This window comes from Mycobacterium sp. RTGN4, assembly GCF_033804635.1.
GTDB lineage: Bacteria > Actinomycetota > Actinomycetes > Mycobacteriales > Mycobacteriaceae > Mycobacterium.
Window position 1 is genome coordinate 115,344 of the sequence record NZ_JAPZLB010000004.1, and the last position, 56,715, is coordinate 172,058.

57 protein-coding genes (2 of these 57 running past the window's edge) are annotated in these 56,715 nt (G+C 66.9%); 21 read left to right on the top strand and 36 right to left on the bottom strand.

What is annotated here, in order from left to right:
- Positions 1-326, bottom strand: partial view of a hypothetical protein gene (locus SLQ30_RS10405; protein WP_319446494.1) — the 5' portion only. 7 nt of this gene lie to the left of the window's left edge; 326 of the gene's 333 nt are visible here — the first part of the coding sequence; its start codon is at positions 324-326; the stop codon falls past the left edge of the window.
- Positions 327-490: 164 nt separating this feature from the next.
- On the opposite strand from SLQ30_RS10405, the gene SLQ30_RS10410 reads away from it, so the two are divergent.
- The gene (locus SLQ30_RS10410; protein WP_319446197.1) at positions 491-829 is read left to right on the top strand and encodes an RNA polymerase-binding protein RbpA; all 339 of its coding nucleotides are present in this window, start codon (positions 491-493) and stop codon (positions 827-829) included.
- On the opposite strand, the gene SLQ30_RS10415 is transcribed toward SLQ30_RS10410, so the two are convergent.
- The 8 genes from SLQ30_RS10415 to SLQ30_RS10450 form a co-directional block, all read right to left on the bottom strand.
- A complete protein-coding gene (locus SLQ30_RS10415; protein WP_413467988.1) occupies positions 830-1,591 on the bottom strand; it encodes a polyprenol monophosphomannose synthase in 762 nt (253 codons plus the stop codon).
- 31 nt (positions 1,592-1,622) lie between these two features.
- On the bottom strand, positions 1,623-3,452 hold the full coding sequence (lnt, locus tag SLQ30_RS10420) for an apolipoprotein N-acyltransferase (RefSeq protein ID WP_319446198.1): 1,830 nt from the start codon (positions 3,450-3,452) through the stop codon (positions 1,623-1,625).
- Positions 3,445-5,058 carry an amidohydrolase gene (locus SLQ30_RS10425; protein ID WP_319446199.1) on the bottom strand — a complete coding sequence of 538 codons (1,614 nt, stop codon included), beginning with the start codon at positions 5,056-5,058 and terminating at the stop codon, positions 3,445-3,447. The genes lnt and SLQ30_RS10425 overlap by 8 nt, the downstream gene beginning before the upstream one ends.
- Position 5,059: 1 nt before the next feature.
- A complete protein-coding gene (locus SLQ30_RS10430) occupies positions 5,060-5,551 on the bottom strand; it encodes an FxsA family protein (protein WP_319446200.1) in 492 nt (163 codons plus the stop codon).
- 33 nt (positions 5,552-5,584) lie between these two features.
- Positions 5,585-5,980, bottom strand: a complete 396-nt coding sequence (locus tag SLQ30_RS10435) for a PPOX class F420-dependent oxidoreductase (protein WP_319446201.1) — start codon at positions 5,978-5,980, stop codon at positions 5,585-5,587.
- Positions 5,981-5,983: 3 nt separating this feature from the next.
- Entirely contained in the window at positions 5,984-6,364 is a 381-nt protein-coding gene (locus SLQ30_RS10440; RefSeq protein ID WP_319446202.1) for a PPOX class F420-dependent oxidoreductase, read from the bottom strand.
- Between the two features lie 19 nt (positions 6,365-6,383).
- The gene (cobN, locus tag SLQ30_RS10445; RefSeq protein WP_319446203.1) at positions 6,384-9,974 is read right to left on the bottom strand and encodes a cobaltochelatase subunit CobN; all 3,591 of its coding nucleotides are present in this window, start codon (positions 9,972-9,974) and stop codon (positions 6,384-6,386) included.
- A gap of 275 nt (positions 9,975-10,249) precedes the next feature.
- Positions 10,250-11,707 (bottom strand): NAD(P)/FAD-dependent oxidoreductase, encoded by a 1,458-nt coding sequence (locus SLQ30_RS10450; protein WP_319446204.1) that lies wholly within the window; start codon positions 11,705-11,707, stop codon positions 10,250-10,252.
- 113 nt (positions 11,708-11,820) lie between these two features.
- On the opposite strand from SLQ30_RS10450, the gene SLQ30_RS10455 reads away from it, so the two are divergent.
- Positions 11,821-12,777 carry a TauD/TfdA family dioxygenase gene (locus SLQ30_RS10455; protein WP_319446205.1) on the top strand — a complete coding sequence of 319 codons (957 nt, stop codon included), beginning with the start codon at positions 11,821-11,823 and terminating at the stop codon, positions 12,775-12,777.
- Between the two features lie 7 nt (positions 12,778-12,784).
- On the opposite strand, the gene SLQ30_RS10460 is transcribed toward SLQ30_RS10455, so the two are convergent.
- A complete protein-coding gene (locus SLQ30_RS10460; RefSeq protein ID WP_319446206.1) occupies positions 12,785-12,982 on the bottom strand; it encodes a hypothetical protein in 198 nt (65 codons plus the stop codon).
- A 136-nt stretch (positions 12,983-13,118) separates the two neighbouring features.
- On the opposite strand from SLQ30_RS10460, the gene cobG reads away from it, so the two are divergent.
- From cobG to SLQ30_RS10480, 4 genes are all read left to right on the top strand, one after another.
- Complete coding sequence (cobG, locus tag SLQ30_RS10465; protein WP_319446207.1) at positions 13,119-14,231, top strand: precorrin-3B synthase; 1,113 nt, start codon at positions 13,119-13,121, stop codon at positions 14,229-14,231.
- A 9-nt stretch (positions 14,232-14,240) separates the two neighbouring features.
- The gene (locus tag SLQ30_RS10470) at positions 14,241-14,867 is read left to right on the top strand and encodes a precorrin-8X methylmutase (protein ID WP_319446208.1); all 627 of its coding nucleotides are present in this window, start codon (positions 14,241-14,243) and stop codon (positions 14,865-14,867) included.
- Positions 14,864-16,354, top strand: coding sequence for a precorrin-2 C(20)-methyltransferase (locus tag SLQ30_RS10475; protein ID WP_319446209.1), 1,491 nt, complete (start codon positions 14,864-14,866; stop codon positions 16,352-16,354). The genes SLQ30_RS10470 and SLQ30_RS10475 overlap by 4 nt, the downstream gene beginning before the upstream one ends.
- A gap of 71 nt (positions 16,355-16,425) precedes the next feature.
- The gene (locus SLQ30_RS10480; protein WP_319446495.1) at positions 16,426-17,484 is read left to right on the top strand and encodes an aminoglycoside phosphotransferase family protein; all 1,059 of its coding nucleotides are present in this window, start codon (positions 16,426-16,428) and stop codon (positions 17,482-17,484) included.
- On the opposite strand, the gene SLQ30_RS10485 is transcribed toward SLQ30_RS10480, so the two are convergent.
- The 4 genes from SLQ30_RS10485 to SLQ30_RS10500 are packed head-to-tail and all read right to left on the bottom strand — an operon-like array spanning position 17,471 to position 20,872.
- Positions 17,471-18,193 (bottom strand): cobalt-precorrin-6A reductase, encoded by a 723-nt coding sequence (locus tag SLQ30_RS10485; RefSeq protein ID WP_319446210.1) that lies wholly within the window; start codon positions 18,191-18,193, stop codon positions 17,471-17,473. The two genes, SLQ30_RS10480 and SLQ30_RS10485, sit on opposite strands and share 14 nt — an antisense overlap.
- The gene (gene cobM / locus SLQ30_RS10490) at positions 18,193-18,948 is read right to left on the bottom strand and encodes a precorrin-4 C(11)-methyltransferase (RefSeq protein ID WP_319446211.1); all 756 of its coding nucleotides are present in this window, start codon (positions 18,946-18,948) and stop codon (positions 18,193-18,195) included. The genes SLQ30_RS10485 and cobM overlap by 1 nt, the downstream gene beginning before the upstream one ends.
- Entirely contained in the window at positions 18,945-20,123 is a 1,179-nt protein-coding gene (gene cbiE / locus SLQ30_RS10495) for a precorrin-6y C5,15-methyltransferase (decarboxylating) subunit CbiE (RefSeq protein WP_319446212.1), read from the bottom strand. The genes cobM and cbiE overlap by 4 nt, the downstream gene beginning before the upstream one ends.
- The gene (locus tag SLQ30_RS10500; protein WP_319446213.1) at positions 20,120-20,872 is read right to left on the bottom strand and encodes an SDR family NAD(P)-dependent oxidoreductase; all 753 of its coding nucleotides are present in this window, start codon (positions 20,870-20,872) and stop codon (positions 20,120-20,122) included. Before SLQ30_RS10500 ends, cbiE begins: the two co-directional genes overlap by 4 nt.
- Before the next feature lie 35 nt (positions 20,873-20,907).
- Here SLQ30_RS10500 and SLQ30_RS10505 point away from each other — a divergent pair, with 35 nt between their 5' ends.
- On the top strand, positions 20,908-21,333 hold the full coding sequence (locus SLQ30_RS10505; protein WP_319446214.1) for a F420-dependent biliverdin reductase: 426 nt from the start codon (positions 20,908-20,910) through the stop codon (positions 21,331-21,333).
- Here the strand turns inward: SLQ30_RS10505 and SLQ30_RS10510 are convergent.
- Positions 21,330-22,466, bottom strand: a complete 1,137-nt coding sequence (locus tag SLQ30_RS10510; RefSeq protein ID WP_319446215.1) for a Xaa-Pro peptidase family protein — start codon at positions 22,464-22,466, stop codon at positions 21,330-21,332. The genes SLQ30_RS10505 and SLQ30_RS10510 overlap by 4 nt on opposite strands.
- Before the next feature lie 43 nt (positions 22,467-22,509).
- Here SLQ30_RS10510 and SLQ30_RS10515 point away from each other — a divergent pair, with 43 nt between their 5' ends.
- Positions 22,510-23,475, top strand: coding sequence for a 5'-3' exonuclease (locus SLQ30_RS10515; RefSeq protein WP_319446216.1), 966 nt, complete (start codon positions 22,510-22,512; stop codon positions 23,473-23,475).
- A gap of 2 nt (positions 23,476-23,477) precedes the next feature.
- Here the strand turns inward: SLQ30_RS10515 and SLQ30_RS10520 are convergent, their stop codons facing one another.
- The 7 genes from SLQ30_RS10520 to pafA form a co-directional block, all read right to left on the bottom strand.
- Entirely contained in the window at positions 23,478-24,248 is a 771-nt protein-coding gene (locus tag SLQ30_RS10520) for a DUF4333 domain-containing protein (protein WP_319446217.1), read from the bottom strand.
- A 39-nt stretch (positions 24,249-24,287) separates the two neighbouring features.
- The gene (locus SLQ30_RS10525; RefSeq protein ID WP_319446218.1) at positions 24,288-27,047 is read right to left on the bottom strand and encodes an RNA helicase; all 2,760 of its coding nucleotides are present in this window, start codon (positions 27,045-27,047) and stop codon (positions 24,288-24,290) included.
- Positions 27,031-27,981, bottom strand: a complete 951-nt coding sequence (gene tatC, locus SLQ30_RS10530; RefSeq protein ID WP_319446219.1) for a twin-arginine translocase subunit TatC — start codon at positions 27,979-27,981, stop codon at positions 27,031-27,033. Before tatC ends, SLQ30_RS10525 begins: the two co-directional genes overlap by 17 nt.
- Before the next feature lie 74 nt (positions 27,982-28,055).
- Positions 28,056-28,313 carry a Sec-independent protein translocase subunit TatA gene (tatA, locus tag SLQ30_RS10535; RefSeq protein ID WP_319446220.1) on the bottom strand — a complete coding sequence of 86 codons (258 nt, stop codon included), beginning with the start codon at positions 28,311-28,313 and terminating at the stop codon, positions 28,056-28,058.
- A 31-nt stretch (positions 28,314-28,344) separates the two neighbouring features.
- A complete protein-coding gene (locus tag SLQ30_RS10540; protein ID WP_319446221.1) occupies positions 28,345-29,298 on the bottom strand; it encodes a YafY family protein in 954 nt (317 codons plus the stop codon).
- On the bottom strand, positions 29,295-30,302 hold the full coding sequence (locus SLQ30_RS10545; RefSeq protein ID WP_319446222.1) for a YafY family protein: 1,008 nt from the start codon (positions 30,300-30,302) through the stop codon (positions 29,295-29,297). The genes SLQ30_RS10540 and SLQ30_RS10545 overlap by 4 nt, the downstream gene beginning before the upstream one ends.
- Positions 30,303-30,335: 33 nt before the next feature.
- Positions 30,336-31,694 carry a Pup--protein ligase gene (gene pafA, locus SLQ30_RS10550; protein ID WP_319446223.1) on the bottom strand — a complete coding sequence of 453 codons (1,359 nt, stop codon included), beginning with the start codon at positions 31,692-31,694 and terminating at the stop codon, positions 30,336-30,338.
- Positions 31,695-32,052: 358 nt separating this feature from the next.
- Here pafA and SLQ30_RS10555 point away from each other — a divergent pair, with 358 nt between their 5' ends.
- Positions 32,053-33,540: an HNH endonuclease signature motif containing protein gene (locus tag SLQ30_RS10555; RefSeq protein WP_319446224.1), complete on the top strand. Its 1,488-nt coding sequence runs from the start codon at positions 32,053-32,055 to the stop codon at positions 33,538-33,540.
- A gap of 439 nt (positions 33,541-33,979) precedes the next feature.
- Positions 33,980-34,234, top strand: coding sequence for a hypothetical protein (locus tag SLQ30_RS10560; protein WP_319446225.1), 255 nt, complete (start codon positions 33,980-33,982; stop codon positions 34,232-34,234).
- Positions 34,235-34,247: 13 nt separating this feature from the next.
- Here the strand turns inward: SLQ30_RS10560 and SLQ30_RS10565 are convergent, their stop codons facing one another.
- Positions 34,248-35,891 (bottom strand): DHA2 family efflux MFS transporter permease subunit, encoded by a 1,644-nt coding sequence (locus SLQ30_RS10565; RefSeq protein ID WP_319446226.1) that lies wholly within the window; start codon positions 35,889-35,891, stop codon positions 34,248-34,250.
- Positions 35,892-35,983: 92 nt separating this feature from the next.
- On the opposite strand from SLQ30_RS10565, the gene SLQ30_RS10570 reads away from it, so the two are divergent.
- Complete coding sequence (locus SLQ30_RS10570; protein ID WP_319446227.1) at positions 35,984-36,481, top strand: MarR family winged helix-turn-helix transcriptional regulator; 498 nt, start codon at positions 35,984-35,986, stop codon at positions 36,479-36,481.
- A 43-nt stretch (positions 36,482-36,524) separates the two neighbouring features.
- On the top strand, positions 36,525-36,746 hold the full coding sequence (locus SLQ30_RS10575) for a hypothetical protein (RefSeq protein WP_319446228.1): 222 nt from the start codon (positions 36,525-36,527) through the stop codon (positions 36,744-36,746).
- Between the two features lie 8 nt (positions 36,747-36,754).
- On the opposite strand, the gene prcA is transcribed toward SLQ30_RS10575, so the two are convergent.
- From prcA to dop, 4 genes are all read right to left on the bottom strand, one after another.
- A complete protein-coding gene (gene prcA / locus SLQ30_RS10580) occupies positions 36,755-37,483 on the bottom strand; it encodes a proteasome subunit alpha (protein ID WP_319446229.1) in 729 nt (242 codons plus the stop codon).
- Entirely contained in the window at positions 37,480-38,391 is a 912-nt protein-coding gene (prcB, locus tag SLQ30_RS10585; protein ID WP_413467989.1) for a proteasome subunit beta, read from the bottom strand. The genes prcA and prcB overlap by 4 nt, the downstream gene beginning before the upstream one ends.
- Positions 38,388-38,582, bottom strand: a complete 195-nt coding sequence (locus tag SLQ30_RS10590; protein WP_319446230.1) for a ubiquitin-like protein Pup — start codon at positions 38,580-38,582, stop codon at positions 38,388-38,390. Before SLQ30_RS10590 ends, prcB begins: the two co-directional genes overlap by 4 nt.
- A 124-nt stretch (positions 38,583-38,706) precedes the next feature.
- On the bottom strand, positions 38,707-40,203 hold the full coding sequence (dop, locus tag SLQ30_RS10595; protein ID WP_319446231.1) for a depupylase/deamidase Dop: 1,497 nt from the start codon (positions 40,201-40,203) through the stop codon (positions 38,707-38,709).
- A gap of 90 nt (positions 40,204-40,293) precedes the next feature.
- On the opposite strand from dop, the gene SLQ30_RS10600 reads away from it, so the two are divergent.
- Together SLQ30_RS10600 and SLQ30_RS10605 are read left to right on the top strand one after the other, a co-directional pair.
- The gene (locus SLQ30_RS10600) at positions 40,294-41,442 is read left to right on the top strand and encodes a hypothetical protein (protein ID WP_319446232.1); all 1,149 of its coding nucleotides are present in this window, start codon (positions 40,294-40,296) and stop codon (positions 41,440-41,442) included.
- 19 nt (positions 41,443-41,461) lie between these two features.
- Positions 41,462-42,625: a hypothetical protein gene (locus SLQ30_RS10605; protein ID WP_319446233.1), complete on the top strand. Its 1,164-nt coding sequence runs from the start codon at positions 41,462-41,464 to the stop codon at positions 42,623-42,625.
- On the opposite strand, the gene arc is transcribed toward SLQ30_RS10605, so the two are convergent.
- Complete coding sequence (gene arc, locus SLQ30_RS10610; RefSeq protein WP_319446234.1) at positions 42,622-44,442, bottom strand: proteasome ATPase; 1,821 nt, start codon at positions 44,440-44,442, stop codon at positions 42,622-42,624. The two genes, SLQ30_RS10605 and arc, sit on opposite strands and share 4 nt — an antisense overlap.
- Positions 44,443-44,589: 147 nt before the next feature.
- On the opposite strand from arc, the gene SLQ30_RS10615 reads away from it, so the two are divergent.
- Positions 44,590-45,084 carry a hypothetical protein gene (locus tag SLQ30_RS10615; protein ID WP_319446235.1) on the top strand — a complete coding sequence of 165 codons (495 nt, stop codon included), beginning with the start codon at positions 44,590-44,592 and terminating at the stop codon, positions 45,082-45,084.
- A gap of 9 nt (positions 45,085-45,093) precedes the next feature.
- Complete coding sequence (locus SLQ30_RS10620; RefSeq protein ID WP_319446236.1) at positions 45,094-45,615, top strand: hypothetical protein; 522 nt, start codon at positions 45,094-45,096, stop codon at positions 45,613-45,615.
- A 9-nt stretch (positions 45,616-45,624) separates the two neighbouring features.
- Here SLQ30_RS10620 and SLQ30_RS10625 read toward each other — a convergent pair whose 3' ends face one another.
- The gene (locus SLQ30_RS10625; RefSeq protein ID WP_319446237.1) at positions 45,625-46,449 is read right to left on the bottom strand and encodes a tRNA (adenine-N1)-methyltransferase; all 825 of its coding nucleotides are present in this window, start codon (positions 46,447-46,449) and stop codon (positions 45,625-45,627) included.
- A gap of 106 nt (positions 46,450-46,555) precedes the next feature.
- Between SLQ30_RS10625 and SLQ30_RS10630 the strand changes: the two genes are divergently transcribed.
- Genes SLQ30_RS10630 through SLQ30_RS10650 form a run of 5 tightly spaced genes read left to right on the top strand, consistent with a single transcriptional unit; the run spans position 46,556 to position 49,716 of the window.
- Positions 46,556-47,425: a RecB family exonuclease gene (locus SLQ30_RS10630; RefSeq protein WP_319446238.1), complete on the top strand. Its 870-nt coding sequence runs from the start codon at positions 46,556-46,558 to the stop codon at positions 47,423-47,425.
- Entirely contained in the window at positions 47,422-48,207 is a 786-nt protein-coding gene (locus SLQ30_RS10635) for a thioesterase family protein (RefSeq protein ID WP_319446239.1), read from the top strand. The genes SLQ30_RS10630 and SLQ30_RS10635 overlap by 4 nt, the downstream gene beginning before the upstream one ends.
- A 56-nt stretch (positions 48,208-48,263) precedes the next feature.
- On the top strand, positions 48,264-48,581 hold the full coding sequence (locus tag SLQ30_RS10640) for a metalloregulator ArsR/SmtB family transcription factor (RefSeq protein ID WP_319446240.1): 318 nt from the start codon (positions 48,264-48,266) through the stop codon (positions 48,579-48,581).
- Positions 48,578-49,093, top strand: coding sequence for an SRPBCC family protein (locus SLQ30_RS10645; RefSeq protein WP_319446241.1), 516 nt, complete (start codon positions 48,578-48,580; stop codon positions 49,091-49,093). Before SLQ30_RS10640 ends, SLQ30_RS10645 begins: the two co-directional genes overlap by 4 nt.
- Positions 49,090-49,716 carry a flavodoxin family protein gene (locus SLQ30_RS10650; protein ID WP_319446242.1) on the top strand — a complete coding sequence of 209 codons (627 nt, stop codon included), beginning with the start codon at positions 49,090-49,092 and terminating at the stop codon, positions 49,714-49,716. Before SLQ30_RS10645 ends, SLQ30_RS10650 begins: the two co-directional genes overlap by 4 nt.
- Here the strand turns inward: SLQ30_RS10650 and SLQ30_RS10655 are convergent.
- The 7 genes from SLQ30_RS10655 to metH form a co-directional block, all read right to left on the bottom strand.
- Positions 49,667-51,046, bottom strand: coding sequence for an FAD-containing oxidoreductase (locus tag SLQ30_RS10655; RefSeq protein WP_319446243.1), 1,380 nt, complete (start codon positions 51,044-51,046; stop codon positions 49,667-49,669). The two genes, SLQ30_RS10650 and SLQ30_RS10655, sit on opposite strands and share 50 nt — an antisense overlap.
- Positions 51,047-51,532: a DUF4126 family protein gene (locus tag SLQ30_RS10660; protein ID WP_319446244.1), complete on the bottom strand. Its 486-nt coding sequence runs from the start codon at positions 51,530-51,532 to the stop codon at positions 51,047-51,049.
- 53 nt (positions 51,533-51,585) lie between these two features.
- Positions 51,586-52,434, bottom strand: a complete 849-nt coding sequence (gene hisG / locus SLQ30_RS10665; RefSeq protein ID WP_319446497.1) for an ATP phosphoribosyltransferase — start codon at positions 52,432-52,434, stop codon at positions 51,586-51,588.
- Between the two features lie 8 nt (positions 52,435-52,442).
- Positions 52,443-52,724, bottom strand: a complete 282-nt coding sequence (locus SLQ30_RS10670; RefSeq protein WP_319446245.1) for a phosphoribosyl-ATP diphosphatase — start codon at positions 52,722-52,724, stop codon at positions 52,443-52,445.
- Between the two features lie 56 nt (positions 52,725-52,780).
- A complete protein-coding gene (locus SLQ30_RS10675) occupies positions 52,781-54,262 on the bottom strand; it encodes a sugar porter family MFS transporter (protein WP_319446246.1) in 1,482 nt (493 codons plus the stop codon).
- Positions 54,263-54,519: 257 nt separating this feature from the next.
- Positions 54,520-55,212: an HAD family phosphatase gene (locus SLQ30_RS10680; protein WP_319446498.1), complete on the bottom strand. Its 693-nt coding sequence runs from the start codon at positions 55,210-55,212 to the stop codon at positions 54,520-54,522.
- Between the two features lie 252 nt (positions 55,213-55,464).
- Positions 55,465-56,715, bottom strand: the 3' end of a protein-coding gene (gene metH, locus SLQ30_RS10685; RefSeq protein ID WP_413467991.1) for a methionine synthase. The gene runs 2,490 nt beyond the window's last position; the window shows 1,251 of its 3,741 coding nt (coding positions 2,491-3,741); its start codon lies beyond the right edge, outside the window — the gene reads right to left on this strand; its stop codon occupies positions 55,465-55,467.

Consider the following 56,715-nt stretch of genomic DNA (forward strand, 5'->3'; position numbering starts at 1 on the left):
CAGCCGTCCGCCTCCTTCGCCGCGCGCAGCAACGCTTCACACAATTCGCGGAGTTCGGGCCCTTCCGCGCCTTCTTCGACGGCGGTGGCCACGTCCTCGGCCGCGCAGCGCACCTGGAAGACGCGATCGGCTAGCTCGGCGGCCTCCGCTGCGGTCAACACCACCGAATCCGGCGGCAGTGACGTGCCCTTCACCAGGGCACGCTGCTCGTAGGCCCGCTGCCGGCAGGACTGCCTGCAGTACTGCCGGCGACGGCCGACACCGGCGTCGGGGACCTCACGGCCACACCAACGACAGGGTTGCGCTTGTCGTCTTGCCCGGCCCAGTCGGCCGACTCCGGTCGTCACGAGTCCCGACTGTAAACCGCCGCGCTGCGCGACCCCGGTAGCATGGACACCTGAGTCGGGAACTTCGCGCCGGCCCGTTGCGTTGATTCTCCCGGATGTTCGGGTGAATACCCGGATGAATTGTTTGAAGAGGAGTGTGGACCATGGCTGATCGTGTCTTGAGAGGCAGTCGACTCGGAGCCGTGAGCTACGAGACCGACCGCAACCACGACCTGGCGCCGCGTCAGGTGGCTCGCTACCGGACGGACAACGGCGAGGAGTTCGAGGTTCCCTTCGCCGACGACGCCGAAATTCCCGGTACCTGGCCGTGCCGCAACGGCCTGGAGGGCACGCTGGTCGACGGCGACCTCCCCGAGCCCAAGAAGGTCAAGCCGCCGCGCACGCACTGGGACATGTTGCTCGAGCGCCGTTCGGTCGAGGAGCTCGATGAGCTGCTCAAGGAGCGGATGGACATCATCAAGACCAAGCGCCGCGGTAACTAACTACCGCACGACGCCGCGGGCGCGATCGATGCGCCCGCGGATACCCCACTCAGCGACCTTGACGATCGCCTCGCTGATGTTGGAACCGCTCATCTTCGACTTGCCCAGCTCGCGCTCGGTGAACGTGATGGGCACCTCGACGACCTTGAATCCCGCAGTCACGGTGCGCCAGCTCATCTCGATCTGGAAGCAGTACCCCTTCGAGTCGACCGTGCCGAGTTCGATTTTCTCGAGCACCTCGCGCCGGTAGGCCCGATAGCCTGCGGTGATGTCGTCGATGTGGGCGCCAAGCATGACCCGCGCGTAGCCATTGGCGGTCTTCGACAACACCTTGCGCCGCCACGGCCAGTTCCGCACCGTGCCGCCGTCGATGTAGCGCGATCCGATGGACAGGTCTGCGCCTGCGTCGACCGCGTCGAGCAGGCGGTACAACTCCTCGGGGGCATGGCTGCCATCGGCATCCATCTCGACGAGCACCGAGTAACCCCGCCCCAGCCCCCACGCGAACCCGGCCAGATACGCCGCTCCAAGCCCGGCCTTGCTGGCCCGGTGCATGACGTGGACGCGGTCGGGATCGGCCAGTGCTAGCTCGTCGGCGAGCTCACCCGTGCCGTCCGGACTGCCGTCGTCCACGATCAGCACGTCGACGTCCGGCTGCGCAGTGTGCACCCGACCGACGATCAGCGGCAGGTTGTCGCGCTCGTTGTAGGTCGGAATGATGACCAGCGTGCGCTGACTCGGGCGGTCGCCACCCTTACTCATGCGCGATCCCGCTCCGCTTCTCGCTCGCAGGTCATGTCGCTCCTTCTTCGGCTGCATTGGTCGCCTGTTTCCGACGACGCACGAACCTCCCATTGTGCAGCATGGCGCCGACCACAGCCGCAACACCGACGGAGACGAGTAGTGCTTGGATGATCGGACCCCATCGGGTCGCTGGTGTGAGGCTCGACTTCAGCCGAAGCTGAGCGTCGAGGTAGGCGGGCTCGAAGAAGTCGGTGCGGGCGAGCACGCGACCGTCCGGGGCGATCATCGCGCTGATCCCGACGGTGCCCGCCACGACGACGTAGCGGTCGTGTTCGACGGCACGTAGCCGGGCGAACGCAAGCTGCTGAGCGCTCATCGGCTCGTCGAACGTCGCGTTGTTCGCGGGCACGGCGAGCAGCTGCGCACCGCTGAGTACCGCTTCGCGGGCCGCCCGATCGAAGATGACCTCCCAGCACGTCGTGACGCCGATGGGAATGCCTGCGGCGTGCACCACGCCGTTGCCGCCGCCTGGTACGAAGAAGCCGGCGCGATCGGCGTATGACGACAAGTGCTTGAAGAACCCACGCCACGGCAGGTACTCACCGAACGGTTGGATGATCTTCTTGTCGTGGCGTTCGCCGGGGCCGGTGGCCCCGTCCCACACGATCACCGAGTTGGTCGCCGCCGGGTCGTCCCTGGTGTAGTTGGGCGCCGCGACCACGGCCCCGACCAGGATGGGCGCGTGTATCGCATTGGCGGCCAACGAAATTTGACCGCCCGCGTCGGAGTTGGCAAGCGGATCGATGTCCGACGAGTTCTCTGGCCAGATCACGACGGCCGGTTGCGGCGCAAGGCCCTTCTGTACGTCGGCGGCGAGTCGCAGCGTCTCACCGACGTGGTTGTCGAGCACCGCGCGCCTTTGCGCGTTGAACTCCAGGCCGAGCCGCGGCACGTTGCCCTGAATCGCGGCCACCGTTACGGGTGGATCATCGCCCGCACCTGACCCGGACTTGCGGAGGTGCGGGCTGGTGAGCGCGACGCTCAGCAGCACCACGACCACGCACAGCCCGGGCACCAACACCGCGGACGGCCCCGTGATCACGCCCCGATCGCGTCGGTGCCGCGCTCTGCGCGCGGCCTCCAGCCCGATTGCGAGCAGGCTGAAGCTGACCAGCACCGCCGCGAACGACACCAGCGGAGCACCGCCCAGTTGCGCCAAGGTCAGCAATGGACCGTCGGTCTGACTGAACCCGATTACTCCCCAAGGGAATCCACCGAACGGCACGACTGACTTCAGCCACTCGGACAGCGTCCACACTGCGGCGAACCACACCGGCCATCCGGGCGCCTTCCGAACCAATACGGCGAGCAGCCCGAAGATGGCAGGGAAGATCGCCTCCATCGCCGCCAACGCCAACCAGGGAAAGGCGCCAACCAAGCCACTGATCCACGGCAACAGTGGGATGTACAAGGCCAAACCGAAGAGGAAGCCATACCCGAATCCGCCTGCCCGAGTGGTGGATTCATGCAGCAACGTCCAGCCGAGAAGTGCGAACCCACCGAAGACCAGGTACCACATGCCGAACGGAGGAAAGCTGGCGCACACCAGCAGCCCGGCGGTAATGGCCGCCGTGATGCGCCACGTGCGCGGTTCCAGCGCCTGCCATGTCCGCGCGCCAACCCGGGCGGCCACTGCGAGGGCCATCGCGCCGGCGGTGGCCGCCGCCGACGGGGCTGGGGCCGACTCTTCGGAGGCATCGGCTGCGGTGGGCCAGAGCTCCTCGTCGTCGGCTTCGGCGGCTTCGTCCCGGACGGCCGGAAAGGTATCGGTGTCGTCGGTGGGCCGAGACCAGGCTTGCCCGCGTTTCCGGTCAGCCATGGACGACGACGCCCCGGTGCACCGCACGCCGACAGGTAGGAAGTGGATCGTCTGGCTCGAGCCGCGGCAGGGCAGGTACCCGGGCCCGAGGATCGGTGGACCACCGCTCGACACCGTCGGCCGGCGTGGCGACCACCAGACCGGCTGGGCCGTCGGCCACGTCCCACACCGCGTACGACGCGGGCGCACCGGGCACCAGCGTGCCGCTGATCCCGTCGCGAACACCGCCAGCCCGCCACGCCCCGCGGGTGGCCGCCGCGAACGCCGCGCGGGCCGACAGGGCGCTGCCCTGCGTCCGATGGCGCATCGCCGCGCGCACCGTCTCCCACGGATTCATACTGGTGACGGGCGTATCGGAACCCAAGGCGAGTGGCACGCCATGGGATGCTAACAGTGCGAAGGGGTTGAGCCGGCGGGCCCGGTCGACACCGAGCCTGCTGGCGTACATGCCATGCTCACCCCCCCACAAAGCATCGAAATTGGGCTGCACGCTGGCGATCACTCCGTTTGCGCCCAGCCGGTCGGCCTGTTCGGCGGTGACCATCTCCAGGTGCTCGAGGCGATGCCCACAACGGGCCACGGCCGCCGCACCGAATCGCTCGACGACTCGGTCAAGGGCGGCGACGACGGCGGACACCGCCGCGTCACCGATGACGTGGAAGCCCGCCGTGATGCCTGACTCGGTGCAGGCGCCGAGGTGGGCTTCGACGGCGTCGACCTCGAGATAGGCGTTTCCGCAGCCGTCTAGATCATCGGCGTAGGGCTCGCGCAGCCACGCGGTGCGCGAGCCAAGTGCGCCGTCCACGAACAAGTCGCCCGCCAGCCCGCGTGCGCCAGTGAGCGCCATCAGTTCCCTGGCCTGTTCGGCGGTGCTGACGGCCTCGCCCCAGTAGCCGACGACCTCGACGCCGTGGCTGGCGGCGCGCAGCGCGTGCCAATCGTCGATGCCACCGATGTCGGGTCCAGCGCATTCGTGCACCGCGACGATTCCGGAGCGGGCGGCCAGTTCAAGTGCTTCGACGCGGGCCTCGTCGCGTTGCGCTGACGTCAGCAGGCCGCGCGCGACGGCGCGCACCAGGTGGTGCGCCTCCGCCGTCAGCGGTCCTTCATCGGCGTGGCCGACGGCCGCAGGCAGCCCCGGCACCAGCGCACGCAGCGCGGTGTTGGCGACCGCCGAGTGCACGTCGACGCGGGCGAGGTAGGCGGGCCTGCCCCCGAGCGCGCCGTCCAGGTCGGCGGTCGTGGGCGGGGCGGGGTTCGGCCAACTGGATTCATCCCATCCGTGCGCCCAAATGGGGCCGTTGGGGTGTTCGGTAGCGAAATCGACCAACAGCCGGAGCAGATGCTCACGAGACGTTGCAGGCCGCAGGTCGAGGCCGATGATGGCCAGCCCCGTCGCGGTGAGGTGGACATGACTGTCGACGAAGGCCGGCGCGAGGAACCCGCCCTGCAAGTCGATCACCTGGGCCTCGGGAAACTGGGCGCGCCCGACGTCGTCAGCGCCGAGCCAGGCCACCGTCGCGTCGGACCCGTCGGTTACCGCGATCGCGGTGGCCTCCGGCATGGCGGGGCTGTGCACCCGGCCGTTGACCAGCAGCGTGGTCAAGTTAGGCGGTCGGCCCGGAAGAAGTACCTGGAAGGCGCGGCGTATCGACGATGATGACGTCGTCGGTCACGTCGAGCACCTCACCGTCGATGTAATCGCGCTGGGCCGGGCGGTAGGGGCCCGTCGACGTGACCAGAAGCGGCACGCGCCCAAGCCCGCGGGCGGCGAGTGCCATGACGACCGGGCGCGCGACGACGCGAGTCGGCGGCAGGAGCAGCAGAAGCCCGAACACCGAGGTCACGAACCCGGGCACGATGGTCAGTATGGAGCCAAGGGCGATGAGCACCCCATCGGTCGCCGCGCCCTGTGGCGTGGCAAGCCCGGAACGCAGCCGCTGAAGCTGACGCGTCGCCTGTGAGCCCGCCACCGCCAACCCAAGGACGAACGTGCCGAGCAGCAAGAGCACCGTCCAGCCGAAGCCGATGGTGTACGTGAGCGCGATTACCGCCGCCAGTTCGACGAGCAGGTAGAGACCGAAGAGCCGCTTAGCCATATAGGTCCAACGTGCGAAGAAACCCGAGGGTTCCTAGCTGGACGACTCGACCGCTTGCACTTCGATGGCGGCGTGCACCTTGTCGACGCCACCGCGGAAGATCGCCTGAGGAACCCACCACCACGCGTGCCACCAGTACCTCCTGGTCACCATGTCGAAGACCCGCCGGGTCTCCGACTTGGGCAGGTTTCGAGCCACCGCCTCGACGGGTTCGCCCTTGGGCTTGCCGAGCACACCGCACTTCTGGATGGTGACCCGCGGGGTGTTGTTGATGCGCTTGGTCTTCCATGAGCCGTCGTCGGTGCTGATCACCAGCTTGTCCCCTTCGGGCACGCCCCACACCGGGGTGGGCTTGGGCCGGCCGTCCTTGGTGAACGTGGTCAGCAGCAGGTACTTCGCGCCGTAGATGTCCGTGAAGGTTGGTGCCATTGTTCAGTTCACCGCTCTCAGTTCGATGGTGACGTTCTTGGCCATGCCGCCGCGCACCTTGGAGAAGACGTTGAACGTCTTCCCGATGAGGCCATAACGCTTGCCGATCGCGTCGTAGGTGGCCCCGTTGGCTGACTTGTCCAGGACGGCGGCGGTGGCTTCCACCGCGTCGCCCGTGGGCTTGCCGCCGCGGTCGCAGGTCGCGATGGTCACCCGCGGGGTGTTGCGAATGCGCTTGACCTTCCAGGACTGCTCCTGCGTGATCGCGATCAGTCCGTCCCCCGACGGTGCGGCCCAGATGGCGGTCGGCTTGGGTCGGCCGTCCTTGGTGAACGTGGTCAGCAGGATGTACTCGGACTTGGCTACGTCCGCGAAGGTCGACATCCTCCGAATCTAGCGGGGTTCAGCCTTCGAGCTCGCCCTCGGTCTCCAGCAGCACCTGCTTGAGCCCGTCCAGCGTGGCGGACTCGGGTTCGGCCCACATCCCCCGCCCGGCCGCCTCGAGCAGCCGTTCGGCCATGCCGTGCAGGGCCCATGGGTTGGACTCAGACATGAACTTTCGATTCTCGTCGTCGAGCACGTACTCGCCCGCCAAGCGCTCGTACATCCAATCGGCCATCACCCCGGCGGTGGCGTCGTAGCCGAAGAGGTAGTCGACGGTGGCGGCCATTTCGAACGCGCCCTTGTAGCCGTGCCTGCGCATCGCGGCCATCCAGCGCGGGTTCACGACGCGGGCCCGGAACACGCGGGTGGTCTCCTCGGACAGCGTCCTGGTACGCACCGCATCGGGCCGGGTGTTGTCCCCGATGTAGGCCGCGGGGTCGCGACCGGTCAGTGCGCGCACCGTGGCCACCATTCCGCCGTGGTACTGGAAGTAGTCATCGGAGTCGGCGATGTCGTGCTCACGGGTGTCAGTGTTCTTGGCGGCCACCGCGATACGGCGGTACTGCCTGCTCATGTCGTCGGCGGCCGGAGCACCGTCGAGCCCACGGCCGTACGCGAACCCACCCCACGCGGTGTACACCTGCGCGAGGTCGGCGTCGTCGCGCCAGTTTCGGCTGTCGATGAGCTGCAGCAGGCCCGCACCGTACGTGCCGGGTTTCGAGCCGAAGATTCGCGTGGTGGCCCGGCGTTGATCACCGTGCTCGGCGAGATCGGTACGCGTGTGCGCGCGCACATAGTTCTGCTCATCGGACTCCTCGAGCCCGGCGACCAGCTGGACCGCGTCGTCGAGCATCGCGACCACGTGTGGGAATGCGTCGCGGAAGAAGCCCGAGATCCGCACCGTGACGTCGATGCGTGGTCGACCAAGCTCGGCAAGCGAAATCGCTTCGAGGTCGACGACGCGGCGGGAAGCCTCGTCCCAGACCGGCCGAACACCCAGTAGCGCAAGCACTTCGGCGATGTCGTCACCCGACGTGCGCATCGCCGAAGTACCCCACACCGACAATCCGACGGATTGGGGCCATACGCCGTGGTCGGTTCGATAGCGCTCGAGCAGTGAATCCGCAAGGGCGACACCGGTTTCCCACGCCAGCCGCGACGGGACCGCCTTGGGGTCGACGGAGTAGAAGTTGCGTCCGGTCGGGAGCACGTTGACGAGGCCGCGCAACGGTGAGCCCGATGGACCGGCGGCGATGAAGCGGCCGTCGAGCGCCCGCAACAGCTGCAACACTTCGTCGGTGGTGCCCCGCAACCGCGGAACCACCTCGTTCGCGGCGAAGCGCAGCACCGAGGCGACTTCGGCGTCGTCGGTAATGGCGTCCACCGCATCCGCGGCCCACCCGGCCTCCTGGAGTGCGGCCACCAACTCGCGGGCCTGAGCCTCCGCAGCGTCGACGGAGTTTCGCGCGTCACTACCGTCCTCGAGCAATCCGAGCGCCTGGCGCAACCCTGGCACGGTGTGTTCTCCGCCGAACAACTGGCGGGCGCGCAGGATGGCCAGCACCAGGTCGAGTTCGACCGCTCCTTCTGGCGCCTGACCGAGGATGTGCAGGCCGTCGCGAATCTGGACGTCCTTGATCTCGCACAGCCAGCCGTCGACGTGCAGCAGCATGTCGTCGAACGCGTCCTCGTCCGGTCGATCGGCCAGCCCGAGATCGTGGTCCATCTTGGCGGCCCGCATCAGCGTCCAGATCTGCTGCCGGATGGCAGGCAGCTTGCCGGGATCGAGGGCTGCGATGGCCGAGTGTTCGTCGAGCAGTTGTTCGAGGCGCGCGATGTCGCCGTAGCTCTCCGCGCGCGCCATCGGCGGGATGAGGTGGTCCACCAGGACGGCATGGGCACGCCGCTTCGCCTGGGTACCCTCGCCGGGATCGTTGACCAGGAACGGGTAGATCAGCGGCAGCTCGCCGAGCGCGGCATCGGATCCGCATGCCGCCGACATGCCCAACGTCTTGCCGGGCAACCACTCGAGGTTGCCGTGCTTCCCTAGGTGCACGACGGCATCCGCCTTGAACGAGCCGCCGAATCCGTCACCCAGCCAGCGATACGCCGCGAGATAGTGGTGACTCGGTGGCAGATCCGGATCGTGATAGATCGCGACGGGATTCTCACCGAACCCGCGCGGTGGCTGGACGATGAGCACGACGTTGCCCGATTGCATTGCCGCGATGACGATTTCGCCTTCGGGGTCACGGCTGCGGTCGACGAACAACTCACCGGGCGGTGGACCCCAGTGCTTGACGACGGTATCGGCAAGTTCGACGGGCAACGTGGCGAACCAGGTTCGGTACTCCTTGGCGGACACGCGAATCGGGTTGCCCGCCAGCTGGCCCTCGGTCAACCACTCGGGGTCTTGGCCGCCGCGTTCGATCAGTGCGTGAACCAGCGCGTCACCATCCTCTGCGTCCACGCCGGGCACGTCGCCGATGTCGTAGCCGGCTTCGCGCATGGCGCGCAACAGCACCACGGCGCTCGCGGGGGTGTCCAACCCGACGGCGTTGCCGATGCGGGCATGCTTCGTCGGATAGGCCGAGAACACCAGCGCCACCCGCTTGTCCGCAGGGGCGATGTTGCGGAGGCGGGCGTGCCGCACCGCGAGTCCCGCGACGCGGGCGCAGCGCTCCGGGTCGGGCACGTAGGAGATCAGGCCCTCGTCGTCGATTTCCTTGAACGAGAAGGGAACCGTGACGATGCGGCCGTCGAATTCGGGAACGGCGACCTGGGTGGCGACGTCCAGTGGGCTCAGGCCGTCGTCGTTGGCGATCCACTGCGCGCGCGAACTGGTCAGACACAGCCCTTGCAGGATCGGGACGTCGAGCGCGGCCAGATGTGCGACGTTCCACTGGTCGTCAGTGCCGCCCGCGCCGACCGATGCCGGATTGGCGCCACCGGCGGCGAGCACGGTCGTCACCAATGTGTCCGCGGTACCCAGCAGCGCGAGCAGTTCGGGCTCCGCCGTCCGCAACGACGCGCAATACACCGGCATCGGCTCTCCGCCCGCATGTTCGATGGCGTCACATAGCGCTTGGACGTACTCCGTGTTGCCCGCGAGGTGCTGGGCGCGGTAGTAGAGCACCGCAATGCGGGGCCCTTCGCCCCGCTTCGCATGTGGCCGGTCCAGCTGGCCCCATGTCGGCGTGGTCGCCGGTGGCGCAAAGCCGAAGCCCGTCATCAACAGGGTGTCGCTGAGGAACGCATGGAGTTGACGAAGGTTCTCCGTGCCGCCCTGCGCCAGATAGACGTGCGCCTCCAATGCGACACCCGCGGGAACGGTCGAGTGGCTCATCAGGTCCGCGTCGGGCGCCTGCTCCCCGCTGAGCACCAACGTGGGCACTCCGCTGGCAGCGATGCGGTCGATGCCGTCCTGCCAGGTGCGGTAGCCACCGAGCATGCGCACGATCGCCACGTCGGCGCCGTCTAGCAGCGCGTCAAGTTCGTCGTCGACGAGCCGGGAAGGGTTTGCCCAACGGTAGGTCGATCCGCTCGCCCGTGCGGTGATGAGGTCGGTGTCCGACGTCGACAAGATCAGGACGGTCGGGTAGTGACTCACCCACCATTAGTACCGCACGATCAGCGGTCGGAGTTACCCCAACGACCGTGCCAGGTCTGCGGGTACGGTGCCCCGAGCATCGAAATGAGCGCCAACACCACTGCTGCGAACACGATGAGTTCGAACATTGTTGTCTCCTAAGCCCCGTACCCGGTGCCGTATCGAATGTTGCTGGCAGACGGGCGTGTTCAAAGAAACGTACGACCGAGCCGGTCGAAAGTGATCATCTTGTGTGGCATGGAACACACCAATGGGAATGGTGATCTGGCTCACATTCAGGTCGAATGAATGTCGAAATCGCCGAGGTCAGGACTCTTCAGCAATTCCCGATGCCGCTCCGGCGTCCACGGGAACAATTCGGGCAATCCGTCCTTGCCCAAATACCAACTCGAGCAACCCGTTACCCAAATGGTTTGCGGCATGGCCGCCTTCATGTCCTCGTTGTATTCCTTGGTCGCCGCCTCGGTCGGCGCCGCAGCGGTTACCCGGCCTTCGGCGATCTGCTTGATCCACCACAGCGCGTACTCGGCCTGGTCTTCGGCGATGGGCACCAGCGATTGGTTTCCGATCGGCGAGTGCGGCCCCATCAGCATGAACAGGTTCGGGAAGCCCGGCACGGCCACCGAGCGGTAGGCGAACGGCCCGTCCTCCCAGGCCTCATCGAGCGTGATCCCGCGTTCGCCCACGATGTGCATCGGACGGACATACGCTCGCGCGTCGAAGCCGGTCGCCAGCACCAGGAGGTCGAGCTCGTGGAGCGTCCCGTCTACGGTGACGACGCCGCGCGGTTCAACGCGATCGATTGCGTCGGTAACAACTTTGACGCCCGGCTTTTGGACCGACCGATAGAACTGTCCGGAGAAGATCATTCGCTTGCACATCGGTTGATCGGGCGGGCTCAACTCTTGCCGTAGCTCGCGGTCCCGAACCGACAGACGTAGATTGACCCGACACAACGTCTGATAGAGCGTGCGCGCGAAGCCGGGACGAATAGGCGCGCGGCCAAACGTTTTACGTACGAACCAGCCCCAGAAGAGATAACCCGGCTGAGTGAGCCCCGGCCACTTCCGCATGAGCGCCCGGGTCGTGCGTTTGTAACGCACGTTCGGCCACGGACAGACCCACTGTGCGGTGCGCTGGAAGACCCTCAGCTCCCTGACGTTGCCGCCAAGTTCGGCGGTGATTTGCACGCCGGTGGACCCGGTGCCGATCAGACCGATTCGCTTGTCCGGCAACGCCACCGAATGGTCCCAGCGCGACGAGTGAAAGGTCGGTCCCGCGAAGGAGTCGAGTCCAGGGATGTCCGGGTAACGCGGCACGCGGAGCACACCGGTCGCCGTGACGAGCACGTCGAACGCTTCCTCCCCCGCCGACGTCGTGACGTACCAGCGGCCGGCACGATACTCAGCCGACGTGACGTCGCTGCCAAACCTGATGTGTCGAGCGATCCCCCGTACATCGACGGTGCGGCGGAAGTAGTCCTGGATCTCCGCGCCCGGCGGCATCAGCCGCGACCACTCTGGGTTTGGCGCAAACGAGTAGGTGTAATAGCGCGAAGGGACGTCGCAGTGGAGCCCCGGATAAGTGTTATCGCGCCACGTCCCGCCGACCTCGTCGGCCTTCTCAAAGATCGTGAAGGCGTCCATGCCAGCGTCCTGCAGCTTGGCCGCCATGCAGAGCCCAGACATCCCAGCCCCGATGATCGCCACCGATGGTCCGCTTCCAACAGTCATTGTGTCCCCCGACCTACGACCAAAGTCACGGTACGCCAGGCGCCCGCCGTCCGGTTCGAATCTCGCGCATCCAAACCCTGGTCAGTCGGTGGTGAACATGCGGAGATTAGGCCATGGTCAATCCCTCCCCCACCCCAAACTCGCTCGACGTGGTCAAGCTCGGAGCGAACATCGGCGCAAGGATCGACGGCGTGCGGCTCGGCGGCCAGCTCGACGCATCCACCGTCGAAGCGGTCAACGACGCCCTGCTGACCCACAAGGTGATCTTCTTCCGCGAGCAGCACCACCTCGACGACGACGGCCAGTTGGAGTTCGCGCGACTGTTGGGCACTCCTACGCTCGCGCATCCCACGGTGCTTTCGCGCGGTACCGACGTCCTGCCGATCGACTCTCGCTACGACAAGGCGAACTCGTGGCACAGCGACGTCACGTTCGTCGACCGGCCACCCAAGGCTTCGCTGTTGCGGGCCATCACCCTTCCGGAGTACGGCGGATCGACGGTGTGGGCCTCGACGGAGGCGGCCTACGACCAACTGCCGCCTGCGCTCGTCGCACTCGTCGAGCAGCTGCGGGCGTTGCACACCAACGACTACGACTACATACGCGATTACGAGGACAGTGACGCCGACGTCGCCGACACCCAGCGTCAGTACCGCGACGAGTTCGTCTCCGATCACTACGAGACCGAACACCCCGTCGTGCGCGTCCATCCCGAAACGGGGCGTCGTGTGCTCCTGCTTGGGCACTTCGTCCGAAAGTTCGTCGGCTTCGGGACCGTCGAGTCCTCGACGTTGTTACAACTGCTCCAAGCGCGCATCACGAAGTTGGAGAACACGATTCGGTGGAACTGGGCACCGGGTGACGTGGCCATCTGGGACAACCGCGCTACACAGCACTACGGGGTGGCCGACTTCGACGACCAGTTCCGACGGCTGAGCCGCGTCACGCTCGCCGGCGACATCCCCGTCGACGTCCACGGTGCGTCCAGTCGGGCGCTCGCCGGTGACGCGTCGCACTACTCCGACGTCGTGCCACCCCGACACCTCGCGGCGGTACCAACGCCGGATTGAGCACCCTTCAGAGTCGCTCCATCGCCCGCCGCATCGCGGCGGTCTCCAGGTACGTGTAATTCTTCGGCGGGTAACTCCGCGGGTAACGCCGCCCGCCGCTGTCGGAGACAGCATCGGCGGTGAAATACCGCACCAGCACGCTCCACCAGTGGCTGGCTGGCTTATCTCGTGAAATGGAGCCAGGCCCCACGACCACTACAGACATCGAAATCCCCTTGCTTCTCGGCCGCCGAATCAGCCGGTCGACCTGATGAAGCGAACGTATTTTGACGGGGCCGATGAATAGCGCGTAGTCGGCTACCCGAATCTCGACGGGTACTACTCATATGCTCGAAGTCGACATGACTAGGGCCCGCGACGACGACGCCTGCCCCGGTGCGCTGCACGTGCACCAGGCCGCAGACGGTGCATTGGCACGCGTGCGACTGCCCGGCGGCATGATCACGGCCACGCAACTGGAGGCCCTCGCGCTGGCGGCGATGCAGTTTGGCTCCTCGGCAATGGAACTCACGTCGCGCGGCAACGTCCAACTGCGCGGGGTGAGCGACACCGATGGCCTCGCTGAAGCCGTGACCAAGGCGGGTTTGCTGCCGTCGTCGACACACGAACGCGTGCGCAACATCGTCGCGTCGCCACGGACCGGCCGACGGGGTGGCCTCGTCGACGTCAGGGGTTTGGTCAGCAGGCTCGATGCCGCGATTCAGGCCGACCCCGCGCTCGCCGAGCTACCAGGCAGGTTCTGGTTCAGCCTCGACGACGGCCGTGGCGACGTGTCCGGGCTTGGTGCCGATGTCGGCGCCCACTTCCTCGAAGTCGACTGCGCCGCACTGTTGGTGGCCGGAGTCGACAGCGGAGTGCGGATGGCCGAAGCCGACGTGATCGACACGCTACTGGCCGTGGCACGGGCATTCCTGGCGGTGCGCGGAAAGGCATGGCGCACCGAGGAACTCGACGATGCCAACACGTTGACTGCCGGGTTAACCGTCACAGCGGAGCCCGGCACCACGTGGCCGCCGGAGCTGCGGCCGCCGGTGGGCTGGATCGAGCAGGACGACGGCCGGGTCGCACTCGGGGCCGCCGTGCCGCTCGGGGTGCTACCGGCGCGCACGGCGCAGTACCTCGCAGCCATCGACGTCCCACTGGTGGTGACGCCGTGGCGTTCGGTGCTGGTCTGCGACCTCGACGAGGGGGTGGCCGACGTCGCGCTGCGGGTGCTCGCGCCGCTCGCGCTGGTGTTCGACGCCGATTCCCCGTGGCTCGAGGTCAGCGCGTGTACCGGCAGCCCGGGTTGCGCGAAGTCGGTTGCCGACGTGCGCCACGATGCGACCGTGGCGGCGCAGGAATCGGTCGGCTTCCACCGGCACTTCGTGGGCTGCAGCCGGGCCTGCGGAAGCCCACCCGCAGGCGAGGTCCTGGTGGCGACCCCGGACGGCTACCAGCGACGTCACCCGTAGGGTGATCGGGTGCTCGACTACACCCGCGACGCCGCCGAGATCTACCGGCAGTCGTTCGCGACGATCCGCGCGGAGGCCGACCTCACCGGGTTGCCCGCCGACGTGTCCCGCGTGGTGGTGCGACTAATCCACACGTGCGGACAAGTCGACGTGACCGAGCACGTCGCCTACACCGACGCCGTCGTCACCGCGACGCGGGCGGCACTCGATTCTGGCGCGCCCGTGTTGTGCGACTCGTCGATGGTGGCCGCAGGCATCACGCGCTCCCGCCTGCCTGCCGACAACGAGGTGGTATCGCTGGTGGCCGACGCGCGGGCGCCGGAGCTGGCCGTCCGCACCGGAACCACGCGGTCCGCCGCAGCTGTCGAGTTGTGGGCAGACCGACTCGGTGGCGCGGTGGTGGCGATCGGCAATGCCCCGACAGCACTGTTCCGACTGCTGGAACTCATCGACGAAGGAGTCCCGGCACCGGCCTCGATCCTCGGCGGACCGGTCGGATTCGTCGGCTCCGCTCAGTCCAAACAGGAGTTGATCGCCCGGCCTCGCGGCATCGAGTACCTGGTCGTGACCGGCAGGCGCGGAGGCAGTGCGATGGCGGCCGCCGCCGTCAACGCCATCGCGAGCGACCGCGAATGAAGGCAAGAGGAACGCTGTTCGGCGTCGGGCTCGGACCGGGTGACCCCGAACTGCTGACGGTCAGGGCTGCGCGCGTGATCGGCGAGGCCGACGTCGTCGCCTATCACAGTGCCAGGCACGGTCGCAGCATCGCGCGCACCATCGCGGCCTCGTACCTGCGGCCCGGACAGCTGGAAGAACACCTGGTCTACCCGGTGACCACGGAGGTCACCGAGCATCCTGGCGGCTACACCGGTGCGATGGAGGCCTTCTACGCCGAGGCCGCCGCCCGAATCGCCACCCACCTTGAGGCCGGTCGCGACGTCGCGCTGCTGGCAGAGGGTGATCCGCTGTTCTACAGCTCCTACATGCACATGCACACCCGGCTCACGCAGAAGTTCGACGCCGTCATCGTGCCTGGCGTGACGTCGGTGAGCGCCGCGTCGGCTGCCACGGGCACTCCGCTGGTGCAGGGCGACGAAGTGCTGACGATCCTCCCCGGCACGCTTTCTACGGCCGAGTTGACCCGCAGACTGGCCGACACCGACGCTGCCGTCATCATGAAGCTGGGGAGATCGTATCCAGCTGTCCGAGAAGCTCTTTCGGCAACCGGACGGCTGAGTGCGGCGTTCTACGTGGAACGCGCCAGCACCCCGGAGCAACGCGTGCTACCCGCAGGGGACGTCGACCCCACCGCGGTGCCCTACTTCGCCGTGGCCATGGTGCCTGGCATGGCCGGCCGTGTTGGAACTACACCCCCCACCCCGGTCGGAGGCGTTGCCGTCGTCGGGCTCGGACCGGGCGACGTCGATTGGATGACTCCCCAGGCTCGCCGCGAGTTGACGGGCGCCACCGACCTCATCGGCTATGGCCCGTATCTGGACCGCGTGCCAGCAAACGACGGGCAGACGCGCCACCCCAGCGACAACACCGACGAGCCGGCCAGGGCACGGTTGGCATGCACGCTGGCCACCCAGGGTCGGGCCGTCGCCGTGATCTCCTCGGGCGATCCGGGTGTCTTCGCGATGGCGACGGCCGTGCTCGAGGAAGCCGTGGACTGGCCCGGCGTCGCGGTGCGCGTCATCCCGGCGATGACCGCCGCGCAGGCCGTCGCCAGCAGGGTCGGGGCACCCCTCGGACACGACTACGCGGTGATCTCCCTTTCGGACCGACTCAAGCCCTGGGACGTGATCGCGACGAGGCTCGCGGCGGCCGCCGCTGCGGATCTCGTGCTGGCGATCTACAACCCGGCCTCCAAGACGCGCACGTGGCAGGTCGGCGCGATGCGCGAGCTGCTGTTGGAGCATCGCGCTCCTGACACACCTGTGGTCATCGGCCGCGACGTGTCCGGGCCGCAAGAGACCGTCAAGGTGGTCCGCCTCGCCGACCTCGACCCCGCCGAGGTCGACATGCGCTGCCTGCTCATCGTGGGGTCTTCGCAGACGCAGTGGCACCGCGCCGACACCAGTGATCGCGTCTTCACGCCGCGGCACTACCCCGCTGGCTGACGGCTGTCGAGGTTCGTTGACAGCTGTCAGAGCGCCGATTAGTGTCGCGCGACATGACTTCGGGTTCTGAGATGGCCATATCGATCCCGCGAAGCCCCACCGACATCACGCCTCAGTGGTTGGGCAGCGCCCTCGGTGCCGACGTCGTCAGTGTCGACGCCGAGCCCATCGGAACCGGGCAGACCGGAGCCACCTACCGGCTGACGGTCGGCTACGAATCAGACACCCTGCTGCCAAGCAGCTTTGCCGTGAAGCTGCCCTCGCAGGACGAGACGGTTCGTGAGCGGGTCGCGCTCGGCTACCGCTCCGAGCATGCGTTCTACACACACATCGCCGACGCCGTTCGGGTACCGATTCCGAAGAACTTCTACTGCGACATCTCCGAAGACGGCGGTGACATCGTGCTGCTGCTCGCCGACATGGCGCCCGCCGTGCAGGGCGATCAGATCAATGGCTGCAACGCCGTCGAGGCCGAACTCGCCGCACGCGCCATCGCGGGCCTGCACGGCCCCACGTGGTGCGACCCGAAATGGGCCAACTTCCCCGGGCTGGCGATGTCGATGGTTGACGCCGCCGGGGCCAAGGGCCTCGGTGACGTCGCCGTCATGGCCACCCAGCTCACGCTGGACCGGCTTGGCGACCAGATGACCGCGGAGAATCGCCAAACGGCCACCGAGTCAATGGCACTCACCACGCCGTGGCTGCTGGCCGAGCCGGGCCGGTTCGCGCTCATGCACGGCGACTATCGACTCGACAACCTGCTGTTCACGCCCGACCGTTCCGCCATCACCGTGGTGGACTGGCAGACGCTCGGTGCGGGCCTGCCTGCACGCGACCTGGCCTACTTCACCGCGACGAGCCTGCTGCCGGACCAGCGGGCCGAGCTCGACGAAGCGTTGGTCACCGCCTACCACGACGAGTTGCTGAGCTACGGCGTCACCGACTACGACCGCGAGACCTGTTGGCGGGACTACCGGCTGGGGATGCTGCAGGCTCCGCTGATCACGACATTGGGCTGCGCATTCGCCAGCACCACCGAACGCGGCGACGAGATGATGCGCATCATGCTCGAGCGTGGCTGCCAGGCCATCCGCGACCTGGGCAGCCTGGACCTGATCACCGCGAACTGACCCAGTCGACCGCGTCGTCGACGGTCGGCACCGTGAACACGCCGCCCGGAAGCGCCGGCCGGTTCACCATGACGACCGGTACGCCAAGCGCGTCGGCCGCCTCGAGTTTCGCCCGGGTCATGTTGCCGCCACTGTTCTTCGTCACCAACGCATCGACGCGATGTTCTGTCATCAGACGCAGTTCGTCGTCGTATCGGTACGGCCCGCGGGACAGCACCAACGCGTGCCGGGCGGGCAACGCGTCGGGGTCCGGAGCGGTCACCGCCCTGATCAGAAACCAGGCCTCGGCGCCGACGAAGGCTGCGGTGCCGGACCGACCGGTCGTCAGGAACACACGCGAATAGCATTTTGCCGCAACGACTTCAGCCGCCTCGGTATCCGAACCCACCGTGATCGCATGCCCGGTCGGCCACGGCGGGCGGGCTAGCACGACGCCGGGCAGGCCGAGCTGCCGACAGGCCAGCGCTGCGTTGGCGGTAATGGTCGCGGCGAACGGATGGGTGGCGTCGACGACGGCGTCGATGCGCTGGTCGCGCAACCACTGCACCAAGCCCTCGGTGCCTCCGAACCCTCCGATGCGGACCGCCCCGACGGGCAGCGCAGGGTCCGGCACTCGCCCTGCCAACGAACTGATCACGTCGACGTCGGGGTGAAGCCGGGCGGCCAGTTCGCGCGCCTCTGCGGTGCCGCCGAGCAGGAGCAGGCGCACTAGTGTCGACTTCCGCGTCGGCGTCCGGCCGAATACAGGTAGCTGTCGGTGAAACCCTCGGCCGCCAGCACGTCGCCGACGACGATCACGGCCGTTCGGCTGATCTCGGCCTTGTGCATCTGCGCCGCCAGTTCGCCCAGCGTGCACTTGAGTACCTGCTCCTGGGGCCAGCTGGCGAATGCCACTACTGCACAGGGAGTTTCGGACCGGTATCCCCCGGCCAGTAGTTCTGGCACCAGCGCATCTACCTGAGCCGCGGCGAGGTGCAGCACCATCGTGCCGCCGGACGCCGACAACGTCCGCAGGTCTTCCCCCTGCGGCATGGCCGTGGACAGCGTGGCCACGCGGGTGAGCGTCACCGTCTGCGCCACCCCCGGCACGGTCAACTCCCGACCGAGCACCGCCGCGGCGGCCGCGAAAGCTGGTACCCCTGGCACGATCTCGTAGTCCACGCCGAGCGTGTCCAGCCTGCGGCACTGCTCGGCCAGGGCGCTGTAGATCGACGGGTCACCGGAATGCAGGCGTGCCACGTCCAGCCCGGCCTGGTGTGCGTCGACGAGCTCGGTGATGATCTGTTCGAGGTTCAGCGGGCCGGTGTCGATCACCTTGGCGTCAGCCGGACACAGCGCCAGCAGGTCGTCGGGCATGATCGAACCGGCGTAAAGGCATACCGGGCAACGGCTCAACAAGCGCTGCCCGCGCACGGTGATGAGGTCGGCGGCCCCAGGACCCGCGCCGATGAAGTAGACCGTCACGACTTGACCACCGACCACTGCGTCACTGGCATCGCCGGGCGCCACCCGGTGAACGAGCCGACGGCCTCGCCGCGATAGTGCTGGAACCTGCGCAATTCTCCTCCGACCCGGGAATACCATTGCGTGAGCACGGCTTCCGACTCCACGGTAACGGCGTTGGCAACCAGTCGGCCACCGCCGACGAGTTTGTCCCAGCACGCGTCCAGCAACCCGTGCTGAGTAACACCGCCCCCGACGAACACCACGTCCGGTGGCGGCTCGTCCTCGAACGACTCGGGCGCGTCGAAGGTGACGAGGACGTGCACCCCAAAGGCCTTGGCGTTGGCCTCGATCCGCTTGCGCCGCTCCGCGTCACGCTCGAATGCGATGGCCCGACAACCCATTCCGCTGCGACACCATTCGATCGCGATGCTGCCGGATCCGGACCCGACGTCCCAGAGCAACTCGCCAGGCCGCGGCGCCAAAGCGGCCAGGGTCACCGCCCGGATCGACTGCTTGGTCAACTGCCCGTCGTGCGCGAGATCGTCGTCACGGAGCACCGTCAGATTTCGCTCGTCAGGCAGGTAGCGCACGGCCATCACGTTGAGCGGATCCACGTCTGTGGGCGGCCTGGAAGCCCACTCTTGCGCGGTGGCCGACCGACGCAGTTCCTTGGGGCCGCCGAGTTGTTCGAGCACCGTGAGCTCAGAATCGCCGCGTCCGGTGTCAGTCAACAACCGGGCCAGCGCGGCGGGCGTCGCGGCGTCGCGGGACAGCACCACCGCCTGCCCGCCGCGGCGCACCGCCGTGTGTGGTGCGGCGTTGACGAGGCTGATGATCTCGGTGTCCTGCACCGTCCAACCCACCCGCGAACAGGCCAGCGTCACCGATGACACGTGCGGCAGCACGGCCACCCGATCCGGCCCGTACAGCCGGATCAGCGCGCTGCCGACTCCATGGAGAAGCGGGTCACCACTGGCCACCACGTGCACGTCGCCGACGGCGCCCTCGAGCAGCGTGCGCAGTGCGGGCAACATGGGCGACGGCCACGCTCTCCTGACCGCGGAGACGCTCTCGTCGAGCAGGTCGAGCTGCCGCTGCGAGCCGTAAACGACTGTTGCCCTGCTTAATTCGGCGCGCGACGTGGGCGCCAGTCCGGCCATCCCTTCGGCGCCGATGCCCACCACCACGATCACCGCGGCAGCCTTCGCCAGACCGCGCGCGGCAACAGCCGGAGCCCGAACACCAGCACCGCAAGCAACGGCGGAACCCATACTCCGCGTCGACGTTTGCGCAACGCCCGCGCGGCGGCATCGGCCACCTGTTGGGGCGTGCTCGACAGCGGCGCGGGCGTCATGCCCTCGGTCATGCGCCCGATCACGAAACCAGGACGCACCAGCAGCAGGTGCACGCCGGACCCGTGCAGGGCGTCGGTCAACCCGCGGGCGAACCCGTCGAGACCGGCCTTGGCGGAGCCGTACACGTAATTGGCCCGCCGGACCCGCGCTCCCGCCACCGACGAGAACACGACGAGGTCGCCATAACCTTCGGTACGCATCCGGGCGGCCAACACGGTCAACAGGCTCACTTGGGCGGTGAAGTCGGTGTGCACGATCGCGGCGGCATGTGTGGCGTCCACCTCGGCGCGGGCCTGGTCGCCGAGGATCCCGAAGGCCAGCACCGCGGTACTGATGCACCCGTGCTCGGCGACGATCGCTTCGACCACGGGGCCGTGCGACGTCAGGTCGTCGGCATCGAACTCCACCACGTGCACGGACTCGGCGCCTGCCGCCGTGACGGTGGCCACTTGCTGGGCCAGTTGGTCGGCGCGGCGCGCCGCCAGCACCACGGTGGCACCGCGGGCGAGCCGCGTCGCCAACTCGAGGCCGATCTCGCTTCGCCCGCCGAATATCACGACCAACCGACTGTCCGCCGTGTCTTCCATGGCTGTGATTATGTCCTGCGCTAGTTTGGGAACCGATGGCGAAGGCAACTACGCGGCTGACCAACGACGCGCTGGCGTTCCTGACCGAACGTCACCTCGCCATGTTGACGACGCTTCGGGCGGATAATTCACCGCATGTCGTCGCGGTCGGATTCACCTTCGATCCCCTGACGCACCTCGCCAGGGTCATCACCACGGGCGGTTCGCAAAAGGCCGTGAACGCCGCGGAGCGTGGCTTGGCGGTGCTCAGCCAGGTGGACGGTGCCCGCTGGCTGTCGCTGGAGGGCACGTCATCCGTCAGCGACGACCCCGAAGCGGTCAGAGACGCGGAGCTTCGCTACGCCCAGCGCTATCGCACCCCGCGCGTCAACCCGCGCAGAGTGGTGATCGAAGTGCGCGTGGAACGCGTGCTCGGCAGCTCCGAGCTACTCGACCACTCCGCCAAGGGCACCCGCTCCTAGCCAGGCACCACGATCAGGTCGTGCGGCCGGCCATTGACGGGCATCGCCCCGTCCGCCGTGACGATCACGATGTCCTCGATCCGCGCCCCCCACCGGCCGGAAAAATAGATGCCCGGTTCGACGCTGAACGCCATCCCCTCCTCCAAGGGAAGATCGTTGCCCGCCACGATGTAGGGCTCCTCGTGCACCGACAGCCCGATGCCGTGCCCGGTGCGGTGGACGAACACCTCCGCGAGCCCCTGCTCGGCGAGCACGTCGCGCGCCGCAGCATCGACCTGTTCCGCGGTGACGCCTGGCCGAACGGCGTCGACGGCCGCCTGTTGTGCCCGCTGCAACACCGAATACTGCTGTGCCACTTCTGGTTCGGGTTCGCCGATGCTGTACGTGCGCGTCGAGTCCGAGTTGTAGCCGGGTTCGTAGGGTCCGCCGATGTCGACGACGACCACGTCACCCCGTCGAAGCTCACGATCGGAGCACTCGTGATGCGGATCGGCGCCGTTGGGGCCGGATCCGACGATGATGAACGCCACCTCCGAGTGCCCCTCGGCGACGATGGCAGCCGCGATGTCGGCGGCCACGTCGGCCTCGGTGCGGCCAGGCACCAGGAACTCGGGTACCCGAGCGTGCACCCGGTCGATGGCCGCACCAGCCTTTTGCAGCGCGTCGATCTCCGCGGCGTCCTTGATCATTCGCAGCCTGCGGAGCACGTCGGTGGCGAGCACGGGCACCACGCCGAGCACGTCGGCCAGCGGCAAGAGATGCAGTGCGGTCATGGAATCGGTGACCGCCACGGCCGCCGGCGGCCCGCCGAGCGCATCGGCGACCAACCGGTACGGATCGTCGCCGTCGACCCAGTCCCGTACGGCCAGGCCGAGTTCGGTGACCGCGGACTCCCGCAGTGAGGCCAGTTCCATCCGCGGCACCACCACGGTCGGGTCGCCTGAAACGGGTACCACCAACGCGGTCAATCGTTCGAAAGTCTGCGCCCGCGAGCCGACAAGGTAGCGCAGGTCGTAACCAGGCGTGATGACCAGTCCTGCCAGCCCAGCCCGTTCGGTGGCGGCCCGTGCGGCCTCCAGTCGCTTGCCATACACACCCGTGTCGAACCGGCCCTTCGAGCTCCCAACGTCCATCGCAATAGGCTATCGGGCGTAGTCCGGACGAGACGGAGGACGAATGCCGAACGACAACCCGCCCGTGTTGCTGCTCGACGGGGCCAGCATGTGGTTTCGCTCGTACTTCGGCGTCCCGTCGTCCATCACGGCCCCGGACGGTCGGCCCGTCAACGCTTTACGTGGCTTCCTGGACACCGTCGCCACGCTGATCAGTCGGGAGCGGCCAGCCCGCCTGGTCGTGTGCCTCGACCTCGACTGGCGGCCACAGTGGCGCGTCGACCTGATTCCGTCGTACAAGGCGCACCGCGTCGAACAGGAGCGTCCTGCCGGTGAGCCGGACGTCGAAGAAGTGCCCGACGAACTGAGTCCGCAGGTCGACATGATCATGTCGATGTTGGACGCCTTCGGAATTGCCACGGGCGGGGCGCCCGGGTTCGAGGCCGACGACGTCCTCGGCACGCTGGCCACCCAAGAACGTCGCGATCCGGTCGTGGTGGTCAGCGGGGACCGCGATCTGCTGCAACTCGTCGGCGACGAACACGTGCCCGTGCGGGTGTTCTACATCGGGCGGGGGCTGTCCAAGGCGACGATGTACGGCCCCGCCGAGGTCGCCGAGCAGTACGGCGTCCCCATCGACCGCGCAGGGCCTGCGTATGCCGAGTTGGCTCTGCTGCGCGGCGACCCGTCCGACGGGTTGCCTGGCGTGCCCGGCATCGGCGAGAAGACGGCAGCCACACTCTTGGCGCAGTACGGCTCACTGGAGCGCATCGTGGCGGCGGCACAGGACCCGTCGTCGAAGATGCCGGTCGCACAACGCAAGAAGCTGCTGGCGGCAGCAGATTACATCCCCGCCGCGGAGCGCGTGGTCCGGGTGGCCGGTGACGCACCGGTCACTCTGTCAACCGATTCGGACACCCTTCCGCTGACCGCCAACCATCCACGGAAGGTCGCCGAGCTTGCAGGCGAGTGGGGCGTCACCTCATCGATCGCGCGCCTGCAGAAGGCGCTCGACGAGCTACCTGCCTAGGGTTACTTCGGCCGACCGACTTCGTAGGTGCCGTTGCTGTCCTGGAACGTCACCGTCACCTGGCGCTTGGTGCCGTCGATGCTGACATCGCAGGTGAAGTTGGCGCCCTTCTCCACCTTGGGGTTGTTACCGTCGTTGCACTTGACGTCCGAAACATTCTTGGCGCCATAGCCATTGGCGTCATCGCTGAGGATCTGAGCGACTCCGGTCTGAGCGGCGTTGACGTCCAACTCCGTCGTCACGAGGAAGCCCGGCTTCCAGAAACCCGTCACGCCCAAAGCGATCACCAATAGGGCAACAATTGCTCCGATGGCGATCAGCAACGTCTTCTTGCTGCTGTTGGCCGAACCGGCGCCGTTGCCCGGGTACGGGGAGAACTGCTGCCCGTACGCGTTGGGGTCAGCGGGTTGGCCGTACTGCGGGGGTTGGCCGTACTGGCCCGGTTGACCGTATTGCGTCGGTTGCTGCCCGTAATCCGGCTGCCCGTACTGCGTGGGCTGGTTGCTCGGCGCGTACGCACCGGGGCCGTATGCGGTGGGCTGCTGGCCGTACTGGTCGGCGGCCGGATACCCGGGGGCGGGCGCCGCGTAGCCGGGCTGACCCGGCTGCTGGTACCCGGGATACTGCTGCTGCGGGTAGGCGGGGCCCTGGCCCCACGCAGGCGCCTCGGTGGGCTGATCGGGAGCGGGCGACTGCTGCCACGCGGCCGGATCACTCGGCGGCTGCGACCCAGGCCACGGCTGCGTCGGATCAGGTCCTTGCGGTCCGCTCATCGTCTCTCCTTGGTGTGTATCTGAAGCGCTGGCAACAGACTACCCTGCATCAACTGCCACTACGCCGCGCCGAATGGCGGCGATGGCGCGTTTCGCGGTCGCCCTCGACTCGGGCGTCGGAGCGGCGATTCGGACCTGATCTAGCAAGTCCAACACCTGCCTGCACCACCGTACGAAATCCCCGGCGGACAGGGGTGAGCCGGACCCCGCCGTGTCGGATGCGGCCAGCGCCGCCGACAGGTCACCGATCGTGGTCCAGCTGTGGATGGCGGCCACGAAACCCGGGTCGGGTTCGCGGCTGGCCGACACGCGATGGCGCTGCTCGTCGGCTTGGATGTCCATCCACAACCGCCGGGTGCGCACCAGAGCCCGACGCACCGGCTGGGTCGCCACCTCGAGGCCGGCAGGCGCACCGGGCGTGTCGCCCCTTGATTCGAACACCACCGACGAGACCACTGCGGCCAATCCGGCGGAGTCCAGGTCGGCCCAGGCGCCGTCCCTGAGGCACTCGGCCACCAGCAGATCGCTTTCGCTGTAGATGCGCGCCAGCAGCGTGCCGTGTTCGGTGACCTTCGGTTGCCCGCCGACGTCCTCAATGAAGCCGCGTCCCATCAGTAGCTTCACGATGCGGTCGAACGTGCGCGCAAGCGAGTTGGTCGCCGCCGCGATCTTCTGCTCGAGCTCGGCGTTGTCGCGCTCGATGCGGAGGTAGCGTTCGGCTGCCCTGACCTGAGCCTCCCGTTCGGGGCTCTGGTGCGTGGGGTGGGTACGCATCCGTTCCCGCAGCCGCAACAATTCGGGGTCGACGTCGGGCTCCGTCACTCCCCCGCGCTTGCGCTTGGTCGACGGCAGTTCAAGGCTGGCCGCCGCCGACAGCAACGCCGATGCGACGTCGCGGCGGACCCGTGGCTGACGGTGCTCGACACGCTTGGGCAGCGTCATCGACCCGAGTCGCGCCGACGCCCCCGAGTAGTCGGCAGACGAAATCCGGCCTGCCCAGCGATGTTCCGTGAGCACGAGCGGTCGCGGGTTGGCTCCGTCGTCGTCCGGTTCGAGCACCACGGCCAATCCCATCCGGCGACCGTGTCCGATCGTGATGATGTCACCGCGACGAAGGGCCGACAGCGCGTCGTTGACGGACCTCCGTCGATCGAGCCGCGACGCGCGGGCCTGGGACCGTTCGCGCGTCGAGATCTCGGCGCGAAGTCGCGCGTACTCCAGAACCGGTGCGTCATCGCCGCCGAGCTCAGCGGCGATGTCGCTCAGCATCCGTCGTCCACGTTCCACGCCGCGAACGAGACCGACGACGGAACGGTCGGCCTGGAACTGCGCGAACGACCGCTCCAACAGTTGGTGCGCCTGCTCGGGCCCCATCTGTCGGACGAGATTGATGGTCATGTTGTACGACGGCGCGAACGAACTCTTGAGCGGAAACGTGCGGGTGGACGCAAGTCCCGCGACGTCTGCCGGTTCGACGTCGGGCTGCCACAGCACGACGGCGTGCCCCTCGACGTCGATGCCACGGCGGCCCGCACGGCCGGTGAGCTGCGTGTACTCGCCGGGGGTCAGCGGGGCGTGCTGTTCTCCGTTGAACTTGACCAGCCGCTCCAACACCACCGTGCGGGCAGGCATGTTGATCCCCAACGCCAGTGTCTCCGTGGCGAATACCGCCTTCACCAGGCCTGCGGTGAAGAGCTCTTCGACCGTATGCCGGAACACGGGAAGTAGGCCGGCGTGGTGAGCGGCCAACCCGCGCAGCAGCCCATCGCGCCATTCGTGGTAGCCCAGCACCACGAGGTCGCCGTCGTCGAGGTCTGCACAGCGGCGATCGATCACCTCGGCGATGCGCTGCCTGTCCGCATCCGTGGTGAGCCGCAGCGGCGAGCGCAGACACTGTTTGACGGCGGCATCGCAACCCGCCCGTGAGAAGACGAATGTGATTGCAGGAAGCAGCCCTTCGCGATCCAGCGCCCCAATCACGTCGGGCCGCGACGGTGGCCGGTGCAGCGATGGTCGCCCGCGGTGACCTGTTCGCCCGCGTCCGCGGGGCTGCCAGTCGGCCATCCGGTCGGCTTCCCGCCGATGCGCGATGTGGCGGACCAGCTCGTGGTCAACCAGCGCCGATCCGGTCGCCGCCAGGTCGCCCTCGAAGAGGTCGAACAGCCGCTTGCCGACCATCATGTGCTGCCACAGCGGTACGGGCCGGTGCTCGTCGACGACGACCGTGGTGTCACCGCGCACGGTCTGGATCCAGCCGCCGAACTCCTCGGCGTTGCTCACGGTGGCCGAGAGGCTGACGAGCCGTACCTCCTCCGGTAGGTGCAGGATCACCTCCTCCCACACCGCGCCGCGCATCCGGTCGGCGAGGAAGTGCACCTCGTCCATGACGACGTGGGAAAGCCCATGCAGTGCATCAGAATTCGCGTACAGCATGTTGCGAAGGACTTCGGTGGTCATGACGACGACGGGCGCGTTGCTGTTGATGGCCTGGTCACCGGTGAGCAGTCCGATGCGCTCGGCGCCGTACCGCTGGACCAGATCGTTGTGCTTCTGGTTGCTCAGCGCCTTGATGGGTGTGGTGTAGAAGCACTTTCGACCTGCGGCCAGGGCCAGGTGCACGGCGAACTCACCCACCACCGTCTTGCCGGCACCGGTCGGGGCGCACACGAGTACGCCGTGCCCCTGCTCGAGGGCGCGGCAGGCGCGCAATTGAAAGTCGTCGAGGGTGAAGGGCAGCTGGGCGATGAAGCCCCGCAACTCAGGTGGTAGTTCGGCTGCCAGCTCAGGTGGCTTGGTCATCGATGCCCAGCCGCGATGGAGTGGGCACGGCACTCGGCGGTTCGACTGGCTCGATGTCGCCGAGTGGCGCTGCCACGTCGTCAGGCACGTCCTCTAGTGCGGCACGCCGCGCCTTACGCCTGTCGCTGATGCGCGAGATCTGAATGGCGAACTCGAGCAACAGCGTAAGTGCGCACGCCAATGCCAGCATCGAGAACGGATCGGATCCCGGCGTCGCGAAGGCGGCGAACACGAACATGCCGAACATCAGCCCGCGCCGCCAGGCCTTGAGCCGCGCGTAGGGCAGCATCCCGACCATGTTCAGCATGATGATCAGGAGCGGGAACTCGAAGCTGATGCCGAACACCACCAGCAGGTTGATGAGGAATCCGAAGTACTGATCGCCGGACAGCGCGGTGATCTGAACGTCGCTGCCGACGCTCAACAGGAACTTCAACGCCTTGGACAGCACCACGTAGGCCAGCACCGCGCCGGTGATGAAGAGCAGCGCACCGAAGGCTACGAACACCGACGCGAAGCGGCGTTCTTTCTTGTAGAGCCCTGGTGTGATGAATGCCCACACTTGGTACAGCCACACCGGGCATGCCAGCACCAGCCCCGCCGTGAGCGCGACCTTGAGCCGCAACATGAATTGGTCGAACGGTCCGGTGGCAAGCAGTCGACACTGACCTTCCGGCGCGATCTGCGCGCGCGCGGACGCAGGCAGGTCGCAGTACGGCTCCCGCAACCAGTCCCCCAGGCTGCGCAATCCGAACGCGCCGTGGCTGTACCAGAAGAAGCCGATGGCCGTTGTCACGACGATGGCGAGCGCGGCGATGAGCAGCCGGCTGCGCAACTCGTGGAGGTGGTCGACCAACGACATCGTGCCGTCGGGATTGGCCCGCGAGCGTCGACGACGAGGGTCGAGCTTGGTGAGGATTCGTGGGGATTGCACGCGCGTCTACGCAGACCAAAACCTACAGACGGCGAGGCCGCGACGTGACGTCGCGGTCGCCGTCCGATCGAGGCTCAGGCCGGGCGGGTATCCGTGGTCTGCTCGGAAGCAGGCGCGGGCGCGGCCGGCTCGATGCGTTCCGACGCGACCGGAGTGGCAGGCAGCGCCGCGTCCTCCGGCTTGCCGTCGGACTGCATCTCCTTGATCTCCGACTTGAAGATGCGCATCGACTTACCAAGCGAGCGCGCCGCGTCTGGGAGCTTCTTCGCACCGAAGAGCAAGATGAACGCAGCGATGACAATCAACCAGTGCCAAGGTTGTAGACCACCCAATTTGGGTCACCTCCAGAAGTCGTGCCCGAGTCTACTCGCCACTGACCTCGTAGGCGGCCAGCGCCTTCGCAGCGGATTCGCGGACCCGATCGGCGAGCCCCTGCGGTTCCAGCACTTGAACAGCCGAACCGAAGCCGAGCACGAACCTCGCCATCCAATCATCGGACGCGTACGTCATCGCCGCTTCGCACGCGCCGTCCGGCAACTCACGCACCACACGCAGCGGGTAGTAGTCGAACATCCAGGCCGCCGACCGGTCGACGAGCAGGCTCGCCGCAGGTAACGCGGGGTCGGCATCGAACAGCGAGGTGTCGGGGCGGGCCTGCACGGCGGGCTCAGGAGGCCGCGACGGCTCGTCGAGCACCTTCGCGTCGAAGATGCGATCGAACCGGAACAACCTGACGTCCTCCGCCGACCGGCACCACGCCTCGAGATAGGTGCGATCGGCGACGAGCACGACCCGAATCGGGTCGACGATCCGGCTGGAGAGCGTGTCGTGCGACGCCGAGTAGTACTCGATCGCCAGCGCCTTGCCCGCTCTGACGGCAGCCCGCACCGCGGTGGCTTGACTCTGGACCGGACTGGGATCCTCGGCGACGACCGAACCGCTCACTTCTCCTGCCGCCGATTCGATCTTCGCGATCGCGCTTCGTGCGGCCTCCGGATCGACCATGCCGGGCACGTCCAGCAGTGCCCGAAGCGCCACCAGGATGCCCGTCGCTTCCGGAGACGTCAGCCGGAGCGGATGGTCCATTCCCGCCGCGAACGTGACTTCGACCGTGTCGCCCTCGAAGTCGAAGTCGATGAGATCGCCTGGGCCGTAACCGGGTAGCCCACACAGCCAGAGCTGATTCAGGTCCGTGTGAAGCTGCTTCTCGGTGACGCCGAGCGCGGCCGCTGCCTCGGCGCGGGTGATCCTGGGGTTGGCCTGGAAGTAGGGCACCATGTTCAGCAGCCGCACCAGGCGGGTCGAGACGTTGCTCATGCGAGATCCGCCCCGCTGCTCGCGACGCCCGCATGCTCCCGCAACCGGTCGATCACGTCGTCGCGCAGTGACTGCGGTTCGAGCGCAACGGCATCGGCGCCGAGGCTCGCGACCTCACGGGCCAGCCGCGCGGCCATCCCGACATCCATGGTCAACTCGTCGCCTGCACGTCCGTTCATGGCGCTCGGCGTCGTCCCGGTGGCCTGGCGCCGCAATGAGGTCGCGCGGCCCTCGGCTACCCACACCCGCGCTTGCGGGCCGGCCGGCCACTCGGCCACCGCCCGGTGCACGATGTCGCGCAGGTTCACGTCGGTCGGCCGGATCACCGCGTCGCGCGGTCCGACGGCCTTGGCCTCCGGACCCATGCGGGACAACCTGAAGGTGCGCGTCGCGTCGCGGTCACGGTCGTGGCCCACGAGATACCAGCGCCCGCGGTAGGTGACGACGCCCCACGGCTCGACGGTGCGGTGCGTGTACGGCTCGCTGCGGGAGGACCGGTGCGGGAACGTCACCGCCTGCCCGGCATCGATGGCGGCCAGCAGAACGCCCAACACCTCCTCGGACCCGCGCAGGCCGGGCAGCGAGGCGGTGGTGATCGTCGCGCCGTACTCCGGTGCGTCGACGTCGACACCTGCGGCACGCAGTTTGAGCAGCGCGCTCTGGGTCGCGGTGACGAGCTCGGGCGACTCCCACAGTTGGGTGGCCACGGCGACCGCGGCGGCCTCCTCCGCCGTCAACTCAACGGGAGGAAGCGCGTAGGCCTCCCTGTTGATGCGGTAGCCCTCGGTGGTGCCGAAGGACGAGGCCTTGCCGGTCTCCAGCGGGATGCCGAGGTCGCGCAGTTCGTTCTTGTCGCGTTCGAACATGCGCGAGAACGCCTCGTCGCTCGGACTGTCGGCGTACCCGGACACCGTTGCCCTGATCCGCTCGGCGGTCAGATAGCCACGGGTGGACAGAAGGGCGATGACGAGGTTCATCAACCGTTCGACTTTGGAGATCCCCACCCGCTCAGCCTATTGGACCGAGCGGCATCTCGATCACATGCTTGCGATGAGTCGCTTGACGCGTTCGTCGACGGATCGGAACGGGTCCTTGCACAGCACGGTGCGCTGCGCCTGGTCGTTGAGCTTGAGGTGGACCCAGTCGACGGTGAAGTCGCGGCCGGCGGCTTGCGCCGCGCTGATGAACTCTCCGCGCAACTTGGCCCTGGTGGTCTGGGGCGGCTCGTTGACGGCGGCCTCAATCTCCTCGTCGGTGGTGATGCGGGCCGCCAAACCCTTGCGCTGCAACAGGTCGAACACCCCGCGGCCGCGCTTGATGTCGTGATAGGCCAAGTCGAGCTGCGCGATCTTGGGATCGGACAGTTCCATGCTGTAGCGATCCTGGTAGCGCTGGAAGAGCTTGCGCTTGATGACCCAGTCGATCTCGGTGTCGACCTTGGCGAAATCCTGACTTTCGACGGCGTCGAGCTGACGCCCCCACAGATCGACGACCTGCTCGATCTGCGCGTTGGGTTCGCGCGTCTGGAGATGTTCGACCGCGCGGCTGTAGTACTCGCGCTGGATGTCCAGGGCGCTGGCCTGCCTGCCGCCTGCGAGCCGCACCGGCCGGCGACCGGTGAGATCGTGGCTGACCTCGCGAATCGCGCGAATCGGATTGTCCAGTGAGAAGTCGCGGAAGGGGACGCCGGCCTCGATCATCTCGAGCACCAGCGCCGCGGTGCCCACCTTGAGCATGGTCGAGGACTCGCACATGTTGGAGTCGCCCACGATGACGTGCAGCCTGCGGTACTTCTCTGCGTCGGCGTGTGGCTCGTCGCGCGTGTTGATGATCGGCCTGCTGCGCGTGGTGGCGCTCGACACGCCCTCCCAGATGTGTTCGGCGCGCTGGCTCAGGCAGAACGTGGCCGCCTTGGGCGTCTGCAGCACCTTGCCCGCGCCGCAGATCAGCTGACGCGTCACCAGGAAGGGCAGCAGGACGTCGGAGATCCGGGAGAACTCGCCCGCCCGCACGATGAGGTAGTTCTCATGGCAGCCGTACGAGTTGCCCGCGGAGTCGGTGTTGTTCTTGAACAGGTAGATGTCGCCGCCGATGCCCTCGTCGGCCAGCCGCTGCTCGGCATCGATCAACAGGTCCTCGAGCACCCGTTCGCCTGCGCGGTCATGAGTGACCAACTGAATCAGGCTGTCGCACTCGGCGGTTGCGTACTCGGGGTGCGAGCCCACGTCGAGATACAGCCGCGCACCGTTGCGGAGGAAGACGTTCGAACTACGGCCCCAAGACACGACCCGCCGGAAGAGATAGCGGGCCACCTCGTCCGGGCTGAGCCTGCGGTGGCCGTGAAAAGTGCACGTCACACCGAATTCGGTCTCGATACCCATGATTCGCCGCTGCACGTGTTCGAGACTACTGGTTGGCGCTTGACTGCGTATTGACACGCGCGAGGGCGTCCGTAACGGTTTGACATGACCACCGAGTTGGAAAGCGCTTCGGTGGGCATTCATCAACCTCACTCATGTGTTGACCGCCTCGTATGTCTTCGCCCCGACGCGGATTCCTGGGCTCGTCTTCGTCGGGTTGGCGCGGTCGTAGCGGCAGCGTTCGGTCGATACGCCGCGTAGTGGCCATGTCCAAATAGCATGCGCCACCGACAATTTCGCTAGTTTGACCACGGTTGTGCACAGTCTGCGTTTCATCCACAGATCGGAGTTTGGGGCTGGCGGCGAGTCGGCGGATCCTTGGATAATCGAATGCATGTTCGAGAAGTCGGTGAGCGACGGGGCACTGATCGATGAGATCAGTGCCTCGGCTCGGGCCGAGGCGACCGCCGCGGCCCGGCGCTTCGCCGCGGTCGCGGAGTTGACCGACCGACGCTGCACTTCCGAAGTCGCCCTGGAGCGCCAGTACTGGGCCTGCGACGCGTGGGATGGCTGCGCCGCCGAGATCGGCGCCGCCCTGATGATCAGCCCGCGGGCCGCCTCCACCGTGATGCACCAGGGGCTGGCGCTACGGGACCGGCTCCCAAGGATCGGAGCCCTGTTGGCCGCCGGGGAGATCACCGCGGCGCTGGCCACGCTGCTGTGCTGGCGCACCCACCTCATCGAGGACCCAGCCGTGCTCGACAGGGTGGACGCGGAGTTGGCCGCCGCCATCACCGGCTGGGGTCGGTTGTCGGCGGCCAAACTGGAAACCACCGTCGACGCGTTGATCGACCGCCACGATCCGGCCGCGGTGCTGGCCTACCGGGCCGCGGCCCGGGGCCGCGACATCGGAGTGGGCACCCAAGACGACACCACCGGCACGGTGTCGCTGTGGGGTCGGCTGCAGAGCACCGACGGCGAACTGCTCAAACGCCGACTGGAGGCGATGGCCACCGCGGTGTGCCGCACCGATCCGCGCACCCTGGGCGAACGGCGCTCCGATGCCCTCGGGGTGGTGATGGCCGGCGGGACGATGCTGCCGTGCCGCTGCGAAGATCCCGACTGCCCCCACAGCGGCACCGACGCCCGCGCCGAGGCCGTCGTCATCCACGTACTCACCGACCACCACCCCGACCCCAATCCCAATCCAAACGGACCCACCGCACCGGACGGGCCGAGCGGGCCCACTCCGGACCCCACCCCTGCCGCCACCCCGTCGTGTGCGGGTACCGCGGTCATCGCCGGCGGCGGGATCGTCCCGGCCCCACTACTAGCCGAACTGGCCCGCATGGGTGCGGTGGTGCGCCCCATCGCCGACCCCGCCGCCCTGGGTGTCGAACCCGGCTACCGACCCTCGGCCAAGCTGGCCCGCTTCGTGCGGGCCCGCGACTTGACGTGTTGCCAACCCGGCTGCCACCGCCCCGCCGAATACTGCGATCTGGACCACGCGATCCCCTATGGGCGCGGGCCCACCCACCCAGCCAACCTGCGCTGCCTATGCCGAAAACATCACTTGCTCAAGACCTTCTGGACCGGAGCCTCCGGCTGGCAGGACCAACAGTCGCCCGACGGCACCATCGTCTGGACCGCACCCACCGGACACCAGTACCGCAGCCCACCGGGCAGCCGCCTGCTGTTCCCGCACTGGGACACCACCACCCCCGGCCCGCCCGCCAACCCGGCGAACGGGGCACCACCGACCGAACGCGCCCTCAAGATGCCGCTGCGCAAACGCACCCGAAGCGCCGAACACGCCGCCCGCATCCGACGCGAACGCCAACGCAACCAAGCGACCATCGACAACAACGCACCACCGTTCTGACAGACACTCGTCTTCGGCAACGTCAATTACCTGTGCGAATGCGTCTCCGCGATCGCTGTTTTAGGCCCCTACCGGCAACAAGTCTGCGACGATGGCCGGTGGTGCACCGATATCGGCAAACTTCGAGGAGCGATCGATGAATTCGGAATTGGGTTCACGCGTCCGGGGCACGATGACGAAAATGGCCACCGCCATTGCACTCGTCGGGCTAACTCAGGCGGGTATGGCCGGTCCGGCGAACGCAACACCAAGCGTTGCAGGCCCCCTCGTTGCGCCCCTTTCGCTCGGCCAATTTAGCTCCGATGCACCGACGGGTCCGGACGACCCGCTGTGCATACAGATGCCAACGGACCCCGTCTGTGAGGGCGGTCCGTATTGGCAGGGCCCGCCTCCGCCTTCATCTCCCCCACCTCCCACCGGACCGCTGGATCCTTCGTGCATGAGCAATCCCGCCGATGCGGCGTGTGTGGGAAGTCCGTACGTTCCACAGCCACCACCGCCACCGGTCGAGGCACCGCCGCCACCGATCGAAGCACCGCCGCCAATCGTGGCACCACCACCAATCGTGGCACCACCACCAATCGTGGCACCACCACCGATTGAGGCGCCCCCACCACCGGTCGAGATGCCGATCTCGCCTCCTCCGATGGTGATGCCGTCGGCGGGCATGGGCGGTATGCCGGGTTCCATCTAGCTCGGGCGACTGATCAGTCCCTGCGGTGGCGACCGACCGCTTGCTGCTCGACACCTTCGGGCAGCGCCTCTGTTTCGGGCCGTGATGCCGTAATAAGCAGTGTTGCAACGAGTCCGGCGAGTAGGAACGCCGCGGCAAGGTAGCTGCCCAGGGATATGCCGTGCGCCATCGCCGCCCGCGCAGCGTCGGCCACCGCAGCGGTCTGCGGTTGCGCGGCCAGCCCGTCGATCGCCGCGCCCGCACTGCCGACCACGGCGCGAGTCAGCTGGTCGGCCTGGCCGGCGGGTACCCCCGACGCCGCCAATTCGCCACTGAGGCGGGATCCAAGCACGCTGAAGAACGTCGTCGTCAAGACTGCGATGCCGAGCGCGGACCCCAGCTGACGGAACACGCTTTGCACACCGGAGCCTTGACCGGCGCTCGGCTCCGGCACGTCGACCAGCACCACGTTGGTGACTTGAGCCGTCGCGAATCCCACTCCGATGCCATAGAAGAACAGCGCCAAGGCAATCTCCCACCACGGGCTGTCCGGCCGCGCGACGAAGCCCAGCACCGCCAATCCCACGACCTCCAGCGCCAGCCCGAGCCGGACAAGCCCTAGCGGCGACATCTTCGCGGCGAGGCCGAAACTCGCACCGCTGGCGACGAAGCTGCCGACGGCTACGGGCACCAGCGCGAGCCCTGCCTCGACGGGGCTGTAGCCCAGTGCGAACTGCAGCCACAGTGGCAGCACGGCCACGATGCCGAATTCGCCGAGCCCGATGATCAGGGTGGCGATGTTGCCGTTCCGGAACGAGCCGATCGAGAACAGCCTGACGTCCATCAAGGCCGTGGTCGGCTGTCCTGGTTCGCCCGAGCGGCTCAAGGTGACCTGACGCGCGGTGAACGCGACCAGGGCGATCGTCGCCAGGATCAATGCGATCAGCACGGGAGACGGATTGCTGCTCCACGTGAGGCCGAAGAGCTTGAAGGGTTCGATGGTCCGGATCCAGCCGTACGTGCGGCCTTCGATGAGGCCGAACGCGAGCAGCCCCAGTCCGACGATCGACAACACCGCGCCGACGACGTCCACCCGACCCGTGGTGCGCGGGGAGCGCTTGATGAACGCCAGTGCAGCGATGCAGATGACCACGACCAGGGGGATGTTGATGCCGAAAGCCCAACGCCACGAAGCATGTTCGGACAGCCAGCCGCCGAGCAGCGGACCAAGCGCGGTGGCCGCCCCGATGGTCGAACCCCACACCGCGAAGGCCTGACCGCGCGCCTTCCCCGTAAACGACGCATTCAATAAGGCGAGGGACGTCGGCAGGATCAAGGCCGCCCCTGCGCCTTGGAGGAATCGCGCGAGCACCAACATTTCGCCGGTGGGTGCCAGCCCGGCCAACAGGCTCGTCGCGCCGAAGAGGATCACCCCGGCGAGGAAGACGCGCCGGGCACCCAGGATGTCGGCCACCCGCCCGACGAGGAGCAACAACGCGGCGAAGACGATCGCGTAGGACTCCTGGATCCACTGCGCTTGAACGGAAGTGACGCCCAGATCGCGGACGATCGACGGGACGATGACGTTGACGATGGTGGTGTCGACCACGATCAGCGCCACGCCGAGGGCGATCGCGACCAACCCGAGCCACCGCTTGGCGGTATCCGAGACGCGCATTGGAGTAGTTGCCTTTACAGTGAAGTATTTTGATGGTGAAGGTTTATCCGCGATAGTAGCGCGCTAAACACAGAGCTCAGGAAGGTCAACCAATGGCGGAGTCAACGCCTGACGATGTCGCGGCTCAGCGCACTCGACTCATGGAGGAAATGCGTGGCTACGGCGCCACCTTCACCGAGTTCAGCCGCCGCTTCGCCGCCTGGCTAAACCTGCACTACACCGACGCAGTAGCACTGCTGGAGATATCGGCTGCGGAGGAGCGCGGCGACCCACTATCGCCGGCCAGGCTCAGCGAGCGAATCTCCTTGTCCTCCGGTGCGACAACGGCGCTGGTCAACCGACTGGAGCAGGCGCATCATGTGGTGCGCACCCGCGAGCACTCGGATCGACGTGTGGTCACCCTGCACACCACCGAACACGTCGGTGAGCTCGCCTCGGAGTACTTCGGCCCTTTGGCCGAGCGATTCGACGACATGATGTCGTACTACTCCCCCGAAGTACTGCGGCAATTCGAGGCCTTCGTCGTCGACCTACGCAACACGATGGAGCTCCACCTCCGGGACGCCAGTGCCTCGCCCCGACCGCGCTGAATGCCACTAGTGTTGGGCCAAATCCAACGAAGAGGAGAGTGCCGTGGGCATCGATCCCAAAGACGCCATTGAGGCGGTCAAGGACATCGCGACCAACGCAGTCGAGAGGTCCGCAGACATCGTCGAAAGCGCAGGCCACATCCTGAAGGGCGACGTCTCCGGCGGCGTCGAAGGCATCGTCGCAAGCTCGATCGACATCGCCACGCATTCGGTCGACAAGATCAAGGAAGTCGTCACCGGCAAGGCCGACGAAGACGTCGAGTAAATGACCTGCTAAGCCGAATCCTCCACCGGCAGCAGCGCTTCCAGCGCAGAGCCGGTAATGCGACGGAACGCTCGCCTGGGTCGATTGGCGTCCAGGATCGCGATCTCGAGCGTCGACGGTCCAAGCGTCCTGGCCTCGGCGCCATTGCCCGCGGTGCCCGCTGCGCCGGCCTTCAACGCGTCGACCGCGACCTTAGCCGCCTCACTGAGACTGGCGTTCTCGGTGTACGAGTCGTTGAGCGCGTTCGAGATCGGTTCGGTCGTGCCGCCCATCACCACGAAGTGAGGCTCGTCGGCGATGGAGCCGTCATAGGTGATCCGGTAGAGCTCGGGCAACTTGGTTTCGCCGTAGTGCGCCACTTCGGCAACGCAGAGCTCGACCTCGTACGGTTTGGCCTGCTCCGTGAAGATGGTGCCGAGGGTCTGTGCGTAGACGTTGGCCAGCTGCCGACCCGTCACGTCACGCCTGTCGTAGGCATATCCGCGGGTGTCGGCCCACTGAATGCCGCCGCGGCGCAGATTGTCGAACTCGTTGAACCGCCCGACGGCGGCGAAGCCAACGCGGTCGTAGATCTCGCTGACCTTTTGCAGTGAACGGGACGGGTTCTCCGCCACGAACAGCACGCCGCCGGAGTAGGCAAGGGCGACCACGCTGCGGCCGCGGGCAATGCCCTTGCGCGCAAGTTCCGACCGCTCGCGCATCGCCTGTTCGGGCGAGATGAAATAGGGAAAGCTCATAGCTCGGCCTTCCCGTCAGTCTGGCCGAATGTATCTGCGCGGGTGCGACTTTCGATGACCTCCCGCGCCACACCGGCGATGCGCTGCTCCGCGACCTCGACGGCTCCTTCGGCCTCGATCACCACGGCGGTGGGATAGATGCCGCGAACCAGGTCCGGTCCGCCAGTGGCCGAATCGTCGTCCGCGGCGTCGTAGAGCGCCTCGACGGCAACCCGCAACGCAGAGTCGGCATCGGTGACGCGCGAGTAGAGCTTCTTGATCGACGACTTCGCGAAGATCGACCCCGAGCCGACCGACTGATAGCCCTCTTCTTCGAGATTCCAGCCGCCCGCCGCGTCGAACGACACGATCCGGCCCGCCGCCTGCGGGTCAGCGTCGTGGAGGTCGTATCCGACCAGCAGTGGCAGTGCCACGAAGCCCTGCAGTGCTGCGCCCAAGTTTCCGCGCACCATGATCGCAAGCCGATTCACCTTGCCCGCGAAGGTCAGCGGCACTCCCTCGAGCTTCTCGTAGTGCTCGAGTTCGACCGCGTACAACCGGGCGAACTCGACGGCGAACGCCGCCGTGCCCGCAATGCCGGTCGCCGTGTAATCGTCGGCGATGTACACCTTCTGCACGTCGCGGCTCGCGATCATGTTGCCCTGGGTCGCGCGCCGATCACCCGCGATCAGCACGCCGCCCGGGAACTTCAGCGCGACGATCGTGGTGCCGTGCGGCAGGGAAGCGCCGGCAGACCCAGCAGCACCGGCGTTAGACCCGAGCGGTTCTCCGCTTCCGCCAGGCAGCAGATGCGCCGCCTGCCTGCGCAGAAGATCAGAGAACGAGGACGAGTCCACTTGACCAGAAGATCCGAACGCCGTGGAGAGAGGTTGAGAGAAGGGCAGCCGATCGCGGTGCGGCCAGGTCACTGTCCGCCCTTTTGGACGTATGCCCTGACGAAGTCCTCGGCATTCTCCTCGAGCACGTCGTCGATCTCGTCGAGCAGATCATCGGTGTCTTCGGTCAGTTTTTCGCGACGCTCCTGGCCCGCGGCCGTGCTGCCGGTTTGGTCGTCGTCATCTCCGCCGCCACCGCCACGCTTGGTCTGCTCTTGGGCCATCGGTGCCTCCTACTTCTCATCAGCGGACTCACGTGCTCCGCCTGTCACTCCACACTACCGGTCAACGTCCAGATTTCTCGGGATAGCGCGCTCGTCGCGAACCGCGAAGAGCCCCGCAGACACGTCAGTTGGTCAGCTGTTCGACCAGCTCTGCGGCGCTGTTCACCGAGTCGAGCAACGCCCCTACGTGCGCCTTGCTTCCACGCAGCGGTTCGAGGGTGGGAATGCGGACCAGTGAGTCACCGCCCAGATCGAAGATGACCGAGTCCCAACTGGCCGCCGCGATGTCGGCCCCGAACCTGCGAAGGCACTCCCCGCGGAAGTAGGCCCTGGTGTCGGTCGGCGGATTGTCGACGGCATCGATCACCTGCTGCTCGGTGACGAGCCGCTTCATCGACCCTCGGGCCACCAACCGGTTGTACAGCCCCTTGTCCAATCGGACGTCGGAGTACTGCAGGTCGACGAGATGCAGGCGCGGCGCCGACCATCCGAGGTTCTCGCGCTGCCGGAAGCCTTCGAGCAGACGCAGTTTGGCTGGCCAGTCGAGAATTTCCGCGCATTCCATGGGATCGCGCTCGAGCAGGTCGAGCACTTCCGCCCACGTTTCCACGACCCTGGCCGCACTTGGATCCGGGTCCCGGCTGTCGACCAGCTTGGCCACCCGGTCGAGATAGATGCGTTGCAGCGCAAGGGCGGTCAGCTCACGCCCGTCGGCCAGCGCCACCGTCGCTCGCAGCGAGGGGTCCCGACTGATGACGTGCACCGCATGCACCGGCCTGGCCAAGGCCAGATCCGCGAGGTCGAAGCCCTCTTCGATCAGGTCGAGCACGAGTGCCGTGGTGCCCACCTTGAGGTAGGTCGACGTCTCCGCGAGGTTGGCGTCGCCGATGATGACGTGCAGGCGCCGGTACTTGTCCGCGTCGGCATGCGGCTCGTCGCGCGTGTTGATGATTCCGCGCTTGAGTGTGGTCTCCAGCCCCACCTCGACTTCGATGTAGTCCGCGCGCTGCGTCAGCTGAAAGCCGGGCTCGTCGCCCGACGGACCGATTCCCACCCGTCCCGAACCGGTGATCACCTGGCGTGACACGAGGAAGGGCGTCAGGCCCGCAATGACGGCGGAGAACGGTGTCTGGCGTGACATCAGGTAGTTCTCATGCGAGCCGTACGACGCGCCCTTGCCGTCGACGTTGTTCTTGTACAACTGCAACTTCGCGGCCCCTGGCACGCTCGCGACGTGGCGCGCCGCGGCCTCCATCACCCGTTCGCCGGCCTTGTCCCAGATCACCGCGTCAATCGGATCGGTCACTTCTGGCGCCGCGTACTCCGGATGGGCGTGATCGACGTATAGCCGGGCGCCGTTGGTCAGGATCATGTTCGCCGCGCCGACCTCGTCGGCATCCACTATCGGAGGCGGGCCGGCGGACCTGCTCAGATCGAAGCCACGTGCGTCGCGCAGTGGCGACTCCACCTCGTAGTCCCACCGAGTCCGCTTGGCGCGCTGGATGCCCGCGGCGGCCGCATAGGCCAGTACCGCCTGGGTCGACGTCAGGATCGGATTCGCGGTCGGATCAGACGGCGATGAGATGCCGTATTCGACCTCGGTTCCTATGATCCGCTGCATGGGGGCAAGCCTAGCCGCGCTCACCGCAGGTGCTTGCGGCCCGGTCCCGGAGTTGGTCAACTTACCCGTGGGCTCCCCGCAGGATCGCGAATGACATCAGCCATCGCTGCCCGGCGCGCCGCCGAACGGTGGTTCCTCGACCATGGCCTGCCATCCGTCGTGACGCGCCGCGCGCGACTTCGCGCGGCGTGGTCGCGGTCGGCGCCCGCGCTGACTGGCTTCGCCGTCGTGACGGGCTGCGCGCTGACGATCTTCCTACTCACCGGCCACACACGCGTCGACATCGACGGCGAACCGAGCGCGGTCGAATGGGTCGTGCTCGGGATCGTCGCCCTCGCACTGCCGTTGGCGGCGATCAGCGGCTGGGCGGTTGCCCGAATGACCACCAATCGCGCCCAGGCCATCACCTCGACGATTTCCGTCGCCTTCTGCGCCGGCGCCGCAGCGATCTCGGACGGCGGATTTGGCCTTCTGGCGACGGCTGCGGTGGTGGCCTCGACGCTGGCCCTGACGAGCTCTGGCGTCGGTTCCATCATCGGCTGGGCGATTCGGCTGACGCTGTCGCAGTTCGCCGCGGCGGGAGCCCTACTGATCCGTGCGCTGCCGGTGGTGCTGCTCTCGGTGCTGGTCTTCTTCAACACCTACGTGTGGATCATGTCGGCCACCATCAGTGCGCCGCGACTCTGGCTCGCCCTTGGCCTGCTGATCGTCATCGCCGCCGTCTTCGTCATATCGGGCACGTTCGAAAAGGCCAGTCCGCTACTGCAATCGGCGACGGCATCGGCCCGGCACGCCGAACGACTGGCGGACACCCCGTTCGAGCACATGTCCGATCCCGATGAGCCGGACCCGCTCACCAAAGGTGAATGGCTCAACGTGATCTTCGTGCTCGCCGCGACCCAGCTCGCGCAGATCCTGATGGTCGCCATCGTCACCGCGTCGCTGTTCTTCGTACTGGGTTTGATTCTGTTGAGTCCTGAACTGTTGGCGGCATGGACGCGCAACGGCTCGAGCGACGGCACGCTATTCGGGATGACGCTGCCGGTGCCGCAGGCGCTGATCCACATCACGTTGTTCCTCGCCGCGCTGACGTTCATGTACATCTGCGCCAGGGCCGTCGGAGACGGTGAGTATCGACAGCGGTTCCTCGATCCGTTGATCGATGACCTGAAACTGACTCTGTTGGCGCGCAACCGCTATCGCAACAATCCGGTGAGCCCGGGCGTTAACCCGCCATAGCGGCTGCGGATCCATCACAATGTCTGCCGTGTACGACGTTCAGCAGGTTCACGAGTGGTTCCTGCATCGTGGGCTCCCGCTCGTACTTTCGAGGCGGGTCCGCTCACGCGACCTCATCGCACGGTCGGCTCCGATGGTCAGCGGGGTCGGCGCGCTCACCGCGGTGACCATGCTGCTCGCCGAAGTCACCGGCGCCAGCCCGGATTACGGCTACGGGCTACGGCTCGGCATCATCGGCGCCGTCCTGGTGGCCGCGCCGTTCGTGCTGTACGGGTTGCACCGAAGCGGAACCACGCTCGGCGAAGCGGGCCGTCGCAGCGCCGCCCTGCTGGTGATGGCCACCTTCGTGGTGGTCATGCCGGTGACGGTCAGTGGGTGGTCCGGCGCGGCGGCCGCCGAGGCGCCTGCCTTCGTGGTCATCACGCTCGTCGCGATCTGGCTGACGTATCTCGGTTTCGGGTCGATTGCGGGGTGGGCCTTTCGATTCGCGTGGGCGCAGTTCGGCGCGCTTGGCACGTTGATGAGCCGGGCGTTGCCGCTGCTGATGATCACCCTGCTGGTGTACTTCAGCGGCGAGCTGTGGCAACTCTCGGCCCGGATGACGCGCAAAAGACTTTGGCAGGTCATCGGATTCCTGGCGCTGGTCGCGCTGATCTTCGTCGTGTCGACCATCCGCGACGAGGTGCGGGCACTGCGCGAAGACCGTGCCGAACAAACCGATCCGAGCCAGCTGCTCGCGGGCACCCCGCTGGCCGGGGAGCTCGACCACGAGCCGGTCCGCACTCCCCTTTCGCGCGCCGAACAATTCAATGTCGTCGCCGTCATGGTGGTGTCGCAGGCGATCCAGGTGGTGTTCTTCACCGCGGGCCTGTTCGCATTCTTTCTCGCGCTCGGCATCGTGGCGATCCCGTACGACGTCGCGGTGCTGTGGTCCGCAGAACAAACGTGTGCGGTGGGTCAACCTCCTTGTGCCGGAACGTGGTTCGGCATCCACATCCCGATCCCGCAGACGATCGTGCACACGTCGCTGTTCGTCGCGGTGCTTTCCGGCCTGTACTTCACCGTCAGCACGAGCACCGACCCGCTGTACCGGCAACGGTTCTTCGAGCCACTGATCGCCGACGTCGCGGTGAGCCTTGCCGGACGCGACGCCTACCTCGACATGGAGCGCACCCAGGGTTAGAGGTACTGCCCCAGATTCGATTCCGTGTCGATGGCCCGCGAAGCACTCGAACTCTTGCCGGTGACCAGCGTGCGGATATAGACGATCCGCTCGCCCTTCTTGCCCGAGATGCGGGCCCAGTCATCGGGATTCGTGGTGTTGGGCAGGTCCTCGTTCTCGGCGAACTCGTCGACGATCGAATCCAGCAGGTGCTGGATGCGCAGGCCGTGCTGGCCCGATTCGAGCACCGACTTGATCGCGTACTTCTTCGACCTGTCGACGACGTTCTGGATCATCGCACCGGAGTTGAAGTCCTTGAAGTACATGACTTCCTTGTCACCGTTGGCGTACGTGACTTCCAGGAACCGGTTGTCGTCGATCTCGGCGTACATGCGGTCGACGACCTTCTCGATCATCGTCTTGACGCACAGCGCGCGATCGCCGCCGAACTCGCCCAAGTCATCGGCGTGCAGCGGCAAGTCCTCCACGAGGTACTTGCTGAAGATGTCTTGCGCGGATTCGGCATCCGGACGTTCGATCTTGATCTTGACGTCCAGCCGTCCTGGCCGCAGGATCGCCGGATCGATCATGTCCTCGCGGTTGGACGCGCCGATGACGATGACGTTCTCCAACCCCTCGACGCCGTCGATCTCCGAAAGCAGCTGCGGGACAACCGTTGTCTCCACGTCGGAGCTGACGCCGGTGCCGCGGGTACGGAAGATCGAGTCCATCTCGTCGAAGAACACGATCACCGGGGTGCCCTCGGAGGCCTTCTCCCTGGCGCGCTGGAAGATCAGGCGGATGTGCCGCTCGGTCTCGCCAACGAACTTGTTGAGCAGCTCGGGGCCCTTGATGTTGAGGAAGTACGACTTCGCCTCGCGTGCGTCCTCGCCACGGACCTCGGCCATCTTCTTGGCCAACGAGTTGGCGACGGCTTTGGCGATCAGCGTCTTGCCGCATCCGGGCGGGCCGTAGAGCAGCACGCCCTTCGGCGGCCGCAACGAGTACTCCCGGTAGAGCTCCTTGTGCAGGAAGGGCAGTTCCACGGCGTCGCGGATCTGCTCGATCTGACGGGTAAGGCCGCCGATGTCCTCGTAGCTGACGTCCGGAACCTCTTCCAGGACGAGATCCTCGACCTCGGCCTTGGGGATGCGCTCGAAGGCGTAGCCCGCCTTGGTGTCGACCAGAAGCGAGTCGCCGGGCCGCAGCCTGCGGGCGCGACGATCGTCGTCGAACGGCTCGGCCACGTCGTCGTCGATGAACTCCTGGGCGACCAGTGGCGCGGCCAGCCACACGATGCGCTCCTCGTCGGCGTGGCCGACGACGAGCGCCCTGTGTCCATCGGCGAGGATCTCGCGCAGCGTGCTGATCTCACCGACGGATTCGAAGTGGCCGGCCTCAACGACGGTCAACGCTTCGTTGAGCCGCACGGTCTGGCCCTGCTTGAGCTCCTTGACTTCGATGTTCGGCGAGCAGGTCAGTCGCATCTTGCGGCCCGAGGTGAACACGTCGACCGTGTCGTCCTCGTGAGTCGCGAGCAGTACGCCGTAACCGCTGGGCGGTTGGCCCAGCCGGTCGACCTCCTCGCGGAGGGCGAGCAACTGCTGGCGGGCTTCCTTGAGTGTGTCCATCAGTTTGGCGTTGCGGGCGGCGAGCGAGTCGATCCTGGCTTCGAGCTGATGTACGTCGCGGGCGCTGCGCAGACCGCTGTCGGGACCGACCGCTTGCTCCAGTTGCTCACGAAGTGCGGCGGCTTCGCGGCGGAGTTGTTCTAGTTCGGCAGCATCGTCGCTGGACATGGGAGTTCCGAAGGATTCAGGACGCTCTGGCTCACTCATGTTGCGCTCCCTCCAAGCACCGAAAGTTGGTGCAGTAACAACTTCAAAGCTACCGGCGATTCAGTCTTTGTGTGCGGTGTAGGAATTCGACACACCAGGGACACTTGTTAACCTGTTACTTCAGTTGGACCCATCGAAAGGAAAGCCGTGACACTGAAAACCCTCGTTACCGGCGTGGCAGCAGTTGCTGTGGTAGCCGCAGCAGCGGGCGGTGTGACTTCGATTGCATCGAGTGCGTCGCCGACCACTCACGCGATCCAGCCAGTCGTGTTCGGCGTTCCCATGCCGCTTGATCCGGCACCGAATCTGGCGGGTCCGCTCACGCAGACCCTCAACGGCCTCGCCGCGGGTGGCTCGTTCTCCGGCCCCAAGGGCACCTACGTGGAGGGTGGCCTCGGTCGTATCGAGACCATTGCCGCCGACCGGGCGTTCAGCAAGGCGCAGGCCAAGGGGCTGTTCCCGCTGACCTTCAACATCGTCGACATCGACCAGAACGGCCCCGTCGCAACAGCGAACGTGACCGCGACCGCGAACAACGGCGTCAGCAACACGCAGCCCGTGACCTTCATCCAGGGTCCGAGCGCCACTGGCTGGCAGATCTCGAAGGATTCCGCCTTGGCTCTGCTGAGTTCTTCGGGCTAATTTGAATCGGTGCGCCGCGCCGAAGTCTTGACCCTGAGTGCCGTCACCTTGGTGGCGGCACTCAGTGTTTCTGGGTGTAGCTCCGATGACGCGCTCGCACCGCCGTCCAGCCAGCAGGCGACGCCAACCACCGCCGTCGTCCCCGCGCCGACGGGGGCGCCGCTTCCGGCCCCAGACGCCCTCACCGGTGTGCTGTTCCGGCTCGCCGACACTTCGATTCCCGCTGAGCAGAAGCTCGGCCTGGTGCAGTACTCCAGTGCCGCCGACGTGGCCGCGCTCGGGAATTTCGGGCAAGCCCTCAGGGACGGCGGCTTCAGGGCGTTGACCATCCAGGCCACCGACCTGTCCTGGGCGACCACACCGGGCAACGTCTCGGCCACCGTGACGATCGGCACGTCCGACGACCCGGCCAAGACGTTCACCTACCCGATGGAGTTCACCCCGGTGCGGGACACCTGGCAGCTGACTCGGCGGACGGCCGATCAACTGCTGCAGCTGGGTGGCGCGGCCACTCCGACAACGACGGGTTGAGCGCCGAGCTCAAAGACGCTTTCGCCGCGCTGGGGGCGGCGTCACGGTGCCGGGAGCGAGCTTGCGGGCGCTGATCAGGAACGCGGTGTGCCCTCGCATCGAGTGTTGCGGTCGCACGGCCAGTCCGACGACGTCCCATCCGCGCTGCAAGGACTCCCAGGACCGCGGTTCGGTCCAGCACTGCTGTTCGCGTAGCGCCTCCACGGTGCGCGACAACTGCGTCACCGTCGCGACGTAGATCATCAGCACGCCGCCGGGCACCAGGGCGTTCGACACCGCCGCGAGGACTTCCCACGGCGCCAGCATGTCCAGCACCGCCCGGTCGACCTGAGCGCCGTCGTAGTCCGCGACATCGGCGATGCGCAGCGTCCAGTTCGGCGGATGCTCACCGAAGAACGTCACGACGTTGCGCACTGCGTGTTCGGCGTGATCGTCGCGCACCTCGTAGGACGTCACCGTGCCGGTGGGTCCCACCGCGCGCAGCAGCGAACACGTCAGCGCACCCGAGCCTGCGCCCGCCTCGAGCACGTTGGCCCCGGGGAACATGTCGCCCTCGTGGACGATCTGCGCGGCGTCCTTGGGGTAGATGACCTGTGCGCCGCGCGGCATCGACAGCACGTAGTCCATCAGCAGCGGGCGCAGCACCAGGAACGGATCGCCGTTGGCGGCCTTGACCACGCAGCCCTCCGGCTGCCCGATGATGTCGTCGTGAGCGATCGCGCCGCGGTGGGTGTGGTACTCGTCACCGACCGCGAGGACGATCGTGTGGTGCTTCCCCTTGGGGTCGGTCAGCTGCACGCGATCGCCGACGACGAAGGGACCGGTAACTCGCACGGACGCCAGCCTGCCAGCAGACGCGCCGGTCCTGGTGCGCGGGGTTGTCGGACGTCGCCCATAGGCTGCGGAGGCAGGAGCGAAGCGACCCGAGAAGGAGCACAGCATGAGTGACGACCCGGCTGCGCCTCCGCGACGGCCCGCGTTGTCACCGTCGCGGGCCAGCGACTTCAAACAGTGCCCACTCCTGTACCGGTTCCGGGCCATCGACCACCTACCTGAGCCGTCGTCCACCGCCCAGGTTCGGGGTTCGGTCGTACACGGCGCACTCGAACAGCTCTACGCGCTGCCTGCGGTCAACCGTGGCGCGGACACGGCGGTGACGCTGGTGGGTCCGGCGTGGGACCGCGTGGTCGCCGAACAACCGGGGCTCGCCGACGAGTTCGCGCCAGAACTAAGAGCACAACTCCTCGACGAGGCCAGGGCGCTGCTCACCGGGTACTACCGGCTGGAGGACCCCACCCGGTTCGAGCCCGAATCATGCGAACAACGGGTCGAGGTCGAACTGTCCGACGGCACGCTGCTGCGCGGTTTCGTCGACAGGATCGACGTCGCGCCCTCCGGCGAACTCAGGGTCGTCGACTACAAGACGGGTAAGGCGCCGTCGGCCACCCGCGAACTTGCCGAGGCCAAGGCGATGTTCCAGATGAAGTTCTACGCGGTGGCAATACTGCGCTCGCGCAACGTGCTGCCGTCCCGCCTGCGCCTGCTCTACCTCGCCGACGGCCAGGTGCTGGACTACACCCCCGAGCTAGCCGAACTGGAGCGCTTCGAGAAGACGTTGATCGCCATCTGGCGCGCCATCCAATCGGCCGGTGCGACAGGCGATTTCCGCCCCAAGCCCTCGCGACTGTGCGATTGGTGTGCCCACCACGAGCATTGCCCTGTGTTCGGCGGAACACCTCCGCCGTACCCCGGATGGCCGGAGGCGTCGGCGCAGGTGGTGTCGGCGCACTCTGCGGGGTCAGCGGCGTGACCGACTGCCTGTACCGGCGGCTGCCGTCCGACGGCCCCTTGCCCGTCTTCGAAGCCACTGACGGCACCCGCAGCAATTGGGACCCCGAGATCCAGCACGGCTCACCGCCTTTGGCCCTGATGACCAAGGTCATCGAGGAGATGGCCGCCGATACCCCGCTGCGCATCGGACGGTTGACACTCGACATCCTCGGCGCGATACCCGTTGCGCCGCTGAAAGTTCGGGCGTGGACGGCACGTCCCGGCGCCCGCATCTCGCTGGTGTGCGCCGAGCTACTTCCGCTCGCGGACGCCCGTCCGGTCGCCCGAGTGGCGGCCTGGTTGCTGGCCACCAGCGACACCAGCGACGTCGCGACTGACCGTTATCCCCCAATGGTCGAGGGCGCATCGGTGCCCAATCCGCACACATGGCTGGGCGCCCCCGGGTACCTCGAGACGGTGACCTGGCGCAAGCAGGCAACCGCCGAAGACACGGCCGCCGAGGTTTGGATGAGCCCGCTGGTGCCCCTCGTGGACGCCGAACCAGTCACCGACGTCCAACGCCTCGCCATGGTGGTCGATTCGGCCAACGGCGCTGGGGCCGCGCTGGACCCGGCCGAATTCGTTTTCATGAACACCGACACCACGGTCCACCTTCACCGGCTGCCGACCGGCGCCGACTTCGGGCTACGGGCCAAGGCTTCGATCGGACCCGACGGCATCGGGGTGACCACCGCCGAGTTGTTCGATCGGCAGGGCTTCATCGGAACCTCCGCGCAGACCCTGCTCGTCATGCGGCGCTAGAGGTCTAGTCAGGCATATCCATTGCGATCTATATAGACGAACAGTAATATAGCGGCATGGACGTCTTCGAGGCGCTGGCCGAACCCAGCAGGCGCACGTTGCTCGACACCTTGCGAGATGGTGAACGCACGGCAGGCGAGCTCGTCGCCACGCTCCCCGGACTGACGCAGCCGACGGTCTCGCGACATCTTCGGGTGCTGCGCGAAGTCGGGCTCGTCGAGGTCCGCCCCGACGCGCAGCGCCGGATCTACGCGCTGCGCGCCGACGGCCTCGTCGCGATGGATGACTGGATCAGCCGGTACCGCCACTTCTGGACCGACCACTTGGACGCGTTGGAACAACACTTGAGCTCGACCTTCGAGGAGCCGACATGACCGACCGGAACGGAAGACTCACCGTCGACGGCGACCAGGCCGTGCTTCACTTCGAACGCACGTTGCCCTTCCCCGTCGAACAGGTGTGGGCGGCCATCACCGACCCTGCCCACCGGGACAAGTGGATGGGCAAGACCTCGATCGAGCCGCGACCGGGCGGGCTCATCACGACCGTGGCTTCTGGTCCGCCGTTGCCGCCCGATCAGAAGCGGATGACCGGCCGGATCCTGGTCTGGGACCCGCCGCGCGTATTCGAACACGAATGGAATCAACCCATCGTCGAACCCGGCGTGGTGCGCTACGAACTGCACGCCGACGGAGCGGGCACACTGCTGCGATTCAGTCACCGCGGGCTCAGTGTGCCGAATGCGACCGGCTTCCGCTCGGGCACCCACGCGTTTCTCGACCGACTCGAGGCCCTGCTCGCCGACGAGCCGATGCCCAACTGGGCGCAACGTTACGAAGCGATCGCCGGTGCTGCGCCGAGCACACCGAGAAGGGAATTGTCATGAGCATCGTCATCGCCTACCACTCGGGGTTCGGGCACACCGCCACCCTGGCCAACGCCGTGGCCGTGGGTGCCCGGGCAGGCGGGACCGACGTCTCGTTGATCGCCGTCGACACCATGTCCCAGTCGGATTGGGACGTGCTCGACGACGCGGACGCGATCATCTTCGGCAGCGCTACCTACATGGGCAACGTGTCGGCGGGATTTCAAGCCTTCGCCGAGCAGACCGGACGACGATGCCTCAACGGAGCATGGAGCGACAAGGTCGCCGCGGGCTTCACCAACTCCGGCGCCAAGAGCGGCGACAAATTGTCCACCTTGGTCTCGCTGGCCGTATTCGCCGCGCAACACCATATGCACTGGGTGAATCTCGGGCTCGGCGCAGGCTGGAACAGCGCTGGAGGGAGCGAGCACGACTTGAACCGGCTGGGCTTTTGGCTCGGCGCAGGCGCGCAGACCGACGTCGACGCGAACTCGGAGGACGTCCATCCGTCCGACCTCCGAACGTGCGAACATCTCGGACGTCGAGTGGCGATGGTCACCGCCGAGCTGATCGCCGGACGCGCTGTCGCACAAGCTAATCCAGCGGTTTCAGCTCCTGCAGCATGGTCGGAACCAGCTCACTGACGGTGGGGTGAATGTGCATGGTGCGCGAGATGGCCGTGTACGGAAGCTTGGCGGTCATCACGTCGAGGATGTCTTGAACGACCTCGTCGCCACCGACGCCGAGGATGGCGGCCCCGAGGATCTCTTCGGTCTCGGCGTCGACCACCACCTTCATGAAACCCTGGGTCTCGCCCTTCTCCACTGCGCGGCCGACCTTGGCCATCGGTCGCTTGCCCACCAACGCCTTTCGACCCGACGCGCGTACCTCGTCGACGGTAAGCCCGGCCCGACCCAACGGCGGGTCGATGTAAAGCGCGTAGGTCGTCACCCGGTCGCTGACACGGCGCGGATCGTCGTCGAGCAGATTGGCCGCGACGATCTCGAAGTCGTTGTACGACGTGTGGGTGAAGGCGCCCTTGCCGTTGCAATCCCCCATCGCCCAGATGTGGCCGACGTTCGTGCGCAACTGATCGTCGACCTCCACGAAGCCGCGCCGGTCGGTCGCCACGCCCGCGGCGTCCAGCCCGAGGTCGTCGGTGTTCGGCGCTCTGCCTGTCGCCACCAACAGGTGGGTCCCCACGATGGGGTCGGCGCCCTCCCGCGGATGCAACTCGAACCCGTTGTCCCGCTTAACTATCCGCATCGCCGTCGCCCCGAGGTGGACCTCGATGCCCTCCGCTTCGAGGATTTCCTTCACGGCAGCGGAGACGTCCTCGTCCTCCCTTGCGGTCAGCCGCGGGCCCTTCTCCACGACGCTGACCTTGGCCCCGAAGCGCCGGTACATCTGGGCGAACTCGAGCGCGATGTAGCTACCGCCGACGATGACCAGATGCTCGGGAAGCGTTGCGAGGTCCAGGATGCCGACGTTGGTGAGGAAGTCGACGTCGGAAAGCCCAGGGATGTCGGGGACGACCGCGCGGCCGCCGACATTCAGGAATATCTTGTCGGCTTCGAGGAGTTGGTCGTCGACCCGAATGGTATGCGGGCCCTCGAAGCGGGCGTGGCCGCGGATGAGCGTGCAACCCGCCATGCCCTCCAGCCACGACTCGACGCCGTGCCGATCGTCGAGCATCACCTTGTCCTTGCGGGCCTTGACCTTCGTCATGTCCACCGTGACATCGCCGGTCCCGATACCGAACTCGGCGCCGCGGCGCGCCACGTGCGCGGCATGGGCGCTGGCGACCAATGTCTTGGTGGGGATACAGCCGTAGTTGACGCAGGTGCCACCGACGAGTTTGCGTTCGATCACCGCGACGGTCTGACCGGCGTCCGTCAGTCGCCCGGCAAGCGGCGGCCCAGCCTGACCAGCGCCGACGATGATCGCATCGAATCTGGTTGCCGCGCCAGCCATCTAGCCGACCAGGGCGAGCGCCACGACGGCGAAACCGCCCAACACGGCGACTGCGTCCTCGGTCAAAGCGACGGGGAGGTCATGCCCATCGTTGGCGGCGACCAGGCGGCGGCGGGCGTGATAACCCGCGAGCGTTCCTAGCACAGCGCCGATGATTCCCGCGCCGATGCCAATGAACGTGTGGTGCCAGCCCGCTCCGATCACTGCCCCGGCAAACGCACCGGTGACGATGCGCGCCAGGAACTGCGGCGGAACCGTGCGACTAGGCGTGGACGGCAACTGATCCGTCACCAGCTCCACCACCAAGAGGATCGTCAGGACCGTGACCGTGATGGGGTGTCCGACCCAGTGCGCCCAGGTGCCATCCAACGGCAGCCAGCCCAGTGCCGCACCCCAGGCCACCACGGCCGGTGGAGTCAGCGCACGCAGGCCGGCGACCACGCCGATCAGTAGCGCAACGAGAAGGAGAAACGGAACGTGCGTCATGGCGACCCCTCGACCGGTCCAGTATTGACTGAAAACCTAGCACCCGAAGCAGTTCAGAAGCGGCAGAACCTGATGTCGGAGGCAAGGATTGCTTTCGCGCCGATGGCCGCCAACTGGTCCATGATGTCGTTGACGTCGCGGCGCGGCACCAGCGCACGGACCGCGACCCACGCCGGGTCGGCCAGCGGTGCGATGGTCGGCGACTCGAGTCCCGGCGTGACGGCGGTGGCTTGCTCGAGCACCGTCCGCGGGCAGTCGTAGTCGAGCATCAGGTACTGCTGGCCGAATACGACGCCCTGCACGCGACCGGCGAGCTGATCGCGTGCCGCGGCGGTTCCGGGATCGGGGTCGGCCCGTTCGATCAGCACCGCCTCCGAGTCGCACAACGCTTCGCCGAACGCGACGAGGCCGTGCAGGCCGAGCGTGCGGCCCGTCCCGACGATGTCGGCGATGACGTCGGCCAGACCCAGTTGCACCGAGATCTCTACCGCGCCGTCGAGTCGGATCACGGTGGCCTCAATGCCTCTGGCGGCCAGATCCTTTCGGACCAGGTTCGGGTATGCGGTGGCGATCCGCTTGCCTGCGAGGCCGTCGATCGCCCAATCGTGGCCCGACGGAGCGGCGTAGCGGAACGTCGACGAGCCGAAGCCGAGCGCAAGGCGTTCCTGCACGGGCGCATCAGACTCCGCTGCCAGGTCCCGTCCGGTGATGCCGAAGTCCAACTCCCCCGACCCGACATAGATCGCGATGTCCTTGGGCCTGAGGAAGAAGAACTCCACGTTGTTTGCGGGATCGACGACGGTCAGATCCTTCGGATCACGCCGCCGCCGGTAACCGGCTTCGGACAGGATCTCAGCCGCCGACTCGCTGAGCGCACCCTTGTTGGGGACGGCCACCCGCAGATTGCCGATCACAGTTTTGCGTACACGTCGTCGAGGGTCAGCCCACGGGCGATCATCAGCACCTGCGTCCAGTACAGCAACTGACTGAGCTCGCCTGCCAGCGCTTCGTCGCTCTCGTGTTCGGCCGCCAGCCAGACCTCGCCGGCCTCTTCGAGGATCTTCTTCCCCAACCCGTGGACGCCGGCGTCGAGCGCCGCAACGGTGCCGCTACCGGCTGGACGGGTGCGCGCACGCTCGCTGAGTTCGGCGAACAGAGCGTCGAAGGTCTTCACGGCACGCGATTGTTCCACGCTTACCGCAGCGAAGTCACGGCGGTTTCAGAGGACCGCCGTGACGCGGCCCGCCGTCAGGCGTTCGCCGCGGGCTTCGGCGTGGCAAGAATCTCGCCATGCATGTCCTCAAGTGAGACGCCCTTGGTCTCCTGCACCCAACGCCACACGAAGACGAACGACAGGATCGCGCAGAGGCCGTAGAACCCATACGCCAGACCCAGGTGGTTCCTCATCTCCGGGAAGGAAACCGTGATCGCCCAGTTGGCGGCCCACTGACCTGCCGCCGCCAAGCCCAGCGCGGCCGCCCGGATGCGGTTCGGGAACATCTCGCCGAGCAGCACCCACACCACCGGCCCCCACGACATTCCGAAGGCGACGACGAACAGGTTCGCGGCGATCAGTGCGATGACGCCGGACGCACCGTCGAGACTCGGCTTGCCATCGGCTCCGAGGGTCGCATTGGCGAAGATGACCGCCATGGTGATCAAAGTGACCGCCATGCCGGACGAACCGATGAGCAGCAGCGGTTTCCGACCGATCTTGTCGATCAGTGCAATGGCGATGAGCGTGGTCGCCACATTGATCACCGACGTGATCACCGTGTAGATGGCCGACTCGTCGGCGCTGAATCCCACCGCCTGCCACAGCACATTCGAGTAGTAGAAGATCACGTTGATGCCGACGAACTGCTGGAAGATCGAGAGGCCCAGCCCCACCCAGACGATCCCGTACAAACCGAAGAAGCTGCCGCCCGGCTTGCGCAGATCGCGCCACGACGGCTTGTCTTCGCGTTCCAGCGTCTCCTTGATGCGGTCGATGGTGATCTCGAGGTTCTTCTCGCCGAGCAACATCGTCAGCACCTTGCGCGCTTCCGGAATCTTGTGGCTGGCAACGAGATAACGCGGCGACTCCGGGATGGTGAAGGCCAGTCCGCCGTAAACGATCGCGGGGATCGCCATGACGAGGAACATCCAGCGCCAAGCCTCCATGTTGAGCCAGAGCACCTCGCCGGGGCCTCCCGCCGCCCTCTGCAGCAGCCAGTTGACGACGAAGGAAAGGAAGATGCCCGACACGATCGCGAGCTGCTGGAGGGAGCCGAGCCTGCCGCGGATGCGCGGCGGCGAGGTCTCCGCGATGTAGGCCGGGGCGATGACGGACGCGATGCCGACACCGATGCCGCCGACGATCCGGAAGAGCACGACGATCTCGACGCTGGGCGCCAACGCCGTGCCGATGGCGCTGACGAGGAAGAAGACCGCGGCGATCTTCATGACCGAGATGCGTCCGATGCGGTCAGCGATCCGGCCGGCGGACATCGCACCCGCCGCGGCACCGAGAAGCGCCGAAGCAACGGCGAAGCCCAATTCCGCGTTGCCGATGCCGAAGTCCTTCTGAATGGAGTCGACCGCACCGTTGATGACCGCACTGTCGTAACCGAACAGCAAGCCGCCCAAGGCGGCGACCGAGGCGATCCGTACGGCGGTGCCGCCCGACGAGAAGTCCTCGTCGGTAATTGCCGAAGCAGAGTCGTCGACGGGGGGTCCCTGACCAGCCATGAGGCGTCCTTTCGCGGCACTGCGTGAGGTGAATCACAGCCATTCAATCACCCGAACAGCCGCCACACAGCCGCTTCGTAGAACGGGGGCTCCAGCCGGCAGTAGCACCGCCCACGCCATAGGTGTTGTCGGTCAATGCATCTCACGTTGCCAACACCTGGCGAGGCAAACGGTCGCCGTCGGGACGTTTGCTGATCAACCGACGTTGGCGCCGTTACCAGTCCGCACCACTCGAAGTGCTGGTCGCTGAACCGGCTTCACCCGCGCGGAAGGACTCCGTCATCGAGCCGCGCGCTGAGTGCGGCGTGTATCCCGCGCAGGTCGGACGGGCTCAACCCGACGAGCGTCGTGATGTGTCTGCGCCGCGCACTGCCGGGGACCTCCACGTCGTTGGGCACCACGAGCACAGGACAGTCCGCGGACTCCGCGGCGACGCTTCCGGTGACGGAATCCTCGATCGCAAGGCATTGCGCCGGTTCGAACCCGAGCAGCTCGGCGGCGCTGAGGTAGACGTCCGGCGCGGGCTTGCCGTGCTGCACCTCGTCACCGCACACACTCACCGAAAAGTAGTGCTTACCAATGCTCTTCAACGCCTGCTCGGTGAGATCCCGACGCGTGTTCGTCACCAGTGCCATCGGAATGCCTTCGACGAGCAGGGCGTCGAGCAGTTCGCGCGCACCTGGCCGCCACGGCAGCCCCGCTTCGAAGAGCTCTCCCGTACGGACGTGTAGCCACTCCGTGGATTCGGCGATGGCGGCGGGGTCAGGATCGAGCCCGAGGTCGGCGTAGACCGTATCCATCACGCTCTTGGCGGAGCCCCCCACGGTGGACTCACGTACCTCGGCGGAAAGCACCCCGCCCAAGCGTGCGTAGAGCTCTTGCATGGAGATGTCCCAGAGCTTTTCAGAATCGACGAGGGTGCCGTCCATGTCCCAGAGCACCGCGCGCATGTGCTCCATTGTCTCATCGTCGGAGGGGTCACTGGCGCGGTGCCATGACGACCCTGCTGACTGGGGCACCAGAAAATATCGCCAGGCGCGTGGTGGATCATCTGATCACCTTGACCGCCAAGGACATCCGCGCGCTCACCGTCACACCGGCGAGGGTCGGTCTTCCCAATTCTGTGACAGCAATCACCGGATATCTTGGCAACCCCGATTCGTCGCGGGCGGCGCCGGTTACACGTCGTGTGCGGGTTGGGCTCAGTCCTCGGGGTTGTAGCCGAGGTTGGAGCCGAGCCAGCGCTCGGCTTCTTGCAAGGTCCAGCCCTTGCGCTTCGCGTAGTCGGCGACCTGGTCCTGGGCCAGCCGGCCGACCACGAAGTACTGCGACTGCGGGTGCGAGAAGTACCAGCCGCTGACGGCAGCACCGGGCCACATCGCCATCGACTCGGTCAGCTCGATGCCGGTCCGCTCCTTGACGTCCATCAACTCCCAGAGCGTCGCCTTCTCGGTGTGCTCCGGGCAGGCCGGGTAGCCCGGCGCCGGGCGGATTCCCACGTACTTCTCACCGATGAGCGCCTCGTTGTCCAGCTGCTCGTCGGGCTGGAATCCCCAGAACTCCTTGCGGACTCGTTGATGCATCCGTTCGGCGAACGCCTCTGCCAGGCGGTCGGCGATCGACTCGAGCAGGATCGCGTTGTAGTCGTCGTTGGCTGCCTTGAACTCGATGATCTTGTCCTGGCTGCCCAGCCCCGTGGTGACGGCGAAGGCGCCGACGTAGTCCCGGAGGCCCGTTTCTTTGGGGGCGATGAAGTCGCCGAGGCTCCGGTTCGGGATGCCGTCCCGGTGCTCGCCCTGCTGGCGCAGGTTGTGCAATGTGGTCAGCACCTCGGTACGGGTCTCGTCGGTGTAGACCTCGACGTCGTCGCCGCCGGGGCTGGCGTTGGCCGGGAAAAAACCGATCACCCCGTTGGCGGTCAGCCACTTCTCCTTGATCAGGGTGTCGAGCATCTCCTGGGCGTCGTCGTACAGCTTGCGGGCCGTCTCGCCCGAGACCGGGGTGTTGAGGATGTCGGGGAAGCGGCCCTTCATCTCCCAGGCGTTGAAGAACGGCTGCCAGTCGATGTACTCGCGAAGCTCGGCGACGTCGTAGTCAAGAAATTCTCGTACTCCCGTACCTTGCGCGGGCACCGGCGGCGTGTAGCCGTCCCACTCGATCGGCGTGCGGTTCGCGCGGGCCTTCTCCAGCGTCAGCATCGGCCGCTCGGTCTTCTGGGCGTGCCGTTCGCGCAGCGACGCGTAATCCTTCTCGGTGGCCTCCAGCAGGGCTGGACGCTGCTTGTCGTCGAGCAGCGCGGCCGCGACCGGCACCGAGCGGGACGCATCCTTGACCCAGACCACCGGACCGCTGCGACGCGGTGACACCTTCACCGCCGTGTGGGCGCGCGAGGTGGTCGCGCCGCCGATCAGCAGCGGGATCTCCAGCCCCTGACGCTCCATCTCGACGGCGAA

Excerpts from the sequence above, each read along its gene's own strand:
- SLQ30_RS10410 (WP_319446197.1), top strand. The coding sequence starts at position 491 with ATGGCTGATCGTGTCTTGAGAGGCAGTCGACTCGGAGCCGTGAGCTAC.
- SLQ30_RS10415 (WP_413467988.1), bottom strand. The coding sequence starts at position 1,591 with ATGAGTAAGGGTGGCGACCGCCCGAGTCAGCGCACGCTGGTCATCATT.
- lnt (WP_319446198.1), bottom strand. The coding sequence starts at position 3,452 with ATGGCTGACCGGAAACGCGGGCAAGCCTGGTCTCGGCCCACCGACGAC.
- SLQ30_RS10430 (WP_319446200.1), bottom strand. The coding sequence starts at position 5,551 with ATGGCTAAGCGGCTCTTCGGTCTCTACCTGCTCGTCGAACTGGCGGCG.
- SLQ30_RS10435 (WP_319446201.1), bottom strand. The coding sequence starts at position 5,980 with ATGGCACCAACCTTCACGGACATCTACGGCGCGAAGTACCTGCTGCTG.
- SLQ30_RS10440 (WP_319446202.1), bottom strand. The coding sequence starts at position 6,364 with ATGTCGACCTTCGCGGACGTAGCCAAGTCCGAGTACATCCTGCTGACC.
- SLQ30_RS10450 (WP_319446204.1), bottom strand. The coding sequence starts at position 11,707 with ATGACTGTTGGAAGCGGACCATCGGTGGCGATCATCGGGGCTGGGATG.
- SLQ30_RS10455 (WP_319446205.1), top strand. The coding sequence starts at position 11,821 with ATGGTCAATCCCTCCCCCACCCCAAACTCGCTCGACGTGGTCAAGCTC.
- SLQ30_RS10460 (WP_319446206.1), bottom strand. The coding sequence starts at position 12,982 with ATGTCTGTAGTGGTCGTGGGGCCTGGCTCCATTTCACGAGATAAGCCA.
- cobG (WP_319446207.1), top strand. The coding sequence starts at position 13,119 with ATGACTAGGGCCCGCGACGACGACGCCTGCCCCGGTGCGCTGCACGTG.
- SLQ30_RS10475 (WP_319446209.1), top strand. The coding sequence starts at position 14,864 with ATGAAGGCAAGAGGAACGCTGTTCGGCGTCGGGCTCGGACCGGGTGAC.
- SLQ30_RS10480 (WP_319446495.1), top strand. The coding sequence starts at position 16,426 with ATGGCCATATCGATCCCGCGAAGCCCCACCGACATCACGCCTCAGTGG.
- SLQ30_RS10500 (WP_319446213.1), bottom strand. The coding sequence starts at position 20,872 with ATGGAAGACACGGCGGACAGTCGGTTGGTCGTGATATTCGGCGGGCGA.
- SLQ30_RS10505 (WP_319446214.1), top strand. The coding sequence starts at position 20,908 with ATGGCGAAGGCAACTACGCGGCTGACCAACGACGCGCTGGCGTTCCTG.
- SLQ30_RS10510 (WP_319446215.1), bottom strand. The coding sequence starts at position 22,466 with ATGGACGTTGGGAGCTCGAAGGGCCGGTTCGACACGGGTGTGTATGGC.
- SLQ30_RS10515 (WP_319446216.1), top strand. The coding sequence starts at position 22,510 with ATGCCGAACGACAACCCGCCCGTGTTGCTGCTCGACGGGGCCAGCATG.
- SLQ30_RS10520 (WP_319446217.1), bottom strand. The coding sequence starts at position 24,248 with ATGAGCGGACCGCAAGGACCTGATCCGACGCAGCCGTGGCCTGGGTCG.
- SLQ30_RS10525 (WP_319446218.1), bottom strand. The coding sequence starts at position 27,047 with ATGACCAAGCCACCTGAGCTGGCAGCCGAACTACCACCTGAGTTGCGG.
- SLQ30_RS10540 (WP_319446221.1), bottom strand. The coding sequence starts at position 29,298 with ATGAGCAACGTCTCGACCCGCCTGGTGCGGCTGCTGAACATGGTGCCC.
- SLQ30_RS10555 (WP_319446224.1), top strand. The coding sequence starts at position 32,053 with ATGTTCGAGAAGTCGGTGAGCGACGGGGCACTGATCGATGAGATCAGT.
- SLQ30_RS10560 (WP_319446225.1), top strand. The coding sequence starts at position 33,980 with ATGAGCAATCCCGCCGATGCGGCGTGTGTGGGAAGTCCGTACGTTCCA.
- SLQ30_RS10565 (WP_319446226.1), bottom strand. The coding sequence starts at position 35,891 with ATGCGCGTCTCGGATACCGCCAAGCGGTGGCTCGGGTTGGTCGCGATC.
- SLQ30_RS10570 (WP_319446227.1), top strand. The coding sequence starts at position 35,984 with ATGGCGGAGTCAACGCCTGACGATGTCGCGGCTCAGCGCACTCGACTC.
- prcA (WP_319446229.1), bottom strand. The coding sequence starts at position 37,483 with ATGAGCTTTCCCTATTTCATCTCGCCCGAACAGGCGATGCGCGAGCGG.
- SLQ30_RS10590 (WP_319446230.1), bottom strand. The coding sequence starts at position 38,582 with ATGGCCCAAGAGCAGACCAAGCGTGGCGGTGGCGGCGGAGATGACGAC.
- dop (WP_319446231.1), bottom strand. The coding sequence starts at position 40,203 with ATGCAGCGGATCATAGGAACCGAGGTCGAATACGGCATCTCATCGCCG.
- SLQ30_RS10600 (WP_319446232.1), top strand. The coding sequence starts at position 40,294 with ATGACATCAGCCATCGCTGCCCGGCGCGCCGCCGAACGGTGGTTCCTC.
- SLQ30_RS10605 (WP_319446233.1), top strand. The coding sequence starts at position 41,462 with ATGTCTGCCGTGTACGACGTTCAGCAGGTTCACGAGTGGTTCCTGCAT.
- arc (WP_319446234.1), bottom strand. The coding sequence starts at position 44,442 with ATGAGTGAGCCAGAGCGTCCTGAATCCTTCGGAACTCCCATGTCCAGC.
- SLQ30_RS10630 (WP_319446238.1), top strand. The coding sequence starts at position 46,556 with ATGAGTGACGACCCGGCTGCGCCTCCGCGACGGCCCGCGTTGTCACCG.
- SLQ30_RS10640 (WP_319446240.1), top strand. The coding sequence starts at position 48,264 with ATGGACGTCTTCGAGGCGCTGGCCGAACCCAGCAGGCGCACGTTGCTC.
- SLQ30_RS10645 (WP_319446241.1), top strand. The coding sequence starts at position 48,578 with ATGACCGACCGGAACGGAAGACTCACCGTCGACGGCGACCAGGCCGTG.
- SLQ30_RS10650 (WP_319446242.1), top strand. The coding sequence starts at position 49,090 with ATGAGCATCGTCATCGCCTACCACTCGGGGTTCGGGCACACCGCCACC.
- SLQ30_RS10655 (WP_319446243.1), bottom strand. The coding sequence starts at position 51,046 with ATGGCTGGCGCGGCAACCAGATTCGATGCGATCATCGTCGGCGCTGGT.
- SLQ30_RS10660 (WP_319446244.1), bottom strand. The coding sequence starts at position 51,532 with ATGACGCACGTTCCGTTTCTCCTTCTCGTTGCGCTACTGATCGGCGTG.
- SLQ30_RS10675 (WP_319446246.1), bottom strand. The coding sequence starts at position 54,262 with ATGGCTGGTCAGGGACCCCCCGTCGACGACTCTGCTTCGGCAATTACC.
- SLQ30_RS10680 (WP_319446498.1), bottom strand. The coding sequence starts at position 55,212 with ATGCGCGCGGTGCTCTGGGACATGGACGGCACCCTCGTCGATTCTGAA.